Consider the following 56,802-nt stretch of genomic DNA (forward strand, 5'->3'; position numbering starts at 1 on the left):
AACGAGGCTCTGAGACCATCGATGAGCCAGTCGACCAATCTGTGCCTTTCGTGGGGCTATGTCCAGCAGCCAGGCGGGGACGTGATTCGAGTCGGTGGGAAAGGGTCGGACTCGTTCGTCTGGCGGGCACCGTGCCGTCCTCGACACCGAGAACCGAGAACCACGTGTCGCACGGGCGAAAGCTCGGGCTGGTGGGCACGATGACCTCATCGCACGCAATGGACTCAAGAAGACCGCGAACCACGAGTACTTGTCCGTACAGCCTGCTCGCAGTGGGCTGGCGGGCAACCAGTGTGGTCACGTATCTCCCCCCGTGCAGATCAATGCGGGCAGAGTGAAGGTATCAACAAGGAAGGAAGATACGTGGAGAATGAATCCGATTGGTGGTCAAGGGCTCTGGCTCGGCTCGGCTCGTTCACGTGACCATTCCTGCCCGGAAGGCAGCCAGTGCCGCCTCGACTCGATTGCGCACACCGAGTTTCACGAAGATCCCGGAGATATGGGTCTTCACCGTTGTCTCGCTGAGGTACAGCTCGGAGGAGATATCCGCATTGGTCGAGCCAGTAGCCAAGATGCGCAGCACTTCTCGCTCCCGGGGGCTCAGCACGTCCATCGACACCGATGCAGGAGCCGCCGGCAACATCGACGTCGCCACAATCTTCCGGAGCGAATCCTCACTGAACAACGTGTTGCCAGATGCCACTGCTCGAACCGACTGATGGAACGTCTCGGGTGCCTCGCTCTTACTCAGGAAGCTGTGTGCCCCGGCCTCGATGGCACGTACGACCAGATCGTCCACATCCATTGCCGTCATCGCAATAACTTTCGGCCGATGGGCGAGCGTCATCAACGTGCGGGTGCATTCCAGTCCGCCGACCCGTCGCATCTGAAGATCCATCAACACCACATGCGGCCGGAACGCCGCCACCGCAGCAGGCACCCGATCGCCATCCTCTACATCCGCCACCACCGAAATGTCCGGGGTCTTCGCAAATATGTCGGTCACTCCCCGCCGAACGAAGGGGTCGTCGTCGACGACCAGAACGGTGATCACGGCTGGCGCTGTCATGGTTCGCTGAGCTTAGAACGCGACTCCGACACTGCCCGTCAGGAGTACCACGGCAACCAACACGACACCACGAACTCGTTCGGCTGCGCGCCGGCAGTGAACGTGCCGCCCACCCCGCGGACCTGTTCGGCCAAGCCCGCCAACCCTGTACCCGACCCGTGCGCGAACGCAGGTTGCCCCATCAGATGATTGCGCACATCGACGCGCACGCCCGTCTGATCGGACCCATTCACCGCCACCCGAATGGTCGAACCGCCAGCATGCTTCTGGGCGTTGGTGAGCGATTCTTTCACCACCCGATACGCCACATGACTGCTCGCAGCACCAATTTCACCGGGCGTCACGTCGAGCATCAGCGTCGTGTGCAAGCCTGCGTCCCGCGCCGAGTGCACCAGATCGGAAATGCCCTCGACGCTTTGCCGACCACCGCTTGAGGCATCGGCCGATCCGCGTAGCACGCCGATGATGCGCTTGAGCTCGTCCAACGCATCATGCGCGGTCTGTCGAATCATCGACGCCGTCTGGGCTACCTTCTCGGGCCCGTCGGCGCTGTTGACTTGCATTCCGCCTGCGAACAACGAGATGCGACTGAGGCTGGCGGCGAGGGTGTCGTGCATGTCGCGGGCGATGCGGGCACGTTCCGCATTCAGCAGCATCTCCTCACGAAGTGCGTTGGACTCCACCGTCACTTTGTCTCGCGTGACCACGGCCTCCGTCAGGTCGGATCGGGTGCGGCGTAGCACTGCTCCACCCACCACCAACCCGACCAGCACTGCAGCGACGACCCACGGAATCCACGCCGGGACGTCCCATTCGACTGGCGTCGACCCGTCCTTGGTCTTGGTCGAGCCGATGGTCAGGACGGAGTAGTACCGACTCCGATGCGCGTCGTACGTCAACGACACCCCACACACTAAGAACACCGCGACGGCGGCCATCACCAGCGGCTTGGTGCGTGCAAACGCACCGACGGCAAACAGAGCGATCAACGCCGCCGTCGCATCGGTGGCGAAGAACAGAGGCCCGGCCAACGCCAGCCCCAGAACCACCCATGGCCGCTCGTGTCGCCAGATCAAGGCGACACCGGCGATCAGGTTGAGCGCGACGCCGATGCCCAGGTTCCACCCCGGCGTTCCGGAGGAGCCGGCCAAGCCGGCGGTCATCAACGAGCAGAACAGGCTGAAGGCTACCGCCGCCGTCGTCCAGGCTTTGCGGCGCAGGGTGCCTGTCCGGTGGGTGCTCACGAACAGCAGCGTACGGCCGAGCACCGACACGACGGATCGCCCGATAGGCCCGCATCACCGTCGGTATGCGACCGAAAGTAGGAGGCGCACCGACCGGTCAGCTGAGGCGCGGACAGGCCCGACTGCGGTGTGGTTGATGCATCGCCGAACGAGAGGAATTTCGACATGACCAACCACAACCCGAACCCCCAGCAGCAGTACGCCCCGCCCGCTCCCGAGCAGAAGAAGAGTTGGTTTGCCCGACACAAGATCCTGACCGTCATATTGGCGTTCGTCGTGCTGGGTGTCCTCATTCGGCTCATCGGTGGTGGTTCGTCGGAGAGCCCGACAGCTCCCGCGCCGGCCGGATCCCCGTCGTCGGAAGAAGCGGCTCCTGCGGCCCCGGCCGAGCCGACTCAGCCGGGAATGGGCGTCCCTGTGCGCGACGGAAAGTTCGAATTCGTTGTCACCGCGGTCGCACCACCCGTCGCGACGGTCGGCTCGGAGTACCTGACGCAGACCGCGCAGGGTGAGTACGTCCAGGTGACGATGGCCGTGCGCAACATCGGCGACCGAGCACAGAGCTTGGACGCGTCCTCGCAGAAGTTGCTCGACGCGGACGGAAAGCAGTACTCCGTCGACAGCCTCGCGACCGCCTACCTCGACGAGGGCATCGGCTACGAACAGATCAATCCGGGCAACGCGCTGGACACGACCGTCGTGTTCGACGTCCCCGTTGGGACCGTGCCTGCCGAGATCGAGCTGCACGATTCGGCGTTCTCGGGCGGCACGACAGTCGCCCTCCGGTGATCGACGCGAACATCACTTGCGTTCTCGCCAAATCCAATTCACTCATTGCAGTTTCGGCTGCGACCTGTAGGAGGAAACCATGACCAACCCCCAGCTGTCCCTCGTCGCCGCACTGCTCGACCGGTCCGGCTCGATGTATTCCATCGCCGACGACACCCGCGGCGGATTCGATTCGTTCATCACCAAGGAGCGTGAGGCCGACGGTCGCACCGTGGTTACGCTCGCGCAGTTCGACGACCGGTATGAGCTGGTCTACGACAACACGCCCATCGAGGGCGTCGCTCCGCTCGTGCTCGAGCCGCGGGGCGGCACCGCGTTGCACGACGCGATCGGCCGGCTCGTCAGCGAGGTCGGTGCCGGGCTGGCCGCGAAACCGGAGGGCGAGCGTCCCGGCTCGGTGACGGCGCTCGTGATGACCGACGGTCACGAGAATGCGAGCCGGGAATGGACGAATTCTGCTGTGCGGGAATTGATCCATCGGCAGGAGTCCGAGTACAGCTGGGACTTCGTGTTCCTGGGATCGAACATCGACGCCGTCGAGGTGGGTGCCGATCTGGGTTTTCAGCGCGACAAGTCGATGACGTACGTCTCGACGTCGGTCGGCGTTACGGCTGCCTTCGATTCGGTAGCGGACTACCAGCATCGGAAGCGCTCGGCCGGTGTCGATGCGTGTTCGGTATCGGCTTTCACCCCGGAGGACCGCAGGCGCGCGCGAGGGGAGTAGGGGGTGATCCGATGGCCAGGTTCAGTCACTTCGCGTCGGAAGGAAATCTCGGGCGTGACAACCGGGCCTGCGGCGCTGCTGGTCGGCTTATAGCAATTCAGTGCGCCGACCCAACCCTGCTCTCCAGTCCTCGGATCCCAGCACGATAACCGCCGCAAAGGCATTGAGGGACGGTCGACTCTGTCCGATAGCAGCACCCAAATCTCGTGCGTTGTCAGAGGGCGCAATGCGGCGTCAGTCCCGTCCGCGTCCGCAGGGTGCTAAGCGCCGCTGTCTCGTCGCGAGGGATTCCGTTCCCAGAAGGTCATGAAGAGCTCCTGGAACTCGTCCTGTCGTTCGATTATCTCGTCGACCGACAACGACGGTTGAGCGCCGGAGCTGTGCGCGTCCATCGACTCACTCTGTACCCGGGTCGCGTGCGGTCGAGGGTTCGTTCGCGGTCGAGTCCGCGCGCACCGCGAAGTTGTGTCTAAGGGCGCGAACCCGCTGCAATCCAGCGTCGGATGCGGTGGTGCGGTCTGCCAAGGGTGTTGCATCGGCTAAACACAGAGCAGCTTGAAGCAATCGAACAGGGGGCTTATTGCCAGCACCCTGCATGGTTGCAAGACGCCCGCCTGCCGGTAACTCAGAGGGGTAACCGGCTACGATAGGACGAACGATTTGGAGGACGACCAGTGGCGCATCTCATCCCGCAGACCCTTGATACCAACGCACCGATGTCCGAACAACTGGTCTTCGAGGCCTTCAAACAGTTACCAGACTCGTTCACAGTGATGTCCGATGTCCCCGTAGGACTGTTCGGAAGACCTCACGCGGACCTCCGGCAGATCGACTTTCTTATATTGCACCAACAAATGGGAATTCTGGTGGTCGAGGTTAAGGGAGGTGGTATCAAAACAGAGTTCGGCACCTGGTGGACGCAGCCTCGCGGTTCATCATCGTGGAACGAGTTGTCCCGATCCCCTTTTAAGCAGGCTGCGGACCAGCGATACGTGCTTCAACGTTTCCTTAGCGAGAAGCTTAAGATCAATCGGACTTCATTTGCGCACGCCGTAGCCCTGCCTGGCGCACTAGTTTCAGGTGATCTTGGACCGGACGCTCCCCGAGAGCAAATTCTCGATATCGAGGACTTGAAGGATCCTCTCGAAGCGCTCCGCCGTGTTCGGCAAAGCTGGGGAACGTGCGGGCCGATTAGTCCGGATCTCATCAACAAGGCTTCGAATCTTCTCCGGCCTTCGTTTACTCTAGAAGTGGTAACGGCTGCTGGAGCGGCCGAGACTGGGATAGCTCTCGAAAGAGAGACTCGACGGCAATCTTTCATGGTCGAAAGTCAGGTAGCTTCGTACCGCGAGTTGTTGTCGTCGGATCGGGTCGTTGTTGTCGGAGGCGCGGGCACAGGAAAGACGGTCATTGCGGCCAAGCTTGGTGCGCAAATGAGTACTACTTCGGCTCGAACGCTGATCATGTGTCACCGTCCTGGAGTCCAGTCCTTTCTCTGTACGCAGCTGGGCATGAAAAGCACGCAACGTCAGTTTGATGCCAAATCAAATGATTCTCTTCAGGTGACATCCTGGCCTCGTCTTGCAAATGCAATTGCTCGCGACACTGATCGCCAGTCAGTCAATGCCCTAACTCCAGATCTTTCCGAAGTATTCCTTGAATATCGGGACTTTTTGTCATCCACGTTTGATGTGTTGATCATAGATGAGGGTCAAGAATTCACGGAAGAACAAGTCGAAGCGTTGACCTGGTTGATGTCGGAACCCGCAACGAGTCCATTGTACATATTCGCTGATCCTTTCCAGCACAGCGGAATATTTAGCACGCCAACACGCGATCGAATAGAAAAGAATATTACCTATAGATGGACTCCACCTAAGGGTTTTCAGACAGTTATGCTTACCTCGAACTGTCGGAACAGCAATCAGGTCTCTGAGCTGTCATCTCGGTTCTATCCGGGTCCGGCCCCCAAGCCGAATGTAGATGGCCCTGCACCGATCTTCAGGCGAGCGCATAAGAATTCCGTCGTTTTCGAGGCAATGAAGCTGATTTCTTTGCTGATCCGAGTCGACGGTTTCCGTTCCAATCAAATTCTACTGGTAGTCATTGGGATTCATTCCACCTCGATAGAGCGAGCAGCAGGCAAAGCTGGCATAACGCTGGTCGCGATTGACAAGCTTTTCAGGTTCCCGCTTACCTCGCGGGATTTGAGGGTTATGTGGGGCCGACCTGATGACGTTCAGGGACTGGAGGCCGACGTTGTGGTTGTCGCCTACGCCCATGATGCAAGCCAATCAGTGACAGCACGCGAAATGTATATAGCGTCGTCAAGGTGCAAGAGTTCACTGTACATAGTGTCTGATCTAAGCGAAGAATCAATTCGTTCTCTGGGCGCACCGTCTGAAATGCAACTTGAGATGGAAGTTGCGGAGGGGTAGAAGTGGCAAAATCGGGTCCTTGGTCGATTGTCTACGCGGGCGTAGGATCTTTGATTGGTCCTCCGCAGCGTGCTTTGCCGGCAATATTGGTCGAAACAGACTCTGTCGTGTACTTAATCGACTGTGGCGACGGCACTGCTGAGCGGTTAAAAAGACTTGGAAAGACGGCCGTGGATTTAGTCGCCATAACATCTATCGGCACCTCGGAGCTTGGGGGTCTAATTACGTTTGCGGAAATCAATATGCGCACTCGAAGACGCGCGCTTCGTGTGGTGGGTCCGCCGGGAATCGAGGAAGCGCTGAAAAGTATTAGTCTTATCTCGCCCTTCACGTCGTCGGAATTGTTCGAGATCACGGAAGTGGTTGCTGGTCGGGTTCTACACTCTAAGAGCGGAATCTACTTAGAAGCTGTTCCAATGGCAGTCGGAGCGGACGACTCTGCTTGGTCATATCTCGTTTATGAGGCGGCGCTGCCGGGGCGAGTTGACGCCGCTAAGGCCGCGCTCCTCGGAATAAGGGGAGCTGATTTTGGGGCACTACTTGGCGGAAATACGGTCCGAGGTGTTCGCCCCCGCGATGTTGTTGGTCCGCGCCGGCCAGGGAGGCGAGTGCTGATTGCTGGTCGTGGGCGAGAAACGCCAGAACTTCTAGACGCCGTCGAAAATTGTGAATTTGCTTCGTTTGCGGCACCGTTCACTGACGACCGACTGGAAATCGCCGAGGAATCCGGATATATGACCGGGTGGGAGGTGGCGGAATTAGCGGCTGAAAGAAATGTTTCTCTGACGGCAATGACAAGGTTGGGCCCATTCGCCAGCTTCTCGTATCAGCTCACCGAAGCTCGGCAATACAACACAAATATATGTGCGCCTCACGACTATGGAATAATTTCTGTGCCACTTCGTGAACGCGGGCTACCTATATATTCTGGCACCGTCAGCATAAAGTGACCAGCCCGTGACCCTGCGGTACTCAGCCTAAATTTGGGGAGTCCTGAGGGTCGTCGGAAGCAAAACTCACGAGGAGAGGTATCAGTGTTCAAAGGATTGGCGGACTCTTTCTGCAGCCGCAGAAAGAGTCTGATCAGCATCGGATGATCAAGCCGACCGAACGCCAATGTCCTCGATTGATGACGCAAAGCTCGTGGCTTGTCCGAATGTGAACCTTTGGTACAGGCCGCTGCGAACCATTGGCAGTCCTCGTCCACCCGTAGAGCGGCTTATCGAGTCGACGATCATGTTCGCGTTGATTACGACGGAGGAGAATACGACTTTATCGCCGATACGAACCTGAATTCGTTCTCCCCGTTCACCGACCGCCGTATTTCGAGGTGATGCGACTTTCCAACCACTGCAGCGCAATCGTGGGCGGCAATGCCATCACCAGGATCAAAACAACCGTGCCCATAATGTTCTCCATCCGCACCAGGCTCACGTTGCGGAGAAGTTCGTATCCGATGCCGCTGGACGACGAGAACATCTCGGCGAGCAGCAGACCCAGGAACGCCAGCCCGAAGGTCATGCGCATACCCGTCGCCAGCGCCGGGAGCACCGCCGGAATCACGATCTGACGGATCAACCTGGGCCAGCTCACCTGCAGTGACGCGGCCATCTTCAGGTGGATTCTCTGGACCGATGCCGTGGCCTCGACGGCGACGAGAAACATCGGGATGAACGCGGCGTAGAAGGAGAACCCGAATCGGCTCAGTGCGCCGATACCGAGGAACGACAGGAAGATCGGATACAGCACGATCTTGGGGATGCTGTTGATCGAATAGACGATCGGGGCGATGGTTCGGGTCCAGAACGGACTCAGGCCCAGCGTCAGGCCCAACAGTGAACCCACGACCGTACTGGCCAGAAACGCGAGCACGAGAATGCGGAGTGAGTCGTAGACGTTGGCTCGGAAGTCGGCGGTACCAAGGTCCGCAGCAAGCGAACCCATGGCCTCGGCGGGGGTCGGGAAAATGAGACTGTCCACGAGAACAGCCGCGACCCACCAGATCAACACCGCGACAACGGCCACGACCACCGGAGGCAGGAACCGTCGAGCGTTCGTGCGGCTAGCGGACAAGATGGCTTTCGGGGGAGCGGTCGGGGCGGTGGCAACTCTGTCCAAGGTGCTGCTCATCAGCGGCGCCTCCAATCGAATCGGTTGAGCGCGAGCGAGATCAGCGAGGTCGAGAGCAAAGCGATCAGCGCCACGATGAGGATCCCGGCGTACATGTCGGCGATGTCGAACCCGTCGTAGGCGATGGAGATGAAGTGCCCCAGGCCTTGGGTGGAGAGGATGAACTCACTGGCCAACACCGAGATGACGGCATACGAGAGCCCGAGCTTGAGTCCGGTCACGATGCTCGGCAACGCATACGGAAGAAGCACCGATCGGAAGTACTGCCACCGCGTCAACATCAGCGTGGTGCCGAGCTTGGTGACGATCGGCGACACCGCGTTGAAGCCGGTGCGTGCGTTCAACGCGACCACACCGAACGCGAAAATGGTGGACAGAATGGCGATCGGAGCCACGCCGGCACCGAACAGCACCACCATGATGGGGTAGAGCGCGAACGTCGGGACGGCGTAGTAGACGTTGAGGTACGGCTGAAATGCTCTGTCCCACAACTCGTAACGCCACAGAACGTACGCGGCGGCGACACCGAGTACGGAACTGAGCACGAAGGCCAGAACGATGATGCCGAGCGTTCGGCCCAACTCGTCGACGAGGAAGTCCGGGTCGGTCAGCAGGCTCAGCGACGTCGAGATCATGTCGGTCACCGGAACGATGTCCAGTGGTGAGGCGAAGAACCGTGCCGAGATGTCGATGGCCACCAGTGCCGCGACGAGGATGAGCACGGTCCAGCCCCATGCGGGGAGACCGAGTTGTGTGGAGGGTGCCGACCGGATGTATCCGGGGACCACGGAGGCGCGCGTGCTCTCGCGCGTCGGCGCACTCATGGTTCGATGCTCATCGTCTTCTTGGCTTCGTCGCGCAGACTCGACCAAATGCGTTCGTGCAGAGCAGTAGCCGCTGGGCTTGCGAGAACGTCCTCGGAGCGCGGACGGGGCAGGTCGATGTCCATCTCGTCGATGAATCGACCGGGCCGCGCACTCATCACCAGCACGCGATCGGACAGCAATACCGCTTCCTGAATGCTGTGGGTGATGAACAGGACTCCACACGTGAGCTTCTCGACGATCTTGAGCAGCTCGTAGGACATCACCAGTCGCGTCTGTTCGTCGAGAGCACCGAACGGCTCATCCGCGAGTATGAGGTCAGGCTCCATGGACAGGCAGCGAGCGATCGCCACACGCTGACGCATACCGCCGGACAACTGCGTGGGGTAGTGGTCGCCGAACTTGCTCAGCCCCACTGTGTTCAGCAGCTCGTCGGCGCGGGCGCGTCTCTCTTTCTTGCCGACACCCCGGACTTCGAGAGCGAACGCGACGTTGTCGCGAACGGTTCGCCAGGGCAGCGTCGCCGATTCCTGGAAGATGACCGCCGTCTTGGATCGAGGGCCGGTGAGCGGTTGCCCGTCGACCTGCACGGTGCCGCCATCGTGATCCTGGAGTCCGGCGAACACCTCGAGGAGAGTGGACTTACCGCAGCCACTGGGTCCGACGACGGAGACGAATTCTCCTCGGCCGATGGACAAGTCGATCTCGTGGAGGGCGGTGACATCACCGAAGTGCCGCGACACCGACGAGGCGACGGCGATGGCGGAGGTGGTGTCGGGGCGGGGTCGAGTCGCTGCGTGAGTCACGTCGCTACCTTCTGGTGGTGGGAAATTGCGGTCAGGAGTCGCAGTCGCCGGGAACATCGTTCTCTACTCCCGCGGCGAGGAAGTCCGGGTCGAACAGGGTGCAGAAATTGGGTACTCGATCGCTCCCGGACGCTTCTACGCCGTCCTGGGCGGATTCGACCGACGCGGCGTCGAAGCCGCCACCCCAGGTGTCGACCGAGGATGCGCGCACGACCACCGCGATGGCCGACTCCACATCGAATCCGGTGTAATCCGCATAAATCTGCGCTGCCGCAACAGGATCGGCCTTGATCGACGCCACCGCCTCGGTGTAACCGGCATTGATGGCGCGCACGACGCCGGGATTACTCGCGGCGTAATCCTTGGTCGTGGTGATCGTCGACTGCAGGAACCGCGACATGTAGTCGGGGCTGCTGACGATCAGCTTGAAATCCTCCGGCCGCTGTTCGGCGACGATGGAGGGAACGAGCGCGATATCGACGTTGCCGGCTTCGAGTAGTGCGAAGCCCTCGCCTATACCGCCGGAGGCAACCCGCTCGATCCGGCTCGGGTCGACGCCCGCAACGGAGGGAAGCAGACGCGTCAGAGCATCGGACGCCGAGTTGGGCCGGGTGTAGGCCCACCGGCGGACGTCCTCGATGGAGTTGATGTCGGGGTTGGAGGCGAGCGCGTAGAAGTTCATCGGGTACGGCCCCTGCGTGCCGCCGCCGACGATGCGCAGTTCGGAACCGGCCGCGTCCGCCTGCACGATCGACGGGTAGCTGACCTCACCGATGGGGATGTTGCCGTCGAGCAGTGTGCGCATGGTCGCGCTGCCGCCCTTGCCCGGAACGATGTTCTCCACGATCACGCCGTGCTTCTCGAACAGTCCCTGCTTCTGCGCGACAAGCCAAGGGATGCTGTAGATTTCGGCCGCTGCCGAGACGGTGACGTCGATCGTGACCGGATTGGCGGGGTCCGCGTCGGGGCCGGGATCCGATCCGCATGCCACCAGCGCGCCGGACAGCGCCACTGCTGTCATGATCGAGGTGATTCGGCGTAAATGCATCTGCGTCCTCGCTTGCTGATCGGCGTGACGGTGCCGAAGTGGGAGTGTCGGCTGTCGCAGGCCCACCCGTAGTGAGACGTACGTAACAGATGCTGACCACTTAAACATAAGATGTTTTAGGCGTCAAGGTGAGGTAAATGCGGACAATGTCCACTGATTGACCGCATGCACGGGTTAAAGATCAGATGTATGTGGTGGCGTGGCTCGATGCCAGTCCGTTACCGACTGATAGCGCTCGCCCACGCCGAACAGCGCGCCCTCACGGTGCGCAGCAGCGGTGAGCTGCGCACCCACCGGCATGCCCGAGGACGGGTGGAACCCGACCGGCAGAGCCAGCGTCGGGCCGTCGTGCAACGACCACGGGTACGTGAATTGTCCCATCCGGCGCGAGAGGGCAACAATGTCGTCGCCCCCGTCCCTCGGGGGAACATCGACGGGCATGGCCGGGGTCAGCACCGCATCGACACTCTCGAACGTGGCGGTCATGGCCTGACGGAACCGATCGCGGCCGGCGAATGCACGGTCACGGTCGGACTCGGAGATGCTCAGGCCCAACGCTATTCGCTCGTACGTCGCGGGCTGGAAACGTGAGGGGTCGGTGACGAGCCGGTGCCGATGGCGGCCAGCGAGGTCGCTGTAGACAATCGTGTAGACGATGTCCTGGGCATCGGCGGCATGCCCCAGTTCGACGGGGACGATCTCGTACCCCAGTTCGGCGAACGTGCGCACCGCAGCTGCGACGGTCTGCGCGACGCCCGGATCCACGTCCGCGGTGAGGAAGATGCTGGGAACACCGATACGTGTCACGGCTGATGGTTCGGACGCAATGGGGGACAGGACGTCGAACAGCGCCTTGACCTCTGCGACCGACCTTGCCATCGGGCCGACGGTGTCGAATTGCTCGCTCACCGGGAACACGCCGTCGTTGCTGATCGATCCCCAACTCGGGCGTAGACCGGTGATGCCGCACGCTGCGGCGGGGAGTCGCACCGACCCGCCGGTGTCGGTGCCCAGGGATGCGTCGACCAGTCCGGCGGCGACGGCAATCCCCGAACCGCCGCTCGATCCGCCGGGCACCCGAGCGGTATTCCACGGGTTGTACGACGGTCCTGCAGCCGAGTTCTCGGAGGTGACGCCGACGGCGAACTCGGCCATGTTCAGTTTCGCGACCACCGACCCACCTGCGTCACGTAGGCGGGTGACGACTTCGGCATCAGCGTCGGCGACGTTGTGCTCGAAGAACTCCGACGCGCAGGTGGTGTCGACGCCGGCCACGTCGATGTTGTCCTTGACGCCGATGCTCAGGCCGGACAGGGGCCCCGGGGTGTCGTTCCGGTCGTCGATCCACCGGACGACACCGCCGAAGGTCCCGTCCTCGATCAGGCCGCGCTCCGGGCGCGCAGCTCGGCCGTCGCGTCCTCGTCGACCGTCCACGAATCGGTGTTCACGACCACACCGTAGTCGCGTCGAGCATCGTCCTCGGTGAGGTACTCGTCCCAGACGTCGCTGAGCACCTGGAACGGATCACGCTCGAAGGGGTTTCCGAAGCCACCGCCCGAGGGCAGTTTGATCTCCAGCGTCTCACCGGAGCGAATCGTCTCCTGAGTGACCTTGGAGTACAACACTTCCTCGCGATCGGTCCCGGCGTTCCTGGTGAACGAGCCGGACACACCGTTGTGTCCGCCGAGAGCACCGGCCGGCGGATCCGATCGGTTGTCGGCCTCGGAACCGAGGAACGTATCGGTCTCCATCAACCACTTGCGCACACTGCCGATACCGCCGCGCCACTTGCCCGGTGCGGGAGCCTCGTCGCGCAGCTCGTACCGCAACGCGCGCATGGCGTGGTTGAGCTCGAGCTCCTCGATCGGGTTGTTGCGCGTGTTTGCCATCAGGGCGTCGACGGCGTCCATGCCGTCCTTGCCGTTGCGGCCACCGTAGGAGCCCTCGTTGATTTCGATGTAGACCCAATACGATTCGCCGTCCGGCGCGATACCGGAATAGGCGATGGCGCACAGAGCGGCGGACGATCCGGCGATGGCATGATCCGGAAGCACCGGGGCCAGAGCGAGATTGATCGAGTCGAACACCCGGTTCACCTGCGAGAACCGTGCGAAGCACGACGCGGGGAAGTCCGGGTTGAAGATCGTCCCCTCGGGGGCATAGGCCTTGACGGGCCGGAAGCACCCGTCGTTCTGGGGAACGAATTCCTCGGTGAGGTCCTCGTCGAGCAGAATCGTGCGAATGGCCGAGACGGCCACCGGTAGAACCGAACCCTCGAACGGGACGTTGAACGCGGTGGGCACCTGACTGTTGGAGCCGGTGAGGTCGATGAGAATGTCCTCGCCCTCGACCTGCACCCGCACGGCCACCTTCAGCGGTTCGTCGCGGTTCTTGCCGTCGTCATCGAGATACCCGATGGGTGCGGTGTAGCTGCCGTCGGGAATCTCGCGAATCTTTTTGCGCAGCATGGATTCGGAGTAGTCCATCCACCGCTCGCCCGCACTCATGACGGTGTCGAGGCCGTACTTCTCTAGCAGCTCGGTGAACCGCTTCTCCCCGATGCGCGAGCACGCGATCAGTGCTTCGAGGTCGCCGCGATTCTGCTCCGGGGTACGGACGTTGTCGAGGATGTGCTGAATCAGGTAGTCGTTGCGGACCCCGGCCTCGTAGATCTTCATCGAGTCCATCAGCTTGCCCTCGGCCCACACATCGACGACGTCCATGCACAGGCCGGGGAAGTTGCCGCCGACGTCGGACACGTGACCGGTACACCCGGCGAAGCCGATGTGCTCGCCCTGCCAGAAGATCGGAATGATCACGCCGTAATCGGGGGAGTGAGCCGCGCCGTGGTACGGATGATTGTGCAGCACCACGTCTCCGGGCTTGTACGTTCCCGCGAGGCGACGGTTGACACCCTTGATGTACGCCGGAATCGAACCACAGTGCATCGGAGTCGAATCCGATTCGCACAGTTCACGTCCGTTTATGTCGAAGATGCCCGCGCCGAGGTCCTCGGACTCTCGGATGAGCGAGGAGTACGCCATGCGATAGAGGACCTGGGCCATCTCCTTGGCCATCGACTGCAGGGCTCCGCCGATGACGCGCAGGGTGATGGGATCGACCTCGACGTCGTTCCAGGTTCGAGTGGATTCGCCCGCCAGAGATACTCCGGTGGTGGGCATCAGCGCCTTGCTCATGCGGGGTTCCTCTCGATGATGATGTGGCCGACGGCGTCGACGGTGGCGTGCTGGTTCATGCCGATGATCGTGGTGGAATCGAACTGCTCGACGATCGCCGGACCGTCGATCTCGTTGTTCGCCAACAACAACGACCGCTCGTAGACCGGGGTGTCCACCCACTGCGGCGCGGACGTCTCGTCCTGCCAGAACAGCGCCTGGGTGGTCGTCTTGATCGCGGCCGAGGAGTCGGCGGTGCCCACGGCGATGTCGGCGATCTGCACGTGGGGGACAGCTCCCACGCCGGTGACACGGACGTTGATCAGCTGCACGGGCTTGTCGTCGAATCGCTGTGAGTAGGTGCGGCCGTGCACCTCGTGGAATGCCTCGGCGACGGTCTTGACCCACACGTCGTCGATGTCGCCGTCCGGCGCGGCGACGCGCAATTCGTAGCCCTGGCCGACGTAACGGCAGTCGACGCTGCGTTCGAGCGAAATATTCTCGGCTGCAACTCCGTCCTTCTCGAGCTGCGCGACCGCGAGCGCGGACAGGCGCTCGATCTGCTCCTGCAGGAGTTCGATGTTCGGGTCGGCGGACGACGTCCACACCGTCGTCGGCTCCTCGTAGCGGATGTCGGTGGTGAGCAGGCCGACAGCGGAGGTGATGCCGGGGTGACCGGGCACGATGACCCGCGGAATACCGAGCTGGTCGGCGATCTGCCAGGCGAACAGCGGACCGGCGCCGCCTTCGGCGATCAGTGAGAAGTCGCGCGGGTCATAGCCTTTGCGCACCGAGTGCAGGCTGATCGCCTCGGTCATGGAATGGGCGAGGATCTTGAAGATGCCCATCGCCGCGTCGTCGAGTGGGGTGTCGAGCTTGTCGGCGATATGCGTCTGAATCGCCTCGCGTGCCAGCTCGGGCTTGACCTCCATGGTTCCGGACAGGAAGCTCTTCTCGCGCAGCCATCCCATCATCACCATGGCATCGGTGGAGGTCGGTTCGGTGCCGCCGTGTCCGTAGCAGGCGGGACCGGGAACGGCTCCCGCACTGCGTGGTCCGACGCGGAACATGCCCCCGTCGTCGACCACGGCGATGGAACCGCCTCCGGCACCGATGGTGTCGACCTCTGCCATCGGCACCATCGCGTGATAATCACCGATTCGGGTGTCGAGCAGATGCTTCATCCGCAGCGCGCCGTCCGGGGCCACTCCGACATCCGCAGAGGTGCCACCGACATCGAGAGTGATGACACTGGGGAAGCCGGACGCCTTGCCGATGGCGCAGCCGCCGAGCAGGCCGGCGACGACACCGCTGGTCAGGAGCGAGACCGGGATTTCGCTGGCGCTGCGCGAGGTGACGAGACCGCCGGCCGAGGTCATGAGGTGCACGTCCTCGCCGACCTGCGCTGCCTTGGCCTTACCGGCCAGATTCTCGATGTACTTCGAGGTCTTCGGTCCGATGAACGCGTTGAGCGCTGCGGTCGAAAAGCGTTCGTACTCGCGGTATTGCGGAGCGACCTCGCTGGACAAGGATATGAAGACGCCGGGAAACTCTTCTTCGATGATGGCTCGCACGCGCTGCTCGTGCGTGGGGTTGCGGTACGCATGCAGGAAAGCGACGGCGATGGCCTGCACACCTCGCTCACGCAACAGTCGAACCTGCTCTCGCACAGCATCTTCGTCGAGTGGGGTCAGTACATTTCCTGCGGCATCGATGCGTTCCGGAACGACGCGACGGTTGCGTCGCGGCACGAGCTGCCACTTCTGCCACGGAAGATCCTGGTAGTTCGAGTAATTGAGAGGACGCTTCTTACGCGCGATGTGCAGCAGGTCGCGGAACCCCTCGGTGGTGATCATGCCGACGTCGCAGCCGTTGTGCTCGAGCACGATGTTGGTGGCCACGGTGGTGCCGTGGAAGAACATGTCGATTTCGGACGGGTCGATCCCGGCACGTTCGGCGAGAACCTTGATGCCGTCCATCGTGCCAATCGAGGGGTCGTGATTGGTGGACGGGGTCTTGTGCACGACGACCGTGCCGTCGTCGTCCCACAGGACGAGGTCGGTGAACGTGCCGCCGACGTCGACTCCAATGCGTTTCATGCTGCGTCCGTTCTGTCGGTGCCCGAGGGGAGCGGGAAGGCGTGCTCCGCGTGTCCTACGAAGTCGTGGGGTCACTGCTGAGGTGACATGAGTCATAGTGCTGATGATCGACGGGAAAAGCAATACCTCTGATGTATTGCGTCGGCTTTGTCCAGATATCGGCCTAGATTCGGGTAGGTGTGCGCGGTTTCTTGCTAAAAAGCGGATGTATCCAGGGTTGCGATCTCCGCCTCTGCGGGCATCGGCCAGGCTAAGCTCGAGCCGACCGGTCAGTAGAAACAGTCGAGCGACATCAGGGGGAAGACGTGGCCCAATCGGCTCCGCTCAAGGCGACCGCCAAGAGTGTCCCCGCGTATGCGGTTCTCGCCGGCCATCTTCGGAGCCGCATTCTCTCCGGTGAGCTTCAGCCAGGAGAGCGGCTACCCGGCGAAGCCGAGCTCACCGCCGAATTCGGCGTCGGGCGTAGCACTATTCGTGAAGCCCTCCGTTCCCTGGCCAGCCAGAACCTGATCGAGACGACCAGGGGAGTGACCGGGGGAAGCTTCGTCGCCGTCCCCAGTGTCGGACACATCAGTGAGCACCTAGAAACCGGTGTGGCTCTGATGGCCGCCGCGGAGACTGTCACCGTCGACCAGCTCATGGAAGTGCGCAACCTGATGGAGGTTCCGGCGGCGGGCATTGCCGCGTTCCGCCGCACCGACGAGCATCTCGAGCAGCTCAACGCGACCATCTTCGATCCCAATCAAGTGCAGGGACCCGAGACGTTCGCCAAGAACCAGGAATTCCACCTCGTCTTGCTGCGCGCGGCCCACAATCCGCTGCTCGAGCTCATCACGGCACCCGTCTTCCGTGTCCTGTCCGGTCGATTCGGTCGTGACCATGCGCCCGAGGGCTTCTGGCAGTGCGTCGACAGCGACCACCGGGGACTGCTCGACGTGGTGGAGGCCGGTGACTCGATGGCCGCCATGGATCTGATGCGTAAGCATCTCGACCACCTCGGTGACTCGTACCGACAGATGGATCGACTTCGTAATCCGTAAACATCTGCTCTTTATCGAGTCGATTCACGCGAAGCTTGCTGATTGCCGGTTTTCTTGAACCCTTGACGCCGTAAACATCTGATGTTTATGGTCTAGGTAAGGCACTCGCCAAACCGACACGAGGAGACACGGTGGCAATCCATCCGGCCGTTCTGGGGCGCTTCTTCGACGACTACACCGTAGGGGACGTCTACCAACATCCCTTCGGGCGGACGATCTCGGAGACCGACAACACGTGGATCACGCTGCTGTCGCTCAACACCAACCAGAACCACTTCAACGCGCATCTGGCGTCGCAGAATCCCATCACCGATGGGAAGGTCATCGTCAACTCCGGCTTCACAGTCTCAGTGGTGCTGGGACTTTCGGTGATCGACATGAGCCAGAACGCGATCTCCAACCTCGCCTTCACCGACATCAAGATGTCCCACCCGGTCTATGCAGGCGACACCCTGTACGCCGAAAGCATCTGCACCGGGCTTCGCAAGTCCGAGTCACGCCCCTACGCCGGCATCGTCTCGATGATCACCCGCGGCCTCAATCAGGATGGCGTCGAGGTCATTTCGTGGAAGCGCTCTGTCATGGTCGCCACCCGCGACAGTGGCATCGGGCAGAACTACTTCCCCGAAGCGCAGAACGGACCGCTCGAACTTCCCCAGACTAAGGATTCCGACGCATGAGGCCACTCGAAGACGTACGCATCATTTCCCTCGAGCAGTACGGCGCAGGCCCGTTCGGTAGCTTGCACCTTGCCGACCTCGGCGCGGACGTCATCAAGATCGAGGACCCCAGCGTGGGCGGCGACGTCGGCCGCTACGTCCCGCCGTACAACGAGGGTGAGGACTCGCTGTTCTTCGAGAGCTTCAACCGCAACAAACGCTCACTCTCACTTGACCTTTCGACGCCCAGTGGGCGAGCGGTCTTCGAGGACCTCGTCCGTACCAGCGACGCGGTCTACTCCAACCTCCGCGGTGACGTGCCGGAGAAGATCGGCATCACCTACGACCAGCTCAAGCACCTCAATCCCGCAATCGTGTGCTGCAGCCTCACCGGCTTCGGTATGACCGGCCCGCGCTCCAAAGAGCCTGGCTACGACTACATTCTGCAAGGTCTCGCCGGCTGGATGAGCGTCACCGGCGACCCGGACGGCCCGCCGACCAAATCCGGTCTGTCACTGGTCGATTACTCCGGTGGATTCGTCGCCGCGATCTCCTTACTGTCGGGATTGCACGCAGCCCGACGCGACGGCATCGGCGGTGACTGCGACGTCTCGCTGTACGACACTGCGATGTCTCTGCTCACCTATCCCGCGACGTGGCATCTCAACGCCGGCTTCGAGCCGATCCGCACGAAGAACTCGGCTCACCCGTCTCTGGTGCCGTTCCAGGCCTTCGAAGCAACGGACGGATGGCTCATCGTCGGCTGCGCCAAGGAGAAGTTCTGGGACCGGCTCGTCGTCGCCATCGATCGCCCGGACCTCGGTGCCGATCCGCGGTTCACCAACTTCTCGCTGCGTGGCAAGAACCAGGACGTGCTCCTGCCGATCCTGGAAGAGGTGTTCGCCACCAATACCGTCGAGCACTGGCTCTCGAAGCTCGGCCCGGCCGGGGTACCTACCGGTCCGATCAACGACGTCGAGCACGCACTGACCGAACCGCACACGCTCGCACGCAATCTCGTGGTCGAGACCGAGCATCCGGTGTACAACACTGTGCGCCAGGTCGCCTCACCGGTGAACTTCGGATCCGAGGCCAAGCAGTACCGCCGCGCGCCGCAGCGCAACGAGCACTTCGACGACATCGTGCGCGAGCAGCTGGGCTACGACGACGATCGCATCGCGAAGCTGAAGGCGGAGGGAGCCTTCGGTACGGCGAAGGACGAGGTGCGGGCGTGACCTCGACGATCTTGGCTGAGTGGGCATCGAGTGTCACCGTCGCCGATCTGTCCGAGGACGTCCGGCACGCGGCCGCGCGGCACCTGCTCGATGGCGTCGGTAATACCGTTGCGGCCCAACGGCTCGGCTACGGCCGACCGGGCTGGACAGTAGCCGACGCCCTCGGCGGCCCACCGGAGGCGCGGCCTCTCACCGGAACCCGAGGATTGTCTGCACCGGCAGCCGCCTTCGCGACCGGGGTGATGCTGCACTCCCTGGACTTCGACGACACGCATGCGGGCGCACTGGTGCACGCGACGGCCGTATCGCTCCCTGCGGCATTCGCCGTCGGGCAGCAGGTATCGGCCTCGGGTGCCGATGTGCTGACCGCCGCGGCTCTCGGGCTCGAAACCGCCTGCCGCCTGGGTGAAGTCAGTCCGCACGGATTTCACGCTCGGGGTGTGCATGCCACGGCAGCGGTAGGACCGTTGACAGCCGCACTCGTCGCCGGACACCTCTCGAAGTTCGACACCGAGACACTGGTCAACGCCCTCGGCATCGCCGGGTCGTCGAGTTCGGGATTGCTCGAGTTTCTCGACACCGACGCCGACACCAAGGCGCTGCATCCCGGATCGGCGAGCATGAACGGTGTGCTGGCCGCCCGGCTCGCCGCCGCCGGTGCGACCGGACCCTCGTCGGTTCTCGAAGGTCGACGCGGAATCTACGCTGCGCTGACCGATCGGCCGACAAACTTTGCGGCGTTGACGGAGGGACTCGGTACGCGGTGGGAAGCCACCCGGATCGGCATCAAGCCGTATCCCAGTTGCCAGCTCATGCACGTGACGCTCGATGCGGTGTCGGAAGCGCTCGGCGACAACACAGTTCAGGCGAGCGATGTCGACGACATCGAGGTGTTCGTTCATCCCGATTCGAGTCCGTTCGTCTGCGGCCCCAACACCGGCGTCGCGTCACCGCGCAGTACCTACGACGGCAAGTTCGACCTGCCGTGGAGTGTGGCGGCACTGCTGCACGACGGAGCCATCACCGTCTCGACCTACACCGACGAATCCATCGCACGCGAGGACGTCCTCGTCACCGCCCGGAAGGTGCGGGTGACGAACCTCCCGTCCGAGGTTCCCGCGGCCGCCGCGTCGGGCAGGGCGGTTCTCACGCTTACCAACGGACGAGTGCTCGACGCCTCCGTCGGCGGCAGTCACGGATCTGCTGGGTTCCCGTTGAGCGACGACCGCCTGCTGGAGAAGTTTCTCGGCAACTGCGGCAACGACTCTCGTGCCAACGAGCTGGCCGACCGCGTCCTCGGGTTGGTCGACGAAACCGACCTGACCGCCATCCTCGACCTCGCCGCAGCCATCGCGCCGGCACCCTGACACTTCAACCGACAGGACATATCATGGACTTCACGTACGACGAGCAGCAGACGGCCTTCCGTAAAGCATTGCGCACCTTCGTCGACAAGGAAATTATCCCGGTCGCGAACGAGTGGGAAAAGACGGGGCGGTACCCCACCGAGATTGTCGAGCACATGAAGGCCATGGGTCTGTTCGGCATCACGACGCCGGAGGAGTACGGCGGCCTGGACCTCGACAAGGTCTCGTTCACCCTGGTGTACGAAGAGCTGGCCCGTGGCTGGATGGGTGTCGCCGGAATCCTCGGCAGTCACAACCTCTCGTGCTGGATGATCGGCAAACACGGCACCGAGGAGCAGAAGAAGACGCTGCTCCCCAAGCTCGCGTCCGGTGAATGGCGAACAGGCGTCGGCCTGACCGAGCCCGGTGCCGGAACCGACCTGCAGGGCATCAAGACCACCGCCAAGCGGGACGGCGACCACTACGTCGTCAACGGTGCGAAGACGTGGATCACCAACGCACGGCACGCGAATGTGCTTCCGGTACTGGTCAAGACCGACACCACCACGACCCCCGCCCACAAGGGAATGTCGCTGCTGCTGATCGACACCACGACCGACGGTTTCGAGGTGCAGCGCGACATGGGCAAGCTCGGCTACAAGGGCACCGAATCGTGTGAAATCACGTTCACCGATGTGCGCGTTCCCGTCGACGCAGTGCTCGGTGGGGTGGAGGGTCGTGGTCTGCAGCAGGCGCTGTCCGGTTTGGAGATCGGTCGTCTCAACATTGCCGGCCGTAGTGTCGGCATCGCGCAGGCCGCCTACGACGCGGCGCTCGAATACGCCAAGCAGCGCACCGCATTCGGTCAGCCCATCGCCGAGTTCCAGGCCATTCAGCTCAAGATCGCCGACATCGCGACCCAGCTGCAGGCTGCACGTCTGATGACGTACTGGGCTGCATCGCAGGCAGATTCAGGTAAGCGCGTGGACATGGAAGCCGGGATGGCGAAGTACTTCGCCTCCGAGGCCGCGATCACCGCCAGCCTCGAAGCCATGCGTATTCACGGTGGCTACGGATACTCCACCGAGTTCGTCGTCGAGCGCCTCTACCGCGACGCCCCGTTGATGGCCATCGGTGAGGGCACCAACGACATCATGCGCACCGTTATCGCCAAGTCCCTCGTAGCGGGAACGGGTGTCATCGGATGAGGTCGGCTCTGACGTACCTCTACGTTCCGGGGGACGTGCCGGAGCGTTTTGACAAAGCTTTGGCGTCGGGCACGGACGCGGTGGTGTTGGATCTCGAGGACGCCGTCACCGCAGCGAACAAGGATCACGCCCGCGCGACGGTAGCCGCGTGGGTTGCTGCCTGCGAACCCGGTGAGGTGCAGATCTGGGTGCGAGTGAATCCGGGACCGTTGCAGGAGGACGATATTCGTGCGGTGCTGCACCCGAACCTGACGGGTATCTGGCTGCCGAAGGTCTCCTCTGCTCGCGAGATCGAACAGGCCGACGCCCTACTGAGTGGCAGTGACGCGGTGGTCTCGCCCCTCATCGAGACGGCCGCGGGAGTGTTCGCGGCCCTCGAGATCGCCCGTGCGCCTCGGGTCAAATTTCTTCAAATCGGTGAGGTGGATCTCGCTGCCGATCTGGGCGTCGACGGTTCCGCGGAGTCGCTGTCCTTCGTGCGAGCTCAGGTGGTCGCAGCCAGCGTGGCGGCAGGAATCGATCCGCCGCCGGCCGCGGTGTCGCGAAACTTTCGCGACGCCGATGCGTTCGAGGCCGATACTCGCAGTCTGGCCGGTCTCGGATTCGTCGGTCGTGCGTGTATTCATCCGGCTCAACTCGCCCCTGTGCGAACGGTGTTCGTGCCGTCGGAGGACGAGGTACGAGAAGCCGAGGAACTGTTGGCCGACTTGGCACGTGCCACCTCGGGTGTGGCGGTCGACAGCAAGGGGTTCCTGATCGACGAGGCTGTAGCCCGAACCGCTCGACGAGTGGTGGAGCGTGGTGCTGCGCGGGAGACGATCAGCAGCTGATGTCAGCCGAAGGCGATGCGAATCCTGACGTAGCCCTACAGGCGGTCTGGATGAAGTTGCGCGCCTAACCGCCGAACCATTGTTCTGACCTCCGCCAGCGCTCGATTTCAAGGACTGAGCGTCCGTTTGCCGATCGCGGCGCTCAGTGCGTCGAGCTCGGCCAGGACGTCGGTCGCCGCCCATATCTGGTTTCGCTTGCTCGTGGAAATCAACTCCAAGATGCCTGCCTCGGTCAGTCGACCAAGTGCGCGATACGCGCTGACATCGGTTGTTCCGGTGATCTCTGTCGCCATGTCTGCGTTGAGGATCGGCACCTCCAGCAGTCGGGCAAGCAGAGCTTCGTCAGCAGAATTGGCGCGAGGTTTTGCTACGTGTTTCCACGCACCCGGCAGCTCCGACAGAGCGTGCGCCGACTCCGCTGACGCTTCGCTTGCGTGCACAGCGGCCGACGCCAGATAGTGGACGAACTTGTCCGCCTGTCCACTGCGGTACCCCGTCAAGAAGGAGAAGTACCGAGTCGTGTCGGCGAGCATCGCCGAGGCCAACGGAACGGTGATTCGACGAGTCAGGCCGCGCCGGCGGAATACCGCGCTGATCAATGCACGTCCGATTCGGCCGTTGCCGTCGGTGAACGGGTGGATGGACTCGAACTGTGCGTGAGCGATCGCGGCCTGAGCGATGATCGGCATGTCCGTGCGGTTCGCGAACACCAGCAAGTCGTCCATCAGTTCGGGGACGAGATCCGGCGGCGGTGGAACGTACAGCGCATTTATGGGTGTGTAGTCGCTGCCACCGATCCAATTCTGCACATCACGCAGTGCGCCACTGTCTTTCGCAGTGTAGAAATCGGGAGCCATGAGAAGTCGGTGTGCGTCGAGGAAGGTGTCGAGCGACATCGGTCCACGGCCCGCAGCGTCGACCATCGTGCTCAGCGCGTGTATTGCAGCGAGTTGAGATTTGGCATCGGCGCTCGCCTTGCCCCCGGCCAGTGCGCGACCGAACGCATGCCAACCGGCGTCGACACTCTCGATTTTGGATGATGCCACGGATTCGCTTCGGAGCAGGAAATCTGCGAGCGGCGCGAGATGCTCGCCGAATCCCGCTTCGAGACGAGCCACCGCGATGATCGCAGCTTCCTGCGCCTGAGCGGTCTCGTTGGACGGCGAAAAGACAAGGTCTTTGATCTCAGGAGGGATCGACACCTCGATTCGATCGAGCGTGCGGTCTGCCTTCGAGCCTTGACGATGCCGAGGCTGCCAATCCTTGGTTGTTCGGGCGTGTGGCGGCCACGACATATCAACGCCTCCCTTGCAAAAATACAGCAACGACCATCTTAATGTACTTTGATGCACTTAAGTGTAGTTAAGTGCAGCGTTGTTTACGCGGGAAGCGGTGCGCTGCGGAGTCCGCATTCTGGTCGCCCTGTGTGAGCCGCATGCGATACGAAGCGCGACGCTCGCTGTGGCCCAATCGGCGCTGAGGGTGTGTTCGCCATTCACACCGAGGGTGGTGGGATGGTCGCGCGCGTGACGAATTCTCGAGTTTCTACGCTGTCGTGCGCAACGCCCACGCTCGCGCGAGTGCAAAGGTTGCCGCGAGTATGCACAGCACCGCCACGATCACGGCGACAAAGGTGGATGCCGTCGTGGAAAATCCGAGAATCCAGGCAATCCCCATGCCGGCGAGGGTGGCGAGGACACCGCCAATCGGAAGAAAGGCAGCCACAACCTTGGTCGTCCGAGATGGCAACGGATCGTGAGTTGCTCTGAGCAGCAATCGAACCGAGGCGACTCCGAGTACATAAGCGAAAACTGCGGTGCTTGCATAGATCGGGAGCAAGTAGTCGGGCGATACGCCCGAACTCGAACCGGAGAAGCTCGTGCCGACCAGAATCAGTACGGGCGTCATCCCCAGCGTCAATCCGACCAGACCGGCAACGACGACGAGCCCCACGCGCCGAGAAGGTTCGACGATGAATCGGTAGCCACACAGGTGCAGCGCCAGCCCTGCGAACATGCCGATCAAGGCGCCGGTCGACGCGGCGACGACGGGTCGTACCCACGGCCCCAACGTGGTGTCGGGTCCATAGAACGATTCGCCGGAGACGTACGCCGAGTACCCCAAAGTTCCCGTCACTGCGTGACCCAGCACCGCGATCACAATGCCGAGCAAAGCAAAACAACTTCCCTGTTTGATCACGCGTCAATGATGACGGATGTCCGATGTACGTCGAGAACCTCGGCCGGAGTGTTGCCCGGTCATCACAGGGTTTCATTCGGTCCCCACCGCGGCACCGCACCGATCGGCAAACAAGAGGCGCGTTCGTCGAAGTGCCCCGCTGACCCACAGGATTGTCGTAGGTGTACCCCTCGGCTATTGTCGAGGAAGGTTCAAGAGCGACAGCCGTAGGTACCTGGCCGGCTGTCCGGCAACCCCGTCTCCATCGACAGGGGTGCCCCAGGGGAAGAACCGGCGCATCCCGCAACCGCGGGTGCGCAAGTCGATGGAGGTTCGCACCTCCAGGACGAGGTGAACAATGTCTGCAGATGACGGACTCGAAATAGCACAAGCCAAATGGGAACCCATTCCGCCGGAGCGTCGTCGGGCCTGGTGCCAGACGCTGCTGAGCTATCCGCCGATATGGTTCGGGGTGTTCCCGATGCTGGAGACCCAGAGGCTGGTGCTCGCGGGTGGTTACGCGAACAGTGAGGCGTGGATCGACGTCGCGAAACGTGCTGAGGCAGTGGGCTTCACGCCGCGGACGTGGCTGATCTTTCGGCAGAGCCTCGAGCCGGCCTATTTGAAAGAACGGTTTCCCGCGCATCCCGAGAACATGCCCAAGCGGAGGGGAAACGGTGGTGTGGAGACCGTAGTGGTGGAACCCGAGGATTTCTCCGAGTGGCCATGGCTGTTCGAGGCGGGATATCGGGCGGGAGAGGCGACCCTGCACGCGTTGTCCCGCTGAGTGGGTCGGCTGCAGTGAGGCGTCTTGTCCCGGCTGCGGGCGCTCTAATAACTGACCGAAAGCCCCTTACCGCTCGATTAACCGAACGCGATACGAAGCCCGACGCTTGCTGTGGCTCCACCGGCGCTGAGGATGAAGTTGTGCCGTCCTTCGTCGCGGAACACCATCTGCATCGGCAGGAACCAGAACCGATTCTCGCCGGTGAAGCCGGTGCCGGGGATCTGAAGGCCTCGCTGATTGACGATGTGTTCGCCCTTCGCGTCGAGCACCTCGAGCGTTGCAGGGAAGTCCTTACCGATGTCGTCGGGCCCGGTCTGTAGCAACGCGACCAGCCGGCATTCGAGCATGCGGGTATCGCGCGGCACGGTGCAGGTATCCCATACACCGCCGAGGATGTCGAGCATGTCCTCGCTGACTCGTGCGTACTCCGCGAAGAACAATCCCGTGATGATCATCGGCGTCGGCTACCTCTCTTCGATGGACACTGGCTTCGCGGTGGAGTGTCGACAACCCTAAGCGGCCAGGGATCCGTGCGCTGACGCCGCGCCACGTCGATGCAGAACCATCGTGAGTGCAATAGCTACCACGATGCCGATCAACGGCGGGATTCCGATGTCAAGTTCTCCGGACAACCACGCGAGGGAGGCCGCGAAAGCGTAGACCGCGAGATGCCGCCAGTGAACGAGCGGGGGAGTGTGCCCCTCGGGAATGCCCTGCCGCCAGCGGCACAGGAAGTCTCCGATGAGAACCCCGCCCAGCGGAGGAATGAAGGTGCCGAGCAAGCTCAGGTAGTCGACCAGATGGTTGTGCACACCGACGAGCGCGAGCACGGTCCCGATGACGCAGCCGCCGATGATGAACGGTGCCTTCCGGGGATGCCGGAACATTTCCGCGCCGGCAACACCGAAGGCATATGCGGTGTCGGCGTTGCTCTTCCACAGGTTACCGAACAGCAAAATCAGGCCCCAGCCTACGAGCCCCAGGTTGTACAGAACCAGAACGAAATCGCCCTCACCGAAGGTTATTGCTCCGATCGCTCCGAACAGAATCATCATTCCGTTGCCGAGAAGGAACCCGATGATGCACGCCCACGCCGCTTGCGACCCGGATCGTGCGAACCGAGTCCAGTTGGGTGCCTGGGTCCCCGCGGAGACGAAAGTGCCGACAACCGTCGTGATGGCGAGCGTGACCGTCATCGTCGTTGTGGGTGTAATCGACGTCAGTCCGGCGAACCCGCCGACCTCGTCGAGGGATCGGGCGAGCACCCAACACGCCAGCGCGATGATCAACGGCGTCGACAGAACCGAGACCCAGTACATCCCGCGGTATCCGTAGCACGCGGTGACGCACATGAGGATGCTCGCAACGATCATGACGGCCGCCCGCGCGGCATACGACTCCCAGTCCAATGCCTGCGAGGTGAGCTCACCGATGGTGCCGATGATGACGCCATACCAACCGACTTGCGTACCACCGAGGAGCAGCGACGCGAGCTTGGATCCGCGGGTGCCGAAGCTGTAACGCGCCATGAGCACGGTCGTCAAACCCGTACGCGCACCGGCAAATCCCATCATGGCCACGTACGCGCCCAAAATCGCCGAGCCGGCCGCGATCACCAGGAGCAGCGTCCAAAAGCTGAACGCCGTGCCGAGTGCAGCGCCTGCCAGCATTGTCGGCGTAAAGATCGTGAAGCCCAGCAGCACGATGGCCAACGAGAAGAACGGCTTGCGGGCACTGCGGGGTACCGGCGTGACGGGGTAGTCCAGGTCGACCGGTTCGTCGGCCTTCTGTGCGGTGGACTCATGATCGGCTCGGTTGCTCATGCCTCCTCGCCGATGTCTTCGAGCCACAGGCCTGGTCGCTCTTCCAACATGCGTTCCATGAGCTGCAGACAGGCGGGGTCGTCGACGACATCGAGCTGTACCCCATGCTCCCGCAACAGACTTTCCGACATCTCGAAGGAGCGGTTCTCGCCGATGACGATGCGCGGAATTTCGTACAGCAATGCGGTTCCCGCACACATGAAACACGGAGACAGGGTGGTGTAGAGGACGGACTTGCGGTACACCGAAGCCGGCAGCCGCCCCGCTCGCTCGATGCAGTCGGTCTCGCCATGACGAATTGCGCTGTCCATCTGCACGCGGCGGTTCCGCCCCACCGCAAGAACATGGCCGTCGTGCACGAGTGCCGCGCCGATGGGAACGCCGCCCTCCTCCCAGCCGATCTGTGCCTGTTCGATTGCAAGTCCGAGGAAGTACTCATCGGTGTGCGCGGAATCGGTCACGGGATCCTCCTGGCGTTCGCGAACTGTCAATGTGATCCGTGTCAGTCGACCAGGCATCGAACGGATTGCCAAGCGGGTGAGTAGCGTGGTGACCATGACTTCCTCGGACAAACCGATCCATTCGTTGGGCGACGAGGCTTTCGTCTCGCTCACCACGTTTCGTAAGTCCGGTGAACCTGTGTCCACGGCCGTGTGGATTGCCCGAGACGGAGACGACCTGGTCGTCATCACCCCCGCCGAGAGTGGCAAGGTCAAACGCATCAAGAATTCGGGACGCGTCGAGCTACGGCCGTGCAGCAGGGGAGGAAAGGTGCCCGACGGCGCAGTAGCTGTGGCGGGAGAGGCACGAATTGTCACCGGCTCGGCTGCAGATCGCGCGACCTTGATACTGAAGAAGAAGTACGGGTTCCAGTATCGACTGGTGATGTTGATCGAACGAGTCGTCGCCCGTCGTCACAAGCCTCGCGTCATTCTCGCAATTACCGCTGCCGAGTAGCCTAATCTGTTGGTGCACAAGGCATATCGGGCACGTCGGTCACCTCCCGGCTGAGTCGATTGGTGTGGATGACGAACGGAAGTGGTGCTCGGGGTCAGGACAGCTCGGTGCAGCGTTCATCGAGCAGTCGTTTCAACTGCCGTGTTTGCCGTTCATCGAAACCGATCACGTCGACTGCATCTATTCCGTGTCGAACGCCAGCGCAGACGTCGTCGAGGATTCGCCCGGTCGCTCGCTCGGGCATTCCCAGGCGGCCGGCGGACTCGACGAGATGCGCACGCGTCCAACGGTTCGCCCGGCCGTAGAGGTTCAACGCCATTGGATCGTTCCAGGACGCGTAGGGCTGTGTGCACAGAAGGTCGTAGGCCGGCGTCACCGACCAGATTCCCCGAGGGTTCTGGTGTATCGAATAGTTCTTGCCGTGTAAATCGCCGTTTCCGATCGCGTACGAGTACGCCGTCACGCGAAGAAGTTCCGCGGTGGCCTGGCGCGCAGAGCCGCCCCCGCGCTCGACAGCGCCGGCGAGTAGCGGAATCACCGCTTCGGTCTTCATTCGGTACTTGGACGCGGGATAGAGCCCGGAGACCTGGCACGCGTCCTCTTGCAGTAGTCGTTGTTCACCGACCCGGTCGAATCGCGCCACGAGCAGGCCGCTCACGCCCCTGTCGTCCTCGATGATCCGGTGATCGGGCACCGAAAGCCCGCATCTACCGGCCAGGCTCATGAAGAAGCTCTCATTCTCGACCAAATGCGGGAGACGCGTCGGCGGAGCGAGTTTCAAAATGGCAGGACCAGCGGTCGTCGATACAGGCGTCGAGTACATCTGCGCGGACACTTTGCCTTGGACGCCCGGCAGTGCGGATGGATCCTGGCTCACCGACTCACTTGTGGAGAGGGAATCGAAGAGACGACGAAGATCTGGAACAGCGCGGCGCGAATCGAATACAGTGCCCGTCACTGGGATCTCTTGACCACGTGGAAGCACTACAACATCGCCGATGGTGTCCGATCCGACCGCCAGCAGCAGTGTGAAGTGATCGTCCTCGGATGTTTTAGTGGCTGTCAGCACTCCGGTGAGACGAACGCCCTCGGGTAGCAATCCTGCGAAAAAGGGAGGGATGCTTCCGCCCGACGCCCGAGTCTCGAACGACGACTTCGGGATCGACCACGCGAGATCCGGGGCAGAGGCGTTGTCGAGGTAGTCGCCGTCGTACCGAAACACAACGTCGTTCCCCTCACGCGTCAGGGAACCAGCGAGGAGATCGCCCTTGTAGACGTCGGCTGCATCGACATCCCGCAGCTCGAACGCTGGGATCACGTCGGGTCCAACGGCGGCACAGGCGATCCGGCACGCGTGAGCAACGTGATCTCGCACCCCAGTGCATCGGCGACAGCGACCGCGCCGTCGAGCTGCACCGTGTCTTTTCCGCTTTCGAGCGCCTGGACTGTCGAGCGCCCCACGCCGGCAAGTAACGCTAACTCGGCTTGCGTCATGCGCAACTGATGCCGCCGTGCAACGAAGGTGCTGGCCAGCTCACCTGAATGCTTCCGAGTTCGTCGTCGAGGTTGGGCCATGAGGTACTCCTTGCGCTTGCGTAGACATGCATATCGGAGCATACGTCGTGAAGCGGCTGAAAAGATAGGTCCTATGCCTTCTATCTAAGGCATAAGCGCTCTTTTATCGGATCGGACAACGCTAATTCGCCTTATGCATGCCTGAACATGCTTGATTGCCGTAACTGCGTGACGGCTGACCTTGCCCATTCGTAGCGGTAACGCGACTCACGGCCCGTGCGACGTCACAGATGAAGGGATCGAGTCGGTGGCCGAATTGCGGCCAGCGACGTTCGTGCTCACCGTGCCGCCGACGAAAGGCCCTCGAATGAACAGCACCAGCCGACGCATTGCCGTGTTGACCGGAATCCTCGCGCTTCCGATTGCAGCCGGAGCCACGATGGGAGTTGCGACCGCCAGTGCCGACGAGTGGCATTACGGTCCCGTGTACCGAGCTGAGCAATCCGGTGAAGGTGGGCAGTACTTCTGCAATAAGGCGTTGTCGCTCGAAAGGGCCTCGCAGTCGTACATCGTGGTGCCGTGCACCAACGTCGAGAACACCGATACCTGGTACCGAATAGTGGTGAACCCCTACAACTGGGGTTGGAGTGGGTAGTCGGGCCCGCCGTAGATCCGCTGTAATTCGCTCGCTCGCTGACGGTGATGGTGCCGCGGCGGCACATTACCCGCCGGTGCGTGTACCTGCGATCGTCCATGCAACTTCGCCGGGGCAGTCGCCGGTGTAGGTCTTCCTGATTTCACCCGAAAGGCTTTGTGCTGGAGCAGTACCTGTGTCCGAGCTCGTCAGCGAGGTGCGGATGGTTGTCTGTTGCTGGCCGGAGCCGTCCTCGCAGGCGGCCGTCGCATAGGTCGCGTCGGACGTCCATGCTCCGTTCGACCACTCCAGCATTGGCAGAACATCCGTGGTCGAGTCGATTACCGATACGCAGCGGTCGCCGGCGCGAGTGCAGAAGCTCTGGTAGTTGCCCGTCGCCTGAACCGGCGCGTTGGACAGCCCATCCGTTGCCGAGAGCGGACTCAGGTCGAAATCGTAGGTTCCCGACAATGCGGCACCCGCCGAGTTCACAAGTGCAGGAACCGCTTCGGGCGGCGGGATGTTCAGCGCCGGTTCTAGTGGCCCGGTGCGTGTGAACGTGTACGTGGTGTCGTACTGCTTCGCGCACGGAGGGCCGGCGTGTGTCGTCGCGGTCCCCGAGATCAACGAGCCGTCCTCGACTCCTACCGGTTGCTCGAATGTCGCCACTTGCCACGACGGTGCCGCCAGTGGTGCGCCGTCCTGAGTTGCACACGTCAGCCCAGACGATGCGACGTTCAGAGCCCACTTCCCGTCGACGTAGTCCAGTGCGACCGGCTGGGCAGGAGGCACTGGAACGATCTTGGGATAGGTGACCAAAGCCGATGCCACACACGCGCCGGTGGCTTCTGGGCAATACGACTTCACCGCAAAGGTCGTCGTTCGGTACTCGGGTGCCATGGGAGTCAGGTCTTCCCGAACCTCTTGCACTTGCTCGAGCTCGTACGTTCCCTCGAACACTGACCCCGGGTTCGGGACCGACGCAGAGCCTTGGGTCGTCGAATCGGGTGGTGGAGAGCTCTCCGACTCGCTACTCGCACAACCGGCGGCGAGCACGAGAACGGCCGCCGTGACGACGGTACGAAACCCTGGTCGCATGTTCATGGCAGCGAGTCCTCACCGATGGCTCCCCGCGCCGGTGCGGAGAATGGAAGCCACTATCGCACAGCTGACCAGGCCTCGAGTGTGGTTCGGTCGATACGCCCCTACCGAGTGATCGACAAAATCTCACCGCGTCCGAGGGTGATCGTCGTATCGGCCCGATCCGCACTCTCGGCGTCGTGTGTCGCGACCACCACAACTGCGCCGCGACCGACTTCGTCGTCGATCACACCGTCGATGATCTGCTTCACCTCGGCATCGAGGCCGGTGGTGGGCTCGTCGAGCAGCACCAAGTCACCGCGCTCGACGAGGGCCTGAGCGAGTAGAGCGCGTTGACGTTGCCCACCGGAGAGCGCCGACAGTCGTCGTGAACGCAATTCGGTCAGTCCCAGTCGTTCGAGCGCACGCTCTACAGCTCGGCGATCATCAGCGGACGCACGCCCGAGCAGACCGCGCCGAGGCCAGGTGCCCATGGCGACGACCTCGCCGACGCTGAGAGCCATCCGATCGTCGACCTCGCTTCGCTGGGGTACGTACGTGACGCGTCGACTCCCGGTATGCACCGAACCTTTCGATGGCTTGACGATCCCGGCAAGAACCTGCAGCAGCGTCGACTTCCCGGAGCCGTTGTGCCCGACAAGAGTTGTCAGGGAACCGGATTCGAACCGTGCGCTCACGTCGTGCAGGGCAGTGGTGTTTCGGTACCGAACGGAGAGGGACTGTACGACCACTGATTCGCTCACGACAATCATTATCGCATAGGGTTCGATCTCGTGGACTGGCTACTGGATCCCTTCGCTGTCTCGTTCGTGCAGCGCGCCCTCGTTGCGGGCATGCTCGTATCGATTCTGTGCGCCCTCGTCGGAACATGGGTTGTGTTGCGCGGCATGGCGTTTCTCAGCGAAGCAGTGTCGCACGGCATGCTCCCCGGCGTCGCCGTCGCGTATCTTCTCAGCGCCAATCTCCTGGTTGGTGCAGCCATCAGCGCGGTCGCGATGATCGGGGGAGTGGCCTGGGTGACGCGTCATTCCCGACTATCGGAGGACACCGGGATCGGTTTGCTGTTCGTGGGAATGTTGGCCCTCGGGGTAGTGATCGTCTCTCGGGCGCGATCCTTCGCCACCGATCTGACGTCGTTCCTGTTCGGCGATGTGCTGTCGGCTACCTACGGAGACCTCGTTTTCTTGGTCGTGGCATCGGCAGTTGCACTGGCGGTGTCGGTGATTGCGTATCGGCCGTTCGTTGCTCTTGTGTTCGACGAACGCAAAGCCCACACGTTCGGGTTCCGGCCTCGCCTCGCGCACATCGTATTGCTGGCCTTGGTGGTGTTGGCCGTCGTCGCCTCCTTCCGCATCGTGGGAACGTTGCTGGTATTCGGCCTGCTGGTTGCCCCGTCGGCCACGGCATATCTGCTCGGCCGATCCATCCCCGTGTCGATGATCATCGCGACTCTGTTCGGCTGGTCGGCCACGGTATTCGGACTGCTCGTGTCCTGGAACGCCGATACTGCCGCCGGTGCCACCATTGCCGGCCTTGCGGTGCTGCAGTTCTTCGTCGTGGCCGCGGCTCGATCGGCTCGGGAGTCGATTCGGACGAACACCCGATAATGGTCTAACGTAAACGACAATCGTTATCAATAGATTGTCTGGAGCGTATGCACGTGCGAAGAACTGTTTTGATGCTCGGAGTCGTCGGACTGGTCGTCACCGGATGCGGGAGTACCGAGACCGACGAGGACGCGCCGATCGAATCGACCGGTTCCGCCCAGCCGGGCAGCGACCTCGCGGCCGAGGCCGGGTCCGTCGAGGTGAAGGGTCCCCAGCCGAGACTCGTTGTTGCCGATGCCGATTCCGGAAAAATTGACGTTCTGGACCTCGCCACCGAAGCGACCGTGCATTCGTTCGACGTCGAAAATGCCTCGCGTTTGACGACGATCAACGGCCGTTACATCGTCGCTACCGACGACGATCGCGCGCGCTTCATCGACCCGGGCTCGTGGACCATCGAGCACGGCGACCACTCGCACTCGTACACCAAGGATCCCGTCGATCTCGGTGCACTCGAGGGGGAACACCCCGCCCACGTCGTCGCAGGAGACCGAAAGGTTGCCGTCTTCTTCGACGGCGCCGGCAAGGCGGATGTCGTAGATTTCGATTCTCTCAGCGCTGGTGATGCGGCCCTCGCCGCAACGGCCGAAACCAATCCCCACCACGGCATCGCAGTCCCCTTGTCCGATCACGTCGTGGTCTCGTCCGGCGGCACCGAGGATGATCTTCCTACCGGCCTCGAGCTACGTGGCTCCGCGGGCAATCCTGGTCGTGCGCTGGACGCTTCGTGTCCCGAGATGCATGGCGAAGCGGTGTTCTCGAACTACTTCGTGGTGGCCTGCGCCGACGGCGTGGTCAAGGTGGACGCGACGAACGACGAGTTCTCCACCACGAAGTTCCCGTACCCGAACCCGGGCAATCGCGCCTTCACCTTCGCCGAAGGAACGCGCGGCTCGTTGGTCGCGGCTCCGACCGAGACCGGCGTGCTGGTGCTCGACACCAGAACCGGCGAGTGGGTTCAGGCGCGCACCGAGGGTGAGGCACACTCCACCGGGGTGTCGAGCGACGGCAAGACCATTCTGTCGCTTCAGGCCGATGGCACCTTTCGGGTGTTCGACGCCATCACCGGGGCGGAACTCTCGTCGACGCCGCTGCTGTCGGCACCCTATGACGAGGCCGACCCGAAGCCATCGCTTCACGTGGCGGGCACCCGCGCCTACGTCGCAGACCCGGCGGGCAACGCCGTGATCGAAATCGACTACCGAGACAACGGCCGCGTGGCGCGCACCTTCGACTTCGACTTCACTCCTGCCTCGATCGGCGTGGTTGGATCGTGAAAAAGGTTCTACTGCTTGTGCTTCCCGCGCTTATGATGCTGGCCGCGTGTAGCGATTCCGACACCTCGGGAGCGCCGACGATCGTGGTGACGACCAACATTCTGGGCGATATCACGTCGAACATCGTCGGAGATCAGGCCGAGGTGATGGTGCTGATGCCGCCGAACTCCGATCCGCATTCGTTCGAGATCTCGGCTTCGGACGCCGCTCGCGTTTCGCGGGCCGATCTTCTGATAGCCAATGGGCTTGGGCTCGAAGAAGGAATCGTGTCGACGATCGATGCGGCCCGCGCGGAGGGTATCCCCATTGTCGAGGCCGGCGCCGCCGCCGACCCGATTCCGTATGTGAGCGGGCAATCGTCCGGGGCGCAGGACCCGCACATCTGGACCGACCCGGAACGGATGCGCGACGTGGTCGCCCTGATCCGGGACGCGATCACGACCAACGTCGACGACGCGGATGTCGATTCTGCTGCTGCAGAGTACGACTCGCGACTGGTCGAGCTCGACGCCAGAATGACCGAGCAGTTCGGTGCGATCGCTCCCGACAAACGTAAGCTCGTAACCAATCATCACGTCTTCGGTTACCTGGCGGACCGCTACGACTTCGAGGTGGTGGGGGCCGTGATTCCCAGCGGAACCACTCTCGCGTCACCCAGTGCCTCCGACCTGTCGGAGCTCGCCGACACCGTGCGGACTGCAGGCGTCAGAACGATCTTCGTCGATACCTCGCAACCGGATCGACTCGCGCACGTGATGGCATCCGAGGCGGGGGTGCAGATCGACGTTGTCTCGCTGTTCACCGAATCGCTCGGAGACGAGAAGTCCGAGGCCCCGACATATCTCGACATGATGGATTTCAATACTGCCGCCATCGCGTCCGGCCTGTCCTAGCGGCGAAAGTTACTGCGGCGCATGCATTCGTACGCATTCAACTCTTTGACAATCGTTTGCAATAACCTGTACTTCTTTGGGTCATGAAGAACTTTCCAACTCAACGAACTGTCGGCGCGGTCATCGCGCTGGGCACCTCGGTCGCCCTCCTTGCGGCCTGCTCGTCGGATTCGAGCACGGAAGCAGAGTCCACCACTACCGCTGAAACCACTGCAGCGCAGAGCGCCTCGGAAGCGACGCCGCGTATTGCCACCAGCTATGACGGCGGCGTACTGATTCTCGACGCCAAGACGCTCGACACCGTCGAGGACATCAGCGGTATCGAGGGATTCACCCGCCTCAACCCGGCGGGCGACGGACGCCATGTGTTCGTCAGCGGCTCGGGCGCATTCACAGCGCTCGATGCCGGCACCTGGACCGACGGCTCGGAGCACTACACCTCGACCCCCGCCTTGACCGACATCGCGTTCGATGCCACGACTCCGGGACACGTCGTTCGTCATGACGGTAAGACCGTTCTGTTCGACGACGGTACCGGCAAGGTCGAGGTGTTCGATTCCGCTGCACTGCTCACGGGCAGCAAGCCCGAGACCGAGTCCTACACGACGCCCGAGGCGCATCACGGAGTGGCCGTGGAGCTTTCGGACGGGTCGCTGCTGACGACAGTGGGCAACGAGGACGAACGAACCGGCATTGTTGTGCTCGATGCCGACCGCAAAGAGATCGCTCGCAACGAAGAGTGCCCCGGCGTGCACGGTGAAGCGGTGGCCGGCGGCGAGACCGTCGTCGTCGGCTGCCAGGACGGATTGTTGATCTACCGCAACGGCGCTATCACCAAGGTGCAGAGCCCGGATGCGTATGGCCGCATCGGCAATCAGGCCGGTGATGAGGCGTCACCCATCATCCTCGGCGACTACAAGGTCGATCCCGATGCGGAACTCGAGCGTCCCACCCGCGTGTCGCTGACGAACACGGTCACCGGCGAGTTGTCTCTCGTCGACCTCGGCACCAGTTACACCTTCCGCTCGCTCGGGCGTGGCCCGGCCGGCGAAGCCGTCGTTCTCGGTACCGATGGTGCGCTGCACGTCATCGACGTGAACACCAAGACCGTCACGCAGACCATTCCAGTCGTCGACGCGTGGGAGGAGCCCACCGAATGGCAGGAGCCGCGGCCGGCTCTGTTCGTCCAGGACGGTACCGCCTACGTATCCGATCCTGCAGACAACGCAGTCCATGCCGTGGACCTCGAAGCCGGAACTGTCACGGCAACAGCTGAACTCGCGCACACGCCCAACGAACTGACCGGTGTCACCGGGTAATCCTGGACACAGAACAAGCCCGGTCGCTGCTGACACAATGCAGCGACCGGGTTTGTCGTGTTTCGCTACACCAGTTCTATGACGTTCAACGCCCCGTCTGCGTGCGAGCTGCGCAGTCGCTTCTTGTCGTATTTGCCGACGCTGGTTTTCGGGACCTCGTCGATGAAGGTCCAGCGTTCGGGCAACTGCCAATGCGCGACGCGACTGTCGAGGAAATCTTTGAGTTCCTCGGCCGTCACCGATGCTCCCTCGCGGACAACGACCGCCACCAGAGGCCGTTCGTCCCACTTGGCGTCCGGCACACCGATGACCGCGGCCTCACGGACGGCGGGATGCCCCATCACCTGGTTCTCGAGTTCCACCGACGAGATCCACTCTCCACCGGATTTGATGATGTCCTTGGAGCGATCGGTGAGTCGTAAGTATCCGCTCTCGGAGATGGTGCCCACGTCACCGGTGCGCAGCCAGCCGTCGTCGAACTTGTCGTCTGCGTCTGCTCGGTAGTAGCTACCGGTGATCCACGGGCCACGCACCTCGAGTTCGCCGACGGCCTTTCCGTCCCACGGCAATACCGTTCCGGCGTCGTCGACGAGGCGCGCTCGCACTCCGGCCACGAATCGTCCCTGTGTGCAACGCAAGTCGAACTCGTCCTCGGGAGACAGTCCGGCATCGGGTCTACCGGAGGTTCCCAGTGGTGAGGTCTCGGTCATGCCCCACGCCTGGGAGATGTGGACGCCGTACTTGTCATGGAATGCCTTCATCAGACTCGGCGGGCACGCGGCACCGCCGACCACCACGTCACGCAGACTCGACAGATCGGCCGGATGCTCGTCCAGGTGAGCGAGCAGGGCCTGCCAGATGGTCGGAACGGCCGCTGCGGCAGTCGGCCGCAGCGTCGACATCATCTCCGCCAATGGGGCGGGCTGAAGGAATCTGTCGGGCATGATCAGCGATGCACCGACCATCAGCGCCGAATAAGGAAGTCCCCACGACATCGCGTGGAACATCGGCACGATCGCCAAGATCTTGTCGGACTGTGCGATTGCCATGGCGTCGGTCATGCAGCCCTGCATCGAATGCAGATAGATCGATCGATGCGAATACACCACGCCCTTGGGGTCGCCGGTGGTGCCCGAGGTGTAACACATTGCCGCAGCTGATCGTTCGTCGAGCTCTGGCCAGTCGAACTCCTCCGGCTGGCCGGCCAGCAGATCGTCGTAACTCAGGACTTGGATGCCGTCGGGCGCAGTAACCTGTGTCGGGTCGGCCCCTACGACGATGAGATGCCGCACGGTCTCGAACGTCGGCAGCAACGGCGTCAGCAGGGGGAGCAGGCTTGCGTCGGCAATGATCACCTGGTCTTCGGCGTGATTGACGATGTAGGTGAGCTGCTCGGGGAAGAGTCGAATGTTCAGCGTGTGCAGTACCGCGCCCATGGCGGGAATGGCCATGTAGGCCTCCATGTGCGGGGCGTTGTTCCACATGAACGTGCCGACGCGCTGATCGTCGTCGATGCCGATCGACCGCAGACCGTGCGCCAGTTGGGCTGCCCGCCTTCCCAACTCCCCGAACGTCACCGTGGTGGGGCCGCCATCGGTCCAGGTGGTGATCTCGGCCGAGGAGTGAATGGACGTCCCGAATCGGACCAGCTGGCCGATGGACAGTGGGGTGTCCTGCATGGTGCTCTTCATCGATCTCGCTCCTGAAGTCTCGGCGTCACATCGGTGTGCTGCGCGTCACACCATGCACGATACGGACTCACTCCGACGCGTGGTCGCGGGTACCTCGGATTCGGGCGTCGACGGTGCGAACAATGTCTTGGTAGACCTCGGATGCGGGATCGACGACGGCGAAATGGCCACCCGGTCCCTCGATGTAATCGACCGAATCCGGGCCGGCTGCTGCGGCGGCGTAGTACGCCCGACTGATCTCGAGCAGGTTGGGATCGTCCGACACAGCGCTCGCCACCAGCTGCGGGACACCGAGGGGAAGCCTCGAGATCGGTGACGACGACTCGTACGTGTCGTGCGCACCGGCAAATCGCGCTCCGATCGCGTTCGACACCGCGCCCTCGCCGAGCCAGCGCTCATCACCGACTTGTAGATCGAGTACACCGGCCAAACTGACTGCAAGGGCAGGTGTCACCGCTTGGTCGACGGAATCGGCCGCAACGCGCAGCGCGAGTTGACCGCCTGCTGAATGGCCGAACACAACCACGCGAGACAGATCCAGATCACCGGGTGCCGTGCCCAGTGCGGCGAGCGCGGCTGCGACATCGCCGGTCATCACATCCCATCCGTGTTCGTCGGGGCGACGGTATTCGACGTTCCAGGTGGCGTATCCGCGTTCGGTCAGATCGACGGCCATCGCGTCCATCAGGTCGAATTCCCACCGCGAGCGCCAGTACCCACCGTGAATGAGCACGGCAACGGGGAAGGGGCCGTCGCCATTCGGCACACGCAATTCGACGCGTTGCTCCGGGTGATCCCCGTAGTTCACGATCGTGCCGGGATGGATGCGGTGGAAATAGACGCTGTCGATTGCGAACCGCAATCCGTCCAAGCCTCGACCACGGATATGAGTGCGGATGCCTGGGGATCTGTCCGGTGCGCACTGTCCCAGGTCGACGCGAACGGCACTGCTGTACGACGACGTCTCGACGGGAATCCTGTCGCCGGGAACGACGATGACCTCATCGGATCCGGTTGCGGCGTCGACGATTCCGCCGGACAATCCGCGTGCGGCGAGGGCCCTGGCTGCCAGTTCCTGCGCGGTGGCGAGATCGGCGAACACTCCAGGCGCGGCGATGATGTCGATGTGGTGCGAGGTGTCGTTCATGGACTCACGCTACCCACACGGCGTAGACGGCTTCGTTCAGCTCACACGTCCGGGCAATGCACAGGTTGTTGCCCCGTGAACGCAAGTAACTTCGCTAACTCCGCGGATCGAGAGTTGCCCTGGGATCCCGGTCGGCTGCACCGATGGGTATTACGTCACGCCCTTCGCGGCTTCGTCGCGTCGCACATGCGTGCTGAGCGTGTCCCAACGCTTCCTCGGGTACCGAGAATCGAGTGCGACACCTACATCGAACAGTTGATGCAAAGCTTTTCGAGCTCGGGTCCCCGCTGCTTGGTATGCAGTATACGAAGGCGGGGATATCCGGACGATAGCCACCTTTGCCCTAAGCCCGCGTCGGCTGCCGGGAGAACCGCCACGACGATTGCGACGCTGCTAAGCGGGACGCTGTGCACAGTACGGTCGTACGAATGCTGTTCACCGCCGGTCGATCTGATGGCTGGGAGTGGATCATTCTCCGCCTATATACCCAAGGCGGCGTGAGATGGATAGGGCTCCCTGGACCAATGCCCTGGCCAGTTCGTTCTGGCGAGGTTGCGCAAAGTTCGCGATGAAGCCGCCGAAGCTGAGCGCGGCCACTGGGCGTCCCGATCGATCGAAGATGCACGCTCCGAGAGCTGCGACCCCGGGCGTGACATCTTCGAGGCTGACCGCGTAGCCGCGAGCTCGTGTGTCTGCCAGGACTCGGCGGAGTTGCTTTTCGGTGATTTCCTGCCCCGAGGGTGATGTAAGCGTTCCACTGGCCAGCACTCGTGGGAGGTAGGTGTCCTCGAGTTCCGCAAGCAAGGCCAACGGGGCGCCTCCGATGAACAGTGGAAGCGACCGCCCGACTGACAGCGACATGACACGGACTGGACGACTGCTCTCGATGAGATCGAGGCACACTGCCCTCGCGCCGTCGGGGACCACCAGGTACACGTTTTCGTCGTAGCGTGCGGCCAGATCCGACATGACATGACTCGCTTCGGTTCTCAGATCGAAGCTTCCGAGAACGCTGGATGCCAGCTCGAACACTCTCAGAGTCATTTTGTATCCGCCCGAAGGCGTCCGTTCGATCCACCCGACAAGCTCGAGCGTGTCGAGGATGCGGTACGTGGTGGTACGGGTGTACCCGCACCGTTTCATCAACTCCTGGATTGTCAGTTCGGGTGATTCCGGGTCGAACGATTCTAAAATCTTCGTGGCTTTGACCACGGATGCGATGTGATTTTTCGGGTCGATGTCGACCGTGTGCTCAGAAGCCATGACTTGCCCCCGTGTGTGACCGTTGACACTTTCTGGAACGTATGAGACCGTTCTCTCGGATTCCGGACACGCTATCCGGTATCCGGACAGAAAGCAAATCACTCCATCGAGTACTTGCCGAAGGCCACTCGGTGACAGAGGAGTCTCATGACCGCCGCAACCTCGCGCCATGCCGGAACATCCGAAGTCGGACCGGCCCACCGTGACGCTCATGAGGTCGACGGATGGCATGTCGACGTCGGTCAGTACTCCACATTCGATCACGTCGTTCAAGGCGTAGTCGTCAAGACCGTGTACGGGCCTGGGTTCGCGGAATTCGATTCGTTCGTATCCAGGTTCGCACCGTCCGGATACGGCCCGGAGCATGTGCGAGATCTTGTGGTGGCACACCGAGTGGGATTGTCTCCCATCATTTTTCGCGTCACGGGCAACGGGCATCCAGGAATGCTTGTCGGTGCCTCCTACAAGTCCACCATCGATGAGATCATCGGCTCCGTATGGGAGGGATCGTGCGGCGCGATCGCCGGAGCTGCCGCCGCTGCGGGCGTTGTTGCTCCGGTGTACGTCCACTGCGACCATCCGACGGCAGAATCGGCAGCAGCCGCACTTGCCGGGCTGCTTCGAAACCATCGGCAAGAGTTCGTCCACTCTGTTCACGGTGAGCTGGACAATGTTGCGGAGGTGCTCGATGCCCACTGAGACGCGTGCCCGCGCAGTCCTTATCGGTGTGGACAAAGGAACCAGTTCCATCAAGAGTATTGCGGTCGACGCCTTCACCGGTGAGCTACTCGCCGAAGCCGGCTGTCCGACGCCCTCGGTTCGAACCGGAAACGATCGGCACGAAGAAGAGTGCGATACGACGTGGAAGGCCACGGCAGCAACGATCGCCGAAGTGGTGTCGAAGCTTCCCGGTGACGCCGAGTTTCTGGCTGTCGGTGTGACGGGTCATATGGGTGGGCTCTGGGCCCTCGACGAGGTGGGTACGCCCGTCGCCAACGCGGTGTGCTGGCCGGATGCTCGCGCCGCGGACATCCTCGACGATGCAATAGAACGTGATGCTGACGGCAGGCTGTATTCGTTGGGTGGAAACGCCATGATCCCGGGTATGCCCTACCCATTGCTGGCATGGCTGAAAATGTACGAGACAGAGCAATACGATAGCACTGCAACAGTTTTCACTGCCAAGGACTACATCAATTACCGATTGACCGGGGTTGTTGCCACCGAGGAATCCGATCTTTCCTTCTGGCCGTGCGATCTCGCGGCCCGTACGACCTCCCGCGAGATCTTCGAGTTGTTCGGCATTCCAGAGGCGTTGTCCATGGTCCCGAAGGTTCTGAAGAGCAATGACATTCTCGGGTTCGTGACGGCCGAGGCGGCCCTGATCACCGGGTTGCCGGTCGGAACGACCGTGGCCGCTGGGTGCGGGGACGCAACGGCGAACATGTTGGGTGTCGGCGCTCAGGGAGACGGGCAGGCGACGACCACTCTGGGGACAAGCTTGATGAACGGCACATCGAGTTCCGAGCCGCTGTTCGATCCGCCGGGCGTCGGGTTCAGTTTCATGATGCCCGAAGACCGATGGCAGCGTCAGATCACCAATTCGGGAGGTGGAACCCTATGTCTGGATTGGGTTGTCAACACCTTCTGTTCAGATTTGGCACAGCGGATAGCCGACGGTGACACCACATTCGGGGCCGTGGTCGAAAGCGCTGCCGCCCGAACCGAACCGGGTAATCGCGGACTGATCTTCCACCCGTATCTCAACACCGCGGGCGCAACCGCACCCTTCGTCAACGTACAAGCGCGTGGCAGCTTCGTCGGCTTCGGCATCGAGACCACTCAGGACCAACTGATCCGTGCCGTCCTGGAGGGAACTGCCCTTGCGATTCGCGACTGCTACGAATCCATGCCGACGGAGATCACCGAAATCAGGCTCACCGGAGGCGGAGCACGGAGCAGGGCGTGGTGCCAGGTGATAGCCAATGTTCTGCAGAAGCAGATGGTTGTGCCCGATGTACCCGAATCCGGTGCTCTCGGAGCCGCGATGCTCGCAGGTGTATGCGTCGATCACTACCGGGATCTCACGCACGCTGCGTCCACACTCGTCCGCGACGGTGCCGTGTACGACCCCGATCCCGATACCGCAGACACCTATGACCAGATGTTTCGTACTTACAGGGCACTCCTGGTGCCACTCGCGCCGGTGTGGGCTCAGCAGTACGCCTTTTCGCATTCCCACGAGGAGAAACGATGATTGTCAGAACCGTTCTGGGAGATATAGATCCGAAGGATCTCGGCCATACCTTGTGCCATGAACACCTGTTTACCGCTCCACCCGAGTGGGCCACTCGTGAGGATACGGACATGACCCTCGACAGTGTGGACAACGCGGTGTCCGAATTGAACGACTTCGAGGAAATGGGTGGTGGCGCGCTGGTCGAGATGACGACTGCGGACTATGGCCGTGACCCCGGGAAACTTCATGCGGCTGCGAAACGCAGCAATGTGCACGTCATCTCGGCTTCGGGCTATCAGAAGGGCATCTACTACCCGGATTCAGTAAAGACGGACGGCGAAGACGAACTGGCGCAACGCTTCATCGACGACGTGTCCGTCGGAGTCGAAGGTACGACGCTACGTTCGGGGGTCATCAAGTACGGAACGTGCCGGACCGATCGAATTCTCGACGACGAGCAGAAGGTCCTGAAAGCGACTGCCCTGGCCCACCTGGCGACCGGAGCGCCCATCTCCACACATTGTCAGGCAGGCACCCTCGGCGACATGCAGATAGCAGGTCTCGAGCAGTCCGGCGTCGACCCGGGGCGAATATTGATCGGCCACGTCGATCGTAACCTCGACTTCGACTATATTCGTGCACTGGCCGACACCGGAGCGTGGCTCGGTTTCGACCATTGGACGAAACCGAAATATCCCTCGGACGACATTCGCATCTCGTTCGTCGAGAAGCTGTTCGACGAGGGATTCACGAAGATCATGGTGTCGGGTGACCTGGGCAGGCCCAGCTATCAGCCGAGTTACGGGGGTGCGCCTGGCTTTTCGGGCCTGCTGTCACAGGTTCGGTCCAGGATGAACGACGAGATGATTCACCAGATATTCGTGGTCAACCCCGCACAGTTCTTCGCCTTCGAGCCGGTGGGGAAACACTGAACATGGCAAATCCAATGGGTGCCGGCGGAATTCTCTTCGATTTCGACGGCACGCTGATCAACTCCGGTGCCGCCATCATTGCCGCATACAGGCAGACCTTCGAGGAGCAGCTCGGCGTGCCCCTACCGGCTGAACTCGAAGATCCGCACGTGTTGATGGCTCCTCGGCCGGTCGAGGTCTTCGCGGCCTGGTCCGACGGCGATCCCGTCGAACTCGTCGAGGCGTACGGCAAGCACTACCTGGCAGGTGCTTACGAACTGGTCACGCCCTACGACGGAATGCACGATCTTTTTGCTGAATTGAACTCGAGCGGAACGAAATTCGGTATAGTGACCAACAAGTCGCGACAGCGACTTCTGCTCGATCTCGACTGGGTCGGAATCGACTCTTCTCTGCTCAGCTGCATTGTCACAGCCGATGATTCGATTCAGCGGAAGCCCGATCCAACTCCAATCCTACTCGGAGTCGCACGTTCTGGTATCGACCCGACCGGATCCTGGTATGTGGGCGACGGTCCTCAAGATATTCTGGGCGGAAGGGCCGCCGGATTACATACTGCAGGCGCAAATTACGGCTACTACGGTGCTGATGCGCTCGCTCCGTACTTGCCTGATCTCTCGCTCGAGGCCCCCCTCGACGCCCTCCGCATTCCCTCGTCACCCTCCCTATCCATCTAGTCGGACACAACCAGACCGGTTGTGACAGAACGGAATCCGATATGCGATCTCTGAAGATCAATTCGGTTCGCGAAATCAATGATCTGATCGACCTCGAAGACATAAAGACGCGCCGCCACAAACTCTTGCTCGTTCTCGGACTCGGTGGCATAGCGTTCGAGGCCTTCTACCTGGCGGTGCTCAGCGCAGGTACGAGCCCGATGACCGAACAGCTCGGTCTGAGCGCAAACGAAGTGGGCCTCGTCAGCTCTTACGGCTACGTCGCCACGTTGATCGCTGCATTGACATGTGGGTTTCTGGCGGACCGCCTCGGCCGGGTCAAGCTGATGGTCTTGGCCAAGATCGTTGCCGTCGTCGCGCTGATCATCATGGCCACCGCCCCGAACTTCTGGATACTGGTTCTCGGCCGGTGTCTGGCGGGCGCTGCCTACGGTATCGACCTCGGTGTCGCGATGGCGTACCTCGCAGAGTTTCTGCCGAAGTTACGCCGGCATTTGCTCAACTTCTGGCAGGCGCAGTGGTACATCTCCAGCTCGTTCGCGTTGCTCGTCGTTCTCGGCTTGTACAACCTGGACGTCGGACTCGACATCTGGCGCTGGTCACTCGCAGCCGCAGCATTATTCGCAGTGATCGTGACCGTGGGCCAGTTGCTCTTCATGCCGGAGAGTCCGCGGTGGTTGGCCGAAAAGAACGACCTGGTGCGGTTGAAGAAGTCGCTGAACAAGGTGTACGAGATCGAGCCGATCTTTCCCGCCTCGGGGATCCTTGCCGTCGATGCGGATCGCCCGGATACGGCCAAGTGGACGGATCTGTTCAACAAGACCTACCGGCGCCGCACCATTCTGGCGAACGGCGTAACAGCGATGCAGGCTCTGCAGTATTACGCGGTTGCCTACTACCTTCCCGTCATCGCGCTGACGCTCTTCGGCAAGGGCTTCGGTGAAGCAATATTCGGCTCCCTGGTGTTCAATATCTTCGGAATCATCGGCGGCCTCGCGTCTATCTGGGTTGCTCGCAAGCTCGGGGCCCATGGAGCCGCCATGTACGGGTTCCTTGCTGTCGCCGCAATGATCCTCGTACTCGGTGTCTTCTTCGATTCGCTCCCGATCGCACTGATGTTCCTGGTGCCCGCAATGTTCATCTTCTTCCACTCGGCAGGGCCGGGTGCATCAGGCCTGACGATGGCGGCGATGGCGTACCCGAGCAACTTGCGGGGTCGTGGGGGGCAGATTGCGACGGTCTCGCAGAGCCTTGGCGGCATCGTCGGCCTCTATGCCTTCCCGAACATGGTCGACGCGTACGGCTTGTCGACCACCATCACCATCTTCGCTGTCGTACCGCTGATCGGCGTGGGGATTTGCAAGGCAATCATGTGGGAGCCCTTCGACGACGGCGACGCGATGGCAATCGAAAGTGAAGCGAAGGCCGTCAAGCCACTCGAAGGACAGTCGGCATGACGACCCACGCAGAAACCGGAGTGGGCGAAAGCCTGACCATCAGCTCTCCCAGCGATGTGGAACGCATCATCGACGAGGGTGGCGTCAAGGGCCGGATGCACTGGATCATTCTTGGACTTGCCCTCGCTGGACTCGGTTTCGAGGCGTTCTACACCGGCGCGCTCAGCGGCGGAATGAGCGCCATCAGTGAGCAATTGGGTCTCGGCGGCAACGACGTAGGCACTCTGAGCGCCATTGGTTACAGCGCGAGCATTCTCGCGGCACTGACGTGCGCCAAACTCGGTGATCGCATCGGGCGCGTTCGATTCTTGGTCTTCGCGAAGCTTCTCGCGGTGATCGGTGCAGTGACCATGATGTCCGCGGACTCATACGGAATGTTGCTCAGCGGCAGACTGATCGGCGGAATCGCCTACGGAATCGACCTGGGAATCGCCCTCGCGTACCTGGCAGAACTGCTACCCAAGAACAAGCGAAGTTGGTTGAGCTTTTCGCAAGCACAGTGGTACATCTCGACGAGCCTCGCACTGCTCGTGACCCTTGCTGCCTACGAACTCGGCGCTGGCCTCGACGTCTGGCGATGGAGCCTCGGCACAGCTGCAGCCATCGCCTTCGTGCTGCTTCTGGCCAGAATATGGTTCATGCCAGAAAGTCCGAAATGGCTGGCGGCGCGTGGTGATCTATCCGGTGCTGCTCGATCATTGACTCGCATCCTCGGCCGAGAGGTCACCGTGGACGGCACCCGCGTCGCCCCTGTGATCGCCGCCCCGGCAGTCAAGGTCAAGTGGTCAGCGCTCTGGGCCAAGGAATACCGGCAGCGGACGCTCCTGGCGAATATCGTGGGCTTCACCGAGGCACTGCAGTACTTCGCCATTGGTTTCTACCTACCGATCATTTCGATGGATCTCTTCGGCTCAGGTTTTGCGATGGCCATCACCGGTTCGATCGTCTTCAACCTCTTCGGGATCGTCGGCGGTGTTCTCGCCGTGTACTTCGCCCGACGCTTCGGGGTTCGTATCAGTTCGGCATGGGGCTTCGCGGGCGTTGCCTCCGCGATACTCATTCTCGCTATGTGGTCCGATATGCCCGTCATTGCCGGATTCCTGGTGCCGTCGTTCTTCATCTTCTGCCACGCCGCTGCTCCGGGCACAGCCGGCCTGACCATGGGCCCGCTGGCCTATCGAAGCGAACTGCGGGCCAGAGGTTCACAATTGGTCACCATTTCGCGTAGTGCGGCGGGCGTAGTGGGGTTGTTCTGCTTCCCTGTCATGCGTGAGGCCTTCGGTACGCCGACAACCCTGCTCATCCTTACGGCTGCACCTCTGATCGGACTGATCGCCTGCGTGATTATCAAGTGGGAGCCACTCAGCGAGAAATCGGATCGGGAATTGCACGACATCGGAGTCGAGCAAGCGCACGATCGATCGTTGCTGATCTCTACCGACGAAATCGGGAGAACTTCATGACACGCGTCGCGTTGATCACTGGGGGAGCACAGGGACTGGGACTTGCCACGGCGAGACGACTCGGGGAGGACGGGTTTCACGTCGTCGTCGCCGACATCGTCCTCGCTCGCGCCGAGGCAGCCGTCGATCAGTTGACCGCGTCCGGAATCACCGCAACCGCGTCGGAGATCGACGTGACCGATGATGCGTCGGTCCGGGCCTGCTTCGGGCTCATCGACGCTGTCGCAGGCGGCGTGGACGTGCTGGTCAACAACGCGGGCATCATCTCGCGTGCCAACGCGGAGGATATCGAGTCCGATCGCTGGGACCATGAACTCTCCGTTCACCTCGGCGGTGCGATGCGGTGTAGCAGGGAGGCATTTCCGCGGATGCTGAAGTCGGCTGCGCCGGCGATCGTGAATCTTGCATCGGTCGGCTCCACGTTCGGGCTACCGCACCGACTGGCCTACTCGACGGCCAAAGCCGGTGTTGTCGGGATGACCCGCACACTCGCTGCGGAATGGGGCAGGAGAGGCATCAGGGTCAACGCCGTCGCACCTGGATACATGGACACAGGAATGATGCAGTCCGGCCTCGCAGGCGGCACTCTCGATCGCGATCGACTACTCATGCGAACTCCCCTCATGCGTTTCGGCTATCCCGAAGAAGTCGCGTCCGTCATCTCGTTTCTGGTCTCGACCGACGCGTCGTTCGTCACCGGCATCGTGCTCGAGGTCGACGGCGGTATCACCATCGACGGAACCTTCCACGCCGACGACAGCTACAAGACACAGGACAAGAGTGAGGTTCACTGAATGACTGTCATCGCTACCACCACAGGCAACGGGATATCGACACAGCAGTTGCGCGACAAAAGCTTTGCGCTTCGGCACCGAATGATGAACATGGCTGCTGACAAGGGCGAGGGATACATCGCGCAGGGTCTCGGAATCGCAGATGTGCTGGCCGTCGTCTACTTCAGGCAACTGCGATTCGATGCGAACAATCCCGACTGGATCGAACGAGATCGATTCTTGCTGTCCACCGGCCACTATTCCGTCGCTTTGTACGCTGTACTTGCTGAGCTCGGAATTCTCAGCGACGACGAAATCGCGACATACGGACTCAACGGAAGCGCGCTGCCGATGAGTACGTTCGACGAGACTCCCGGTGTCGAAATCACCGGGGGATCCCTGGGCCACGGATTGGGACAGGGCGTCGGAATGGCACTCGGCCTACGTCTCGACGGCAGAGACGCAAAAGTTGTCGTCGAATTGTCGGATGGCGAACTTCAGGAGGGCTCTACCTGGGAAGCGGCCATGTCCGCAAGTAGCTTTCGATGCGGCAACCTCACCGCAATCGTCGATTGCAACGGTATCCAGGCCGACGGTCCGATGGTTCTCGACATGGAGCCGATTGCCGACAAATGGGCTTCGTTCGGCTGGGCAGTCGTCGAGGTGAACGGCAACGATATCGGTGAATTGTGTGCTGCCTTCGATCAGCTCGAACCAGTCACCGACAGACCGAAAGTGATCATCGCACGCACCACACCGGGCCACGGGGTACCGACCCTGGTCAACCGTGAACGGGCGCATTTCGTCCGCGTCGAACCGGGCGAATGGGCCTCGCTCATATCGGAATTGGAGAACAACAATGTCTGATCTTCTGAACAGGGCAGGCGGCATGGGCGAGATCGCCGACGTCCGCGGCCCGTACGAGACTGCACCGTTCGGCAACGAATTGGTGGAGCTGGCCAAGTCGAACTCGTCGATCGTCGGTCTCAGCGCCGACATGTCCAAGTACTCCGACATCGTGCCGTTCATGAACGCTTATCCCGAGCGATACTTCAATGCCGGTGTGGCAGAGCAGAGCGCAGTCATGATGGCGGCCGGTCTGGCCAAAGTCGGAAAGACTGCCTTCTGCGCTACCTATGCTGCCTTCCTCTCTCGCAGGGCCTTGGACTTCATCGCGATCGCTTGTGCCCATAGCAACGCGAACGTCAAGATCGTGGCCGGCTCACCAGGCCTGGTCAATCCGTACGGCGCGACGCACCAATCGCTCGAGGATCTGGTTGTGATGCGGAGCGTTCCGGATCTGACCGTGATAGACCCGTGCGACGCCGTCGAGCTTCGGCATGCGGTTAGGGCTGCGGCCAACACCCCCGGGACGTTCTACATACGCAATCTGCGCGGCAAGGTCCCGATCGTGTTCGACGAGAACAGTTTCGAGTTCGTCGTCGGTAAGGCACGGTTGGTTCGTGAAGGCACCGACGTAGCGGTGATCAGCACAGGTTTCATGACCGAACGAGCCATGAAGGCCGCAGATACTGCTGGAGAGCTGGGAGTGTCAGCGGCCGTGCTGCACATGCCGACGATCAAACCGTTGGACGAGCAGGCGATCATCGAGGTTGCATCGACAGTAGGTCGGGTCATTGTCGTCGAGAACGGTCTGCGGTCCGGTGGATTGGGCTCCGCCGTCACCGAAGTGGTGCACGACAACGGCATCGCGGTTCCGATCACCAGGATTGGGTTACACGACAGATTTCATCCCTGCGGTTCGCAGTCCTACAACGAGCAGCTCTTCGGACTGGACCAGGACGCGATCACGAACGCAGTGGTGACAGGGAACTGGGAGTTCCTGTGACAGCCGAATACCGGCAATTCGGCGCTCCTCGCCAGTACATCCAGGGCCCGGGAGCGATCCGAAACCTGGCGACCCTTACCGCCGGGCACGGGCGACATCCCCTGTTGATCGTGGACGAGTTCGTGCTCGAGATGCTCGGATCGACTCTGACGGAGTCGTTCGAGCACGCCGACGTCGATTGCACGGTGCTACCGAGTTCGGGTGACGTGACCCGTGCGAACATCGCCGATCATATCGCTGCGGTCACAGATCGTCGCCACGATGTCGTCATCGGTGTCGGCGGTGGTAAGGCGCTCGACCTTGCCAAGGGTGTCGCGATCGATCTGGGTGCCGAGATGATCACGTGCCCGACGATCGCGTCGAACGATGGACCCACCGCCCGAGTTCTGGCCATTTACAACGACAATCACGTCCTGTGCGAAGTGGATCACCTGAATCTCAACCCGACCTGCGTGGTCGTCGACACCGAGTTGATCGCTCGAGCCCCCGTTCAATTCTTGATCTCGGGAATCGGTGATGCATTGTCCAAGAAGTTCGAAGCCGACGGTTGCCGCGACGGAAGCGGAACAACGATGCAGGGGACTCGACCGCTCGGGATCGGTTCGATCGTCGCCTCGGGTTGCTACGACGTCCTCACCCGATATGCGGTGGAGGCGGTCAAATCCGTCGAGAACGCTGAACTGACCCCGGCTGTCGAGTCGGTGATCGAGGCCGTCGTGCTCATGTCCGGGATCGGCTACGAGAACGGTGGACTGTCGATCGCGCATTGCATGACCCGGGGGCTGATGGCCGGTCGCGGGACTCGATCGTTCCTGCACGGCTATCACGTTGCTTACGGCCTCCTCGTTCAACTCGCGCTCGAGCACCATCGCTCCGAGGTAATCGAAGAGGTGACCGAATTGCTTCGCGCAGTGGGGCTTCCGACGTCGTTGTCCGATATGGGAATGCACGCGCCGACCAGCGCGGAGATTCGTGAGCTCGCTACTGCCGCGCTCACAGCACCGCACGTATTGAACACGGCGGCCCTGGTCACCGAAGCGACGCTGGTCGACGCGATCGATCGCGTCGAATTACTCGCACTCGTCTGAGAACAAGGAGACGCACGCTTCATGAACAAGACGGTCGCAACAGCACAGGATGCGATTGCAGGCATCGAGACCGGTGCCTCCATCGCGGTCGGCGGATTCGGTTTGTGTGGAATCCCGAGCGTGCTCATCCAGGCGTTGCTCGATGACGGGGTGGAGGATCTCGACGTCGTTTCGAACAATTGCGGCGTGGACGATTGGGGTCTCGGCCTTCTACTCCGAGAGAATCGCATTCGACGTATGACAAGCTCCTACGTCGGGGAGAACAAGGAGTTCGAGCGGCAATACCTGAACGGTGAACTCGAAGTGCAGCTCGTCCCGCAGGGGACGCTTGCGGAGAAGCTTCGGGCCGGCGGGGCAGGAATCCCGGCCTTCTTCACCGCCTCGGGTGTCGGCAGCCAAGTGTCGGAGGGTGGGATGCCGCTGCGGCACGACCGCGATGGATCAGTGGCAGTGAAGTCGTCGGCAAAAGAGGTGCGAACCATCGATTTCGGGGGCGTCGAGCGTAGCTACGTACTCGAGGATTCGATTGTCTGTGATTTCGCATTGGTACGGGCATGGAAAGGGGATCGCCACGGAAATCTGGTCTTCCACCGATCAGCTCAGAACTTCAATCCGGTGGTGGCAATGGCGGGCAAGGTCACTGTCGCCGAAGTCGAAGAGCTCGTCGAGCCAGGGGATCTGGACCCCGACGAGATCCACCTTCCTGGCGTCTATGTGCATCGGGTTCTCGAGCTCACGGCCATGCAAGTGTTGGACAAGCGGATCGAGAAGCGGACGACACGGGCAGAGACTCCTGCGTCAGGAGAACTGTTCGACAGCAACGATGTTCGGGAGAAGATAGCCGCACGGGCCGCCCAGGAACTATGTGACGGGGACTACGTCAACTTGGGTATCGGGTTGCCCACACTCGTGCCGAACCACGTACCCGACGGGGTCGACCTGGTCTTGCAGTCGGAGAACGGCGTGCTGGGCACCGGTGCATATCCCTTAGCGGGTGAGGAGGACGCGGACCTGGTGAATGCCGGTAAGGCCACCGTCACACTCCGGCCCGGCGCGTCGATCTTCGACTCTGCCACCAGCTTCGGCATGATCCGCGGTGGCAAGATAGATATCGCGCTGCTCGGTGCAATGCAGGTTTCTGCACTCGGTGACATCGCCAATTGGATGATCCCGGGCAAGATGATCAAAGGCCCCGGCGGTGCCATGGACCTGGTTCAAGGCGCACGACGCGTCGTGGTGTTGATGGAACATACAGCCCGTGATGGGGGCTTCAAAATTGTCGACGAGTGCTCGCTTCCCCTGACAGGTCTACAGGTCGTTCGGCGGATAATAACCGAGCTGTGTGTATTCGATATCGATCCGAGCGGACTAGTTCTGCGGGAGTTGGCAGAAGGAGTCACGGTCGAGGAAGTACGTCGCAAAACGCAGCCGAACTTCATGATCCGGCTGCTGACGGAGATGGACGCGCCTACTCAGCCTTTGTAGTACACAATCTGATGGCTGGTGGCCAGCAGACTTCCACCTTCGTTCCACAACTCCGCGGTCTGATCGAAGTAGCCCCGGTGGAATCGGCGTGCTCGTGCGGTGCCCAGTACGTATCCGTCGCCGTGCTGCTCGAGATCCTCGGGCGTCGCGAAGTAGTGGGTCGTCAGGGAGATCGTTCCGGCCGGCACGTACTGACCCAGACGCTGGAAGATCCGTGGGTAGAACACGTCGCTGAGAGAGGTCAGGGCAGCGAAGTCCAGCGGCCGCGGTGGGGTATCACGAATCCACAGGGTCTCGCTCGAGTCGGTCGATGCCTGATCACCCAAAGCGCCTGTCACGAAACGCATCTCGTAGTTCTGGGCCCACGCGATGGCCTCGGGAAACCCGCCCGGGTGCGTGTCGGCAGGGGAGGGGACGGCAGGAGCCGTCGCCTCGATGTCGTCCCAGGTTTCGCGACGTGCACCGAACACCGCAGTCGCGGTGGTGGCGACGGCTCCGTTCTGCGTCAGTTCCAAGTACCAGTGCTGGTTGCTCCGGTTGGTTCGCACGGGGCGCGCCGAGATCTCGAAATCACCCTCGGCAACCGGTCCGGCGAAATTCACCGTCAGTGAGACCGGCGTTCCCAGCCGTTCCGGATGCAGTTCGATGGCGCGGATGAACGTCGCCGCGGTGACGCCGCCGAACGGGCCGACCATGTTGTTGTACGGCGGTGACGTCTTGCCGAGATAGGCACCGTCGCCTGTTACCTCGAGTTGGACTGCGTCGTCGAACGCATGCATGGTTCTCCTACTGCCTCGGGCGGTGTCTGCCATCCGATCGTAGTGTCGCCTGTGTTCAGTCCAAGTCCTGGCCGCGCTTCTCCGGCATCCACACCATCGTCAGGAACGAGATCACGGCGGCTGCCGCGAGGTAGTAGAAGAACCAGTCGGCGTGGCCCGCATCGGACAACGCGTTGACCAGTAGGGGAGCGGTACCGCCGAACAGTGCAACGGTGAGGTTGTACCAGGCACCGATACCCACGCCTCTCAGCTCTGCCGGGAAGGCTTCGGCCAGAACAGCAGGAATGATGGCCGAGCACATCGCGAACAGCAGCAGGCCGACGCAGAACACGATCAGCAGTTTGATGAACGACGGCCCTATCAACTTCGAGAGCGGGATGATCAGAACCGCGAACAGGGCAGCGTAGGTGAGCAATTGCGGCTTGCGGCCGATACGGTCCGCGAGTGCGCCCATGGGGTACTGCAACGCGACGAACATCGCTGTCGCGATCGACAAGGCGACGAACACGTCGTTGGCGTCCGCGCCGCGTTGCTTGACGGCGTACGGCGTCATCGCGGAGAAGAACGTGTAGTAGGCGAGGGTTGCGAGGAGAACGAACCCGATGACCTGTAGAACGGCACGAGGATGATGTTTCATGGTCATCCACAACGGGTTTCGCACAGCCTTCGCCTTGACGGCGTTGCGCTCCTGATTGTCGGCTTCGGCCATGCCGCGGCGCATCCAGAGCCCCACCACGCCGAGCAGTCCGCCGATGACGAACGGTACGCGCCAGCCCCATGAGTTCAGTTGGGCGTCGTCGAGAACGAAGGTGAGATACGCGCCGAGAAGTGACGCGAGGAGAATGGCTGTGCCGGTGGAGACGTAGTAGAAGGACGAGTAGCGTCCGCGCCGGTTGTTCGGTGCGATCTCGGCGAGGTAGGCCGATGCGTTGGAGACTTCGCCGCCCATCGACATTCCCTGCATGATCCGAGCCAGCAACAGCAAAATCGGCGCGATCCACCCGGCGACGGCAAAGGTGGGGAGAACGGCGATCGCGAACGACCCACCCGACATCATCGCGATCGTCAGAATCATCGCGCGGCGTCGGCCCTTCAGATCGGAGAAGCGTCCGATCAGCAATCCGCCGAGTGGCCGGAAGAAGAATGCCACCGAGTACGTGGCCAAGGTGCTCAGTAGCGCGAGAGCAGGGTTGTCGCCGTTGAAGATCTGAGTGGCGAAGTAGATCGAAAACGTCGCGTAGACAGTCCAGTCGTACCACTCGACCGCGTTTCCGATGCTGACTGCGAGCAGTTGCTTCTTCGGCATCACGTGCCGAGGGGTGGTCGATTCGGACTTCACTGACATGGCGATCTCCTCACGATGACTACCGACGTCGCGAGCCTATGTCGATGACGCCGTCGGCGTGCGGAACCAGTCGATCGCGCGATCCAGGGCTGCCGGGTCGACGGGAAACGGCCCTGTCGACGCGCGATGCCTCAGTGCTACGTGGTCCGTGGCGCGTGCAATGGCCGCGAGATCGATGCGCTGCAGTAACTTCTTGGTCACCGGTCTCTTGCTGTCCCAGAATGCCAACGCAGCAATGAGATCCGATACCTCGGTGCCGGTCAACACCGCGAAGGCGACTGCGCAGGACGCAGGATCCTCGAAGGGGAGCAGGTACGTGGCATCGTCGAACACCGCTGGTCTGCCGTCGTACGGGCCGACCATCCTGAACTGTGGAATTTTGTGAAACCCAGAGATCGCAATTTTGTACGGCGCGAACGTATAGGGACCGACGCCGAAGATGCAGAAGCGAGCCCTCTTGCGGTAGATCGACGATTTCCGACCGTCGAGCGCAGCGGCATTGTCGGTCAGGTATTTCCACAGTTTCGGCGCGGTCGATGCAAGTAACTCGGTGTCGTCACCGGTGTGCGACTGCGGCACTATCATCCACCTGGACACCGAGTCCAGCTTGTCGCGGTAGACGTCGGTGCACTTGAACAGTGGGAACAGGTAGTCGGGCTCGATGTTCACGCTGATTCCCAGTTTGGTTCGTGGACCGTCGTGTTCGCTCAACTCCATGACGGCGGTGGCGTCGTGCTTGATGCCCTGCCGCCAGATGAGAGGGCTGACGCCGTCGAAACGCTTGCTGCGCTCATAGGCGTCGACGTTCGCGACCAATCGGCCGTCGACGACACCGATTCTGTTGTCCGGCTTCGATGCATCGATGCTCGGATAGGTCTGTGCGGTGTAGTCGGTTGTGCCCGGACCGAGTTCCACGGTGAACCAGCAGGCATCGACCCCTGCGTCGAACCACTTCTTCGCGTCGATCATCCTCAGTGTCGCGCCGGTGACCGGAAGATTGTGCCGAGCGCAGTGCAACAGCACATTTCGAGCCACCTGGGTCTTGCAGATCATCGCGATGGTCGCCGGTCCAACGCTGAACTCGGTGACGAGCTTGATCCAGATGTATTCTGCGATATCGAAATTCGAGCTACCGGTGATCGCGTCGATTCCGCGGGCGTTCTTGGTGTTCGCGCGGGGAGGCCGATTCGCGGAGCCGAGCACCGACAGTTGTGAGTTGGTCACCCACGGCGGGTTACCGATGACGAGAGTCGGGCCGGCCTCCGACGTCCAGTCGACATCGCGCGCTAAGTCGAAGTCGAAGATCGATGCGGTGATGACTTTGCCGAATCGTGATGCAGAAGAGGCATACTCGGGCTGCACTTCGATCCCGACGCGCTCTGCCTCGGGGTGACTCCGGGCCAACACTGACAGGAAGTTCCCGACACCGCAGGTGGGTTCGAGGACACGGGTCCAGCTGCGACGGGGCAGGGTGCTCACCAACAAGCGCGCCAACTCGATCGGGGTTTGGAAATCCCCGAACTCGTTGTTGGGCATCGGTGCCTCCGGCAGTGGTACGGACAGGTGCCTTCTGTGGCACAGAAGCGTAGCGTGCGGAGCGACCCCGGCGGTCTGCAGGACACCGCTACCGCAGGCACTAAAGTAGAGCGGGATGAAGCTTTCGCGCGCTGCCCTACTGCTGTCCAGTCTCGTATTCATCGGTGCCCTCGTGTGGGTCGCCCTGACTGCAGGTGACGAGGTTCCGGCGCATTTCACCGGTTCCGGACAGGTCGACCGCATGGAGTCCACGGCATCCTTCTTGCTCACCACGGGTGGCATCGGACTTGTCCTGATCGGATTCTTCGTGAGTATCGGCTGG

54 protein-coding genes and 1 riboswitch (1 of these 55 only partly in view) are annotated in these 56,802 nt (G+C 61.9%); of the genes, 29 read left to right on the forward strand and 25 right to left on the reverse strand.

Annotation, left to right across the window (positions count from 1 at the left end; genetic code table 11):
• Positions 1 to 415: 415 nt before the first annotated feature.
• Together ACFI9K_RS22950 and ACFI9K_RS22955 are read right to left on the reverse strand one after the other, a co-directional pair.
• Positions 416 to 1,069, reverse strand: a complete 654-nt coding sequence (locus tag ACFI9K_RS22950; RefSeq protein WP_462665647.1) for a response regulator — start codon at positions 1,067 to 1,069, stop codon at positions 416 to 418.
• Between the two features lie 38 nt (positions 1,070 to 1,107).
• Entirely contained in the window at positions 1,108 to 2,313 is a 1,206-nt protein-coding gene (locus ACFI9K_RS22955; protein WP_462665648.1) for a sensor histidine kinase, read from the reverse strand.
• Between the two features lie 165 nt (positions 2,314 to 2,478).
• On the opposite strand from ACFI9K_RS22955, the gene ACFI9K_RS22960 reads away from it, so the two are divergent.
• Both ACFI9K_RS22960 and ACFI9K_RS22965 read left to right on the forward strand, forming a co-directional pair.
• Positions 2,479 to 3,102: a DUF4352 domain-containing protein gene (locus ACFI9K_RS22960; protein WP_462665649.1), complete on the forward strand. Its 624-nt coding sequence runs from the start codon at positions 2,479 to 2,481 to the stop codon at positions 3,100 to 3,102.
• A gap of 79 nt (positions 3,103 to 3,181) precedes the next feature.
• A complete protein-coding gene (locus ACFI9K_RS22965; RefSeq protein WP_462665650.1) occupies positions 3,182 to 3,826 on the forward strand; it encodes a vWA domain-containing protein in 645 nt (214 codons plus the stop codon).
• 260 nt (positions 3,827 to 4,086) lie between these two features.
• On the opposite strand, the gene ACFI9K_RS22970 is transcribed toward ACFI9K_RS22965, so the two are convergent.
• Complete coding sequence (locus ACFI9K_RS22970; RefSeq protein WP_462665651.1) at positions 4,087 to 4,218, reverse strand: hypothetical protein; 132 nt, start codon at positions 4,216 to 4,218, stop codon at positions 4,087 to 4,089.
• A 282-nt stretch (positions 4,219 to 4,500) separates the two neighbouring features.
• Here ACFI9K_RS22970 and ACFI9K_RS22975 point away from each other — a divergent pair, with 282 nt between their 5' ends.
• Positions 4,501 to 6,264 (forward strand): nuclease-related domain-containing DEAD/DEAH box helicase, encoded by a 1,764-nt coding sequence (locus tag ACFI9K_RS22975; protein ID WP_462665652.1) that lies wholly within the window; start codon positions 4,501 to 4,503, stop codon positions 6,262 to 6,264.
• Positions 6,265 to 6,266: 2 nt separating this feature from the next.
• Positions 6,267 to 7,214, forward strand: coding sequence for an MBL fold metallo-hydrolase (locus ACFI9K_RS22980; RefSeq protein WP_462665653.1), 948 nt, complete (start codon positions 6,267 to 6,269; stop codon positions 7,212 to 7,214).
• Positions 7,215 to 7,572: 358 nt separating this feature from the next.
• Here the strand turns inward: ACFI9K_RS22980 and ACFI9K_RS22985 are convergent, their stop codons facing one another.
• The 7 genes from ACFI9K_RS22985 to ACFI9K_RS23015 form a co-directional block, all read right to left on the reverse strand.
• A complete protein-coding gene (locus ACFI9K_RS22985; protein WP_462665654.1) occupies positions 7,573 to 8,394 on the reverse strand; it encodes an ABC transporter permease in 822 nt (273 codons plus the stop codon).
• Positions 8,394 to 9,218: an ABC transporter permease gene (locus ACFI9K_RS22990; protein WP_462665655.1), complete on the reverse strand. Its 825-nt coding sequence runs from the start codon at positions 9,216 to 9,218 to the stop codon at positions 8,394 to 8,396. Before ACFI9K_RS22990 ends, ACFI9K_RS22985 begins: the two co-directional genes overlap by 1 nt.
• A complete protein-coding gene (locus ACFI9K_RS22995) occupies positions 9,215 to 9,979 on the reverse strand; it encodes an ABC transporter ATP-binding protein (RefSeq protein ID WP_051365403.1) in 765 nt (254 codons plus the stop codon). Before ACFI9K_RS22995 ends, ACFI9K_RS22990 begins: the two co-directional genes overlap by 4 nt.
• 76 nt (positions 9,980 to 10,055) lie before the next feature.
• A complete protein-coding gene (locus ACFI9K_RS23000) occupies positions 10,056 to 11,072 on the reverse strand; it encodes an ABC transporter substrate-binding protein (RefSeq protein ID WP_462665656.1) in 1,017 nt (338 codons plus the stop codon).
• A 174-nt stretch (positions 11,073 to 11,246) separates the two neighbouring features.
• A complete protein-coding gene (locus tag ACFI9K_RS23005) occupies positions 11,247 to 12,506 on the reverse strand; it encodes an amidase (protein ID WP_462665657.1) in 1,260 nt (419 codons plus the stop codon).
• Positions 12,452 to 14,269, reverse strand: a complete 1,818-nt coding sequence (locus ACFI9K_RS23010) for a hydantoinase B/oxoprolinase family protein (RefSeq protein WP_037148397.1) — start codon at positions 14,267 to 14,269, stop codon at positions 12,452 to 12,454. The genes ACFI9K_RS23005 and ACFI9K_RS23010 overlap by 55 nt, the downstream gene beginning before the upstream one ends.
• Positions 14,266 to 16,347, reverse strand: a complete 2,082-nt coding sequence (locus ACFI9K_RS23015) for a hydantoinase/oxoprolinase family protein (RefSeq protein WP_462665658.1) — start codon at positions 16,345 to 16,347, stop codon at positions 14,266 to 14,268. The genes ACFI9K_RS23010 and ACFI9K_RS23015 overlap by 4 nt, the downstream gene beginning before the upstream one ends.
• 305 nt (positions 16,348 to 16,652) lie before the next feature.
• Here ACFI9K_RS23015 and ACFI9K_RS23020 point away from each other — a divergent pair, with 305 nt between their 5' ends.
• The 6 genes from ACFI9K_RS23020 (at position 16,653) to ACFI9K_RS23045 (ending at position 22,665) form a co-directional block, all read left to right on the forward strand.
• On the forward strand, positions 16,653 to 17,387 hold the full coding sequence (locus tag ACFI9K_RS23020) for a FadR/GntR family transcriptional regulator (RefSeq protein WP_032364336.1): 735 nt from the start codon (positions 16,653 to 16,655) through the stop codon (positions 17,385 to 17,387).
• A gap of 131 nt (positions 17,388 to 17,518) precedes the next feature.
• Positions 17,519 to 18,067 (forward strand): MaoC family dehydratase, encoded by a 549-nt coding sequence (locus ACFI9K_RS23025; RefSeq protein ID WP_027497778.1) that lies wholly within the window; start codon positions 17,519 to 17,521, stop codon positions 18,065 to 18,067.
• Entirely contained in the window at positions 18,064 to 19,281 is a 1,218-nt protein-coding gene (locus ACFI9K_RS23030; protein WP_222095311.1) for a CaiB/BaiF CoA transferase family protein, read from the forward strand. Before ACFI9K_RS23025 ends, ACFI9K_RS23030 begins: the two co-directional genes overlap by 4 nt.
• On the forward strand, positions 19,278 to 20,648 hold the full coding sequence (locus ACFI9K_RS23035; RefSeq protein WP_462665659.1) for an MmgE/PrpD family protein: 1,371 nt from the start codon (positions 19,278 to 19,280) through the stop codon (positions 20,646 to 20,648). Before ACFI9K_RS23030 ends, ACFI9K_RS23035 begins: the two co-directional genes overlap by 4 nt.
• Before the next feature lie 23 nt (positions 20,649 to 20,671).
• Positions 20,672 to 21,835 carry an acyl-CoA dehydrogenase family protein gene (locus ACFI9K_RS23040; RefSeq protein WP_032393088.1) on the forward strand — a complete coding sequence of 388 codons (1,164 nt, stop codon included), beginning with the start codon at positions 20,672 to 20,674 and terminating at the stop codon, positions 21,833 to 21,835.
• Positions 21,832 to 22,665, forward strand: a complete 834-nt coding sequence (locus ACFI9K_RS23045; RefSeq protein WP_462665660.1) for an HpcH/HpaI aldolase/citrate lyase family protein — start codon at positions 21,832 to 21,834, stop codon at positions 22,663 to 22,665. The genes ACFI9K_RS23040 and ACFI9K_RS23045 overlap by 4 nt, the downstream gene beginning before the upstream one ends.
• Positions 22,666 to 22,772: 107 nt before the next feature.
• Here ACFI9K_RS23045 and ACFI9K_RS23050 read toward each other — a convergent pair whose 3' ends face one another.
• Together ACFI9K_RS23050 and ACFI9K_RS23055 are read right to left on the reverse strand one after the other, a co-directional pair.
• A complete protein-coding gene (locus ACFI9K_RS23050) occupies positions 22,773 to 23,960 on the reverse strand; it encodes a Fic family protein (protein ID WP_462665661.1) in 1,188 nt (395 codons plus the stop codon).
• Between the two features lie 250 nt (positions 23,961 to 24,210).
• Positions 24,211 to 24,864, reverse strand: a complete 654-nt coding sequence (locus ACFI9K_RS23055) for a hypothetical protein (RefSeq protein ID WP_462665662.1) — start codon at positions 24,862 to 24,864, stop codon at positions 24,211 to 24,213.
• Between the two features lie 189 nt (positions 24,865 to 25,053).
• A riboswitch (SAM riboswitch) is annotated at positions 25,054 to 25,173 on the forward strand.
• Between the two features lie 28 nt (positions 25,174 to 25,201).
• On the opposite strand from ACFI9K_RS23055, the gene ACFI9K_RS23060 reads away from it, so the two are divergent.
• A complete protein-coding gene (locus ACFI9K_RS23060; protein WP_462665663.1) occupies positions 25,202 to 25,630 on the forward strand; it encodes a mandelate racemase/muconate lactonizing protein in 429 nt (142 codons plus the stop codon).
• A gap of 77 nt (positions 25,631 to 25,707) precedes the next feature.
• On the opposite strand, the gene ACFI9K_RS23065 is transcribed toward ACFI9K_RS23060, so the two are convergent.
• Genes ACFI9K_RS23065 through ACFI9K_RS23075 form a run of 3 tightly spaced genes read right to left on the reverse strand, consistent with a single transcriptional unit; the run spans position 25,708 to position 27,914 of the window.
• On the reverse strand, positions 25,708 to 26,085 hold the full coding sequence (locus ACFI9K_RS23065; protein WP_462665664.1) for a DUF6941 family protein: 378 nt from the start codon (positions 26,083 to 26,085) through the stop codon (positions 25,708 to 25,710).
• A 57-nt stretch (positions 26,086 to 26,142) separates the two neighbouring features.
• Positions 26,143 to 27,453 carry a cytosine permease gene (gene codB, locus ACFI9K_RS23070; RefSeq protein WP_462665665.1) on the reverse strand — a complete coding sequence of 437 codons (1,311 nt, stop codon included), beginning with the start codon at positions 27,451 to 27,453 and terminating at the stop codon, positions 26,143 to 26,145.
• Positions 27,450 to 27,914 (reverse strand): nucleoside deaminase, encoded by a 465-nt coding sequence (locus tag ACFI9K_RS23075; protein WP_462665666.1) that lies wholly within the window; start codon positions 27,912 to 27,914, stop codon positions 27,450 to 27,452. The genes codB and ACFI9K_RS23075 overlap by 4 nt, the downstream gene beginning before the upstream one ends.
• Before the next feature lie 94 nt (positions 27,915 to 28,008).
• Between ACFI9K_RS23075 and ACFI9K_RS23080 the strand changes: the two genes are divergently transcribed.
• Positions 28,009 to 28,410, forward strand: coding sequence for a PPOX class F420-dependent oxidoreductase (locus tag ACFI9K_RS23080; RefSeq protein ID WP_462665667.1), 402 nt, complete (start codon positions 28,009 to 28,011; stop codon positions 28,408 to 28,410).
• A gap of 94 nt (positions 28,411 to 28,504) precedes the next feature.
• On the opposite strand, the gene ACFI9K_RS23085 is transcribed toward ACFI9K_RS23080, so the two are convergent.
• On the reverse strand, positions 28,505 to 29,728 hold the full coding sequence (locus ACFI9K_RS23085; protein WP_462665668.1) for a type II toxin-antitoxin system HipA family toxin: 1,224 nt from the start codon (positions 29,726 to 29,728) through the stop codon (positions 28,505 to 28,507).
• Positions 29,725 to 29,985, reverse strand: a complete 261-nt coding sequence (locus tag ACFI9K_RS23090; protein WP_462665669.1) for a helix-turn-helix domain-containing protein — start codon at positions 29,983 to 29,985, stop codon at positions 29,725 to 29,727. The genes ACFI9K_RS23085 and ACFI9K_RS23090 overlap by 4 nt, the downstream gene beginning before the upstream one ends.
• Positions 29,986 to 30,292: 307 nt before the next feature.
• On the opposite strand from ACFI9K_RS23090, the gene ACFI9K_RS23095 reads away from it, so the two are divergent.
• On the forward strand, positions 30,293 to 30,580 hold the full coding sequence (locus tag ACFI9K_RS23095; protein ID WP_462665670.1) for a hypothetical protein: 288 nt from the start codon (positions 30,293 to 30,295) through the stop codon (positions 30,578 to 30,580).
• A 66-nt stretch (positions 30,581 to 30,646) separates the two neighbouring features.
• Here the strand turns inward: ACFI9K_RS23095 and ACFI9K_RS23100 are convergent, their stop codons facing one another.
• Together ACFI9K_RS23100 and aztA are read right to left on the reverse strand one after the other, a co-directional pair.
• Positions 30,647 to 31,663: a hypothetical protein gene (locus ACFI9K_RS23100; protein WP_462665671.1), complete on the reverse strand. Its 1,017-nt coding sequence runs from the start codon at positions 31,661 to 31,663 to the stop codon at positions 30,647 to 30,649.
• Between the two features lie 101 nt (positions 31,664 to 31,764).
• Complete coding sequence (gene aztA / locus ACFI9K_RS23105; RefSeq protein WP_462665672.1) at positions 31,765 to 32,412, reverse strand: zinc ABC transporter ATP-binding protein AztA; 648 nt, start codon at positions 32,410 to 32,412, stop codon at positions 31,765 to 31,767.
• A 21-nt stretch (positions 32,413 to 32,433) separates the two neighbouring features.
• On the opposite strand from aztA, the gene aztB reads away from it, so the two are divergent.
• The 4 genes from aztB to aztD all read left to right on the forward strand — a co-directional run bounded on the left by aztB (position 32,434) and on the right by aztD (position 36,756).
• Positions 32,434 to 33,267 (forward strand): zinc ABC transporter permease AztB, encoded by an 834-nt coding sequence (gene aztB / locus ACFI9K_RS23110; protein WP_462665673.1) that lies wholly within the window; start codon positions 32,434 to 32,436, stop codon positions 33,265 to 33,267.
• A 53-nt stretch (positions 33,268 to 33,320) separates the two neighbouring features.
• Positions 33,321 to 34,544 (forward strand): YncE family protein, encoded by a 1,224-nt coding sequence (locus ACFI9K_RS23115; protein ID WP_462665674.1) that lies wholly within the window; start codon positions 33,321 to 33,323, stop codon positions 34,542 to 34,544.
• A 32-nt stretch (positions 34,545 to 34,576) separates the two neighbouring features.
• Positions 34,577 to 35,437, forward strand: a complete 861-nt coding sequence (gene aztC, locus ACFI9K_RS23120; protein WP_462665736.1) for a zinc ABC transporter substrate-binding protein AztC — start codon at positions 34,577 to 34,579, stop codon at positions 35,435 to 35,437.
• A gap of 83 nt (positions 35,438 to 35,520) precedes the next feature.
• Positions 35,521 to 36,756: a zinc metallochaperone AztD gene (gene aztD / locus ACFI9K_RS23125; protein WP_462665675.1), complete on the forward strand. Its 1,236-nt coding sequence runs from the start codon at positions 35,521 to 35,523 to the stop codon at positions 36,754 to 36,756.
• Between the two features lie 65 nt (positions 36,757 to 36,821).
• Here aztD and ACFI9K_RS23130 read toward each other — a convergent pair whose 3' ends face one another.
• The 3 genes from ACFI9K_RS23130 to ACFI9K_RS23140 all read right to left on the reverse strand — a co-directional run bounded on the left by ACFI9K_RS23130 (position 36,822) and on the right by ACFI9K_RS23140 (position 40,857).
• Entirely contained in the window at positions 36,822 to 38,447 is a 1,626-nt protein-coding gene (locus tag ACFI9K_RS23130) for a long-chain fatty acid--CoA ligase (RefSeq protein WP_462665676.1), read from the reverse strand.
• A gap of 67 nt (positions 38,448 to 38,514) precedes the next feature.
• The gene (locus tag ACFI9K_RS23135) at positions 38,515 to 39,594 is read right to left on the reverse strand and encodes an alpha/beta hydrolase (RefSeq protein ID WP_462665677.1); all 1,080 of its coding nucleotides are present in this window, start codon (positions 39,592 to 39,594) and stop codon (positions 38,515 to 38,517) included.
• A 468-nt stretch (positions 39,595 to 40,062) separates the two neighbouring features.
• Positions 40,063 to 40,857, reverse strand: coding sequence for an IclR family transcriptional regulator (locus ACFI9K_RS23140; RefSeq protein WP_462665678.1), 795 nt, complete (start codon positions 40,855 to 40,857; stop codon positions 40,063 to 40,065).
• 147 nt (positions 40,858 to 41,004) lie between these two features.
• Here ACFI9K_RS23140 and ACFI9K_RS23145 point away from each other — a divergent pair, with 147 nt between their 5' ends.
• Genes ACFI9K_RS23145 through ACFI9K_RS23195 form a run of 11 tightly spaced genes read left to right on the forward strand, consistent with a single transcriptional unit; the run spans position 41,005 to position 52,820 of the window.
• On the forward strand, positions 41,005 to 41,556 hold the full coding sequence (locus tag ACFI9K_RS23145; protein ID WP_462665679.1) for a hypothetical protein: 552 nt from the start codon (positions 41,005 to 41,007) through the stop codon (positions 41,554 to 41,556).
• Positions 41,546 to 43,114 carry an FGGY-family carbohydrate kinase gene (locus ACFI9K_RS23150; protein WP_462665680.1) on the forward strand — a complete coding sequence of 523 codons (1,569 nt, stop codon included), beginning with the start codon at positions 41,546 to 41,548 and terminating at the stop codon, positions 43,112 to 43,114. The genes ACFI9K_RS23145 and ACFI9K_RS23150 overlap by 11 nt, the downstream gene beginning before the upstream one ends.
• A complete protein-coding gene (locus ACFI9K_RS23155; protein ID WP_462665681.1) occupies positions 43,111 to 44,028 on the forward strand; it encodes a phosphotriesterase family protein in 918 nt (305 codons plus the stop codon). Before ACFI9K_RS23150 ends, ACFI9K_RS23155 begins: the two co-directional genes overlap by 4 nt.
• Before the next feature lie 2 nt (positions 44,029 to 44,030).
• Entirely contained in the window at positions 44,031 to 44,705 is a 675-nt protein-coding gene (locus tag ACFI9K_RS23160) for an HAD family hydrolase (RefSeq protein WP_462665682.1), read from the forward strand.
• 41 nt (positions 44,706 to 44,746) lie between these two features.
• The gene (locus ACFI9K_RS23165; RefSeq protein WP_462665683.1) at positions 44,747 to 46,162 is read left to right on the forward strand and encodes an MFS transporter; all 1,416 of its coding nucleotides are present in this window, start codon (positions 44,747 to 44,749) and stop codon (positions 46,160 to 46,162) included.
• On the forward strand, positions 46,159 to 47,625 hold the full coding sequence (locus ACFI9K_RS23170) for an MFS transporter (protein ID WP_462665684.1): 1,467 nt from the start codon (positions 46,159 to 46,161) through the stop codon (positions 47,623 to 47,625). Before ACFI9K_RS23165 ends, ACFI9K_RS23170 begins: the two co-directional genes overlap by 4 nt.
• Positions 47,622 to 48,419, forward strand: coding sequence for an SDR family NAD(P)-dependent oxidoreductase (locus ACFI9K_RS23175; RefSeq protein WP_462665685.1), 798 nt, complete (start codon positions 47,622 to 47,624; stop codon positions 48,417 to 48,419). The genes ACFI9K_RS23170 and ACFI9K_RS23175 overlap by 4 nt, the downstream gene beginning before the upstream one ends.
• Positions 48,420 to 49,265 carry a transketolase gene (locus tag ACFI9K_RS23180; protein WP_462665686.1) on the forward strand — a complete coding sequence of 282 codons (846 nt, stop codon included), beginning with the start codon at positions 48,420 to 48,422 and terminating at the stop codon, positions 49,263 to 49,265. It abuts the gene before it with no gap.
• A complete protein-coding gene (locus ACFI9K_RS23185) occupies positions 49,258 to 50,247 on the forward strand; it encodes a transketolase family protein (RefSeq protein ID WP_462665687.1) in 990 nt (329 codons plus the stop codon). The genes ACFI9K_RS23180 and ACFI9K_RS23185 overlap by 8 nt, the downstream gene beginning before the upstream one ends.
• Complete coding sequence (locus ACFI9K_RS23190) at positions 50,244 to 51,335, forward strand: glycerol dehydrogenase (protein ID WP_462665688.1); 1,092 nt, start codon at positions 50,244 to 50,246, stop codon at positions 51,333 to 51,335. Before ACFI9K_RS23185 ends, ACFI9K_RS23190 begins: the two co-directional genes overlap by 4 nt.
• 21 nt (positions 51,336 to 51,356) lie before the next feature.
• A complete protein-coding gene (locus ACFI9K_RS23195; protein ID WP_462665689.1) occupies positions 51,357 to 52,820 on the forward strand; it encodes a 3-oxoacid CoA-transferase subunit B in 1,464 nt (487 codons plus the stop codon).
• Here ACFI9K_RS23195 and ACFI9K_RS23200 read toward each other — a convergent pair.
• From ACFI9K_RS23200 to ACFI9K_RS23210, 3 genes are read right to left on the reverse strand one after another with little or no spacing between them, the layout of a single operon-like run.
• Complete coding sequence (locus tag ACFI9K_RS23200) at positions 52,808 to 53,599, reverse strand: acyl-CoA thioesterase (RefSeq protein WP_462665690.1); 792 nt, start codon at positions 53,597 to 53,599, stop codon at positions 52,808 to 52,810. The two genes, ACFI9K_RS23195 and ACFI9K_RS23200, sit on opposite strands and share 13 nt — an antisense overlap.
• Positions 53,600 to 53,654: 55 nt before the next feature.
• Positions 53,655 to 54,944, reverse strand: a complete 1,290-nt coding sequence (locus tag ACFI9K_RS23205) for an MFS transporter (RefSeq protein ID WP_462665691.1) — start codon at positions 54,942 to 54,944, stop codon at positions 53,655 to 53,657.
• 36 nt (positions 54,945 to 54,980) lie between these two features.
• Entirely contained in the window at positions 54,981 to 56,480 is a 1,500-nt protein-coding gene (locus ACFI9K_RS23210) for a DNA methyltransferase family protein (RefSeq protein ID WP_462665692.1), read from the reverse strand.
• 115 nt (positions 56,481 to 56,595) lie between these two features.
• Between ACFI9K_RS23210 and ACFI9K_RS23215 the strand changes: the two genes are divergently transcribed.
• Positions 56,596 to 56,802: the beginning of a hypothetical protein gene (locus ACFI9K_RS23215; RefSeq protein WP_462665693.1), read on the forward strand. Its footprint extends 297 nt past the window's final position; 207 of the gene's 504 nt are visible here — the first part of the coding sequence; the start codon lies at positions 56,596 to 56,598; its stop codon lies off the right edge, out of view.

The sequence above is a fragment of the Rhodococcus sp. PSi06 genome, assembly GCF_054960675.1.

Excerpts from the sequence above, each read along its gene's own strand:
- ACFI9K_RS23170 (WP_462665684.1), top strand. The coding sequence starts at position 46,159 with ATGACGACCCACGCAGAAACCGGAGTGGGCGAAAGCCTGACCATCAGC.
- ACFI9K_RS23150 (WP_462665680.1), top strand. The coding sequence starts at position 41,546 with ATGCCCACTGAGACGCGTGCCCGCGCAGTCCTTATCGGTGTGGACAAA.
- codB (WP_462665665.1), bottom strand. The coding sequence starts at position 27,453 with ATGAGCAACCGAGCCGATCATGAGTCCACCGCACAGAAGGCCGACGAA.
- aztA (WP_462665672.1), bottom strand. The coding sequence starts at position 32,412 with ATGATTGTCGTGAGCGAATCAGTGGTCGTACAGTCCCTCTCCGTTCGG.
- ACFI9K_RS23200 (WP_462665690.1), bottom strand. The coding sequence starts at position 53,599 with ATGCATGCGTTCGACGACGCAGTCCAACTCGAGGTAACAGGCGACGGT.
- ACFI9K_RS23015 (WP_462665658.1), bottom strand. The coding sequence starts at position 16,347 with ATGAAACGCATTGGAGTCGACGTCGGCGGCACGTTCACCGACCTCGTC.
- ACFI9K_RS23090 (WP_462665669.1), bottom strand. The coding sequence starts at position 29,985 with ATGGCCCAACCTCGACGACGAACTCGGAAGCATTCAGGTGAGCTGGCC.
- ACFI9K_RS22990 (WP_462665655.1), bottom strand. The coding sequence starts at position 9,218 with ATGAGTGCGCCGACGCGCGAGAGCACGCGCGCCTCCGTGGTCCCCGGA.
- ACFI9K_RS23100 (WP_462665671.1), bottom strand. The coding sequence starts at position 31,663 with ATGAACATGCGACCAGGGTTTCGTACCGTCGTCACGGCGGCCGTTCTC.
- ACFI9K_RS23060 (WP_462665663.1), top strand. The coding sequence starts at position 25,202 with ATGTCTGCAGATGACGGACTCGAAATAGCACAAGCCAAATGGGAACCC.
- ACFI9K_RS23130 (WP_462665676.1), bottom strand. The coding sequence starts at position 38,447 with ATGAAGAGCACCATGCAGGACACCCCACTGTCCATCGGCCAGCTGGTC.
- ACFI9K_RS23155 (WP_462665681.1), top strand. The coding sequence starts at position 43,111 with ATGATTGTCAGAACCGTTCTGGGAGATATAGATCCGAAGGATCTCGGC.
- ACFI9K_RS23080 (WP_462665667.1), top strand. The coding sequence starts at position 28,009 with ATGACTTCCTCGGACAAACCGATCCATTCGTTGGGCGACGAGGCTTTC.
- ACFI9K_RS22985 (WP_462665654.1), bottom strand. The coding sequence starts at position 8,394 with ATGAGCAGCACCTTGGACAGAGTTGCCACCGCCCCGACCGCTCCCCCG.
- ACFI9K_RS23145 (WP_462665679.1), top strand. The coding sequence starts at position 41,005 with ATGACCGCCGCAACCTCGCGCCATGCCGGAACATCCGAAGTCGGACCG.
- ACFI9K_RS23135 (WP_462665677.1), bottom strand. The coding sequence starts at position 39,594 with ATGAACGACACCTCGCACCACATCGACATCATCGCCGCGCCTGGAGTG.
- ACFI9K_RS23045 (WP_462665660.1), top strand. The coding sequence starts at position 21,832 with ATGAGGTCGGCTCTGACGTACCTCTACGTTCCGGGGGACGTGCCGGAG.
- ACFI9K_RS22960 (WP_462665649.1), top strand. The coding sequence starts at position 2,479 with ATGACCAACCACAACCCGAACCCCCAGCAGCAGTACGCCCCGCCCGCT.
- ACFI9K_RS23030 (WP_222095311.1), top strand. The coding sequence starts at position 18,064 with ATGAGGCCACTCGAAGACGTACGCATCATTTCCCTCGAGCAGTACGGC.
- ACFI9K_RS23065 (WP_462665664.1), bottom strand. The coding sequence starts at position 26,085 with ATGATCATCACGGGATTGTTCTTCGCGGAGTACGCACGAGTCAGCGAG.
- ACFI9K_RS23160 (WP_462665682.1), top strand. The coding sequence starts at position 44,031 with ATGGCAAATCCAATGGGTGCCGGCGGAATTCTCTTCGATTTCGACGGC.
- ACFI9K_RS23010 (WP_037148397.1), bottom strand. The coding sequence starts at position 14,269 with ATGAGCAAGGCGCTGATGCCCACCACCGGAGTATCTCTGGCGGGCGAA.
- ACFI9K_RS23165 (WP_462665683.1), top strand. The coding sequence starts at position 44,747 with ATGCGATCTCTGAAGATCAATTCGGTTCGCGAAATCAATGATCTGATC.
- ACFI9K_RS23140 (WP_462665678.1), bottom strand. The coding sequence starts at position 40,857 with ATGGCTTCTGAGCACACGGTCGACATCGACCCGAAAAATCACATCGCA.
- ACFI9K_RS23210 (WP_462665692.1), bottom strand. The coding sequence starts at position 56,480 with ATGCCCAACAACGAGTTCGGGGATTTCCAAACCCCGATCGAGTTGGCG.
- ACFI9K_RS22965 (WP_462665650.1), top strand. The coding sequence starts at position 3,182 with ATGACCAACCCCCAGCTGTCCCTCGTCGCCGCACTGCTCGACCGGTCC.
- ACFI9K_RS23180 (WP_462665686.1), top strand. The coding sequence starts at position 48,420 with ATGACTGTCATCGCTACCACCACAGGCAACGGGATATCGACACAGCAG.
- ACFI9K_RS23000 (WP_462665656.1), bottom strand. The coding sequence starts at position 11,072 with ATGCATTTACGCCGAATCACCTCGATCATGACAGCAGTGGCGCTGTCC.
- ACFI9K_RS23195 (WP_462665689.1), top strand. The coding sequence starts at position 51,357 with ATGAACAAGACGGTCGCAACAGCACAGGATGCGATTGCAGGCATCGAG.
- ACFI9K_RS23095 (WP_462665670.1), top strand. The coding sequence starts at position 30,293 with ATGAACAGCACCAGCCGACGCATTGCCGTGTTGACCGGAATCCTCGCG.
- aztC (WP_462665736.1), top strand. The coding sequence starts at position 34,577 with ATGATGCTGGCCGCGTGTAGCGATTCCGACACCTCGGGAGCGCCGACG.
- ACFI9K_RS23175 (WP_462665685.1), top strand. The coding sequence starts at position 47,622 with ATGACACGCGTCGCGTTGATCACTGGGGGAGCACAGGGACTGGGACTT.
- ACFI9K_RS23040 (WP_032393088.1), top strand. The coding sequence starts at position 20,672 with ATGGACTTCACGTACGACGAGCAGCAGACGGCCTTCCGTAAAGCATTG.
- ACFI9K_RS23205 (WP_462665691.1), bottom strand. The coding sequence starts at position 54,944 with ATGTCAGTGAAGTCCGAATCGACCACCCCTCGGCACGTGATGCCGAAG.
- ACFI9K_RS23185 (WP_462665687.1), top strand. The coding sequence starts at position 49,258 with ATGTCTGATCTTCTGAACAGGGCAGGCGGCATGGGCGAGATCGCCGAC.
- ACFI9K_RS22970 (WP_462665651.1), bottom strand. The coding sequence starts at position 4,218 with ATGGACGCGCACAGCTCCGGCGCTCAACCGTCGTTGTCGGTCGACGAG.
- ACFI9K_RS22950 (WP_462665647.1), bottom strand. The coding sequence starts at position 1,069 with ATGACAGCGCCAGCCGTGATCACCGTTCTGGTCGTCGACGACGACCCC.
- aztD (WP_462665675.1), top strand. The coding sequence starts at position 35,521 with ATGAAGAACTTTCCAACTCAACGAACTGTCGGCGCGGTCATCGCGCTG.
- ACFI9K_RS23050 (WP_462665661.1), bottom strand. The coding sequence starts at position 23,960 with ATGTCGTGGCCGCCACACGCCCGAACAACCAAGGATTGGCAGCCTCGG.